The following is a 55,610-nucleotide window of genomic DNA, read 5'->3' as shown; positions in this document are numbered from 1 at the left end:
CTGGTGGTGAACAACTACGAGGCCTCGCCGCAGGAGATCCTCGATTCGATCGTGCTGGCGCCGGGCAGCGCCGCGCCTTTCCTGGACCCGGAGACGGGCGTGATCAGCCTGCAGGGGGTCAGCGGCACGCTGACGCTGGGCGGCACCACGCTCACCTTCTCCGGCCTGGAGAGGCTGGTGATCCTCGCCTGACGGAGCCGGCAGGGGTGGCGCAGGCCGCCCCTGCCGGCACGCGCCCGGGGGCCGCCGGCCCGGGCATTGGCACCGGCCTTGGCATCGGCTGTGCCTATGGGCCCGAAAGGGTCTTCGGATTGGAGGAGAAACCGTCGCAAGCGCTTGATCGGACCAGCGAAAACAATGGCTGGAGACCAGGCGATGAACAGCACGGAGCCCTGCGGCAAGCGGTGGGATCTGGACTACCTGATGCCGGAACTGCCGGCCCAGGGGCGCTGGCAGGGCGGGCCGATGAACCAGCGCCTGCGCCCGGGGCGGGAGGTGATGGTGTGGCACCCCGGCGACGGCAATCTCGGCATCTCCGCCACCGACGGCGTCGCGACGCTCCGGCTGGAGGATACCGACCGCACCCTGGAGCAGATCCTGGCGGCGATCCGCCCCGACCCCGGCTCCCCCGCCCCGCGCGCGGCACTGGGCGAGATCGAGCTGAAGGGCGTGAAGGGCACGCTGACGCTGGGGGAGGAGGTGATCCGCTTCGCCGGGCTGCAGCGGATCGTCATCTGGGGCTACAGCGCCTATCCGGCGCGGGATGGCCGGTAGGCGAGCAGCAGCCGGGCAGGCTGGCCCGGGCCAAGGGCGACGATGGCCCATTGCCGGAAGCGCCGCGCCAGCACCAGCAGCCGGCCGGGGGCGCCTGCCAGCAGCAGGTGGTGCTCCGCCCAGCCCGGGCCGCGCCCGAAGCCCTCGGCCAGCACCGTCACGCCGGCGGCCTGGCGCAGCCGGTCCTGCATCCGCCGGTTCCAGCCCGCCGGCATCCGGCGGCTCCGCGGGTTCCAGGCAGTGATGAAGGCGGCCCGGCGCGCGCCGTGGCGGGCCAGCAGCGCCTCCATCGCCGGGCTGCGCGCGCCGATGCGCACCACGATCCCGGCGGCCTCGTAGCCCGTGGCGCGGAAGGCGGCGAGCGGCGGGGCGCGCATCAGGCCAGGTGCAGCAGCAGGCCCTTGAGGTAGGCGCTTTCCGGCAGGCCGGGATGCACCGGGTGGTCCGGCCCGGCCCCCACCGTCGCCAGCAGCCGCGCCGGGCGCTTCGCCCGCTGCACGCCCCAGGCCACCGCATCGGTGAAATCGCCCGGCGAGACGTGGTGCGAGCAGGAGGCGATGAACAGGATGCCTTCCGGCGCCACCAGCCCCGCGGCCAGCCGTGCCAGCTTGCCATAGCCGCGCAGCGCCGCCGGCTGGTCCTTGCGCGTCTTGGCGAAGGCCGGCGGGTCCGCCACCACCACGTCGAAGCGCCTGCCGCTGGCCGCCATGCGTTCCAGATGCTCCAGCGCCTCCGCCTTCAGCGGCGTGACGCGGTCGGCGAAGCCGGCCAGGCGGGCGGCCTGCATGGCGAGGTCCAGCGCATGCTCGCTGCGGTCGAGCAGCGTCACCTCGCTCGCCCCGGCGGCCGCGGCCGCCAGGCCAAAGCCGCCGGTGTGGCAGAAGGCGTCCAGCATGGTGCGGCCGGGGCAGAGCCGGGCGACCAGGGCGCGGTTGGCGCGCTGGTCGAAGAACCAGCCGGTCTTCTGCCCGCCCAGCAGGTCCACCGGGAAGGCCAGGCCGTGTTCCTGCACCCTTGCCGTGCCCTGCCCCACCAGGGCGGTGACGGATTCCTCCAGGCCTTCCAGCTTGCGCACGGCGCTGTCATTGCGCGCCACCACCAGACGGGGGGAGAGCAGGTCCTGCAGCGCGGCCAGGATCAGCGGCGTGGCCGCCTCCATCCCCGCGGTATTGGCCTGCAGCGCCAGGGCATCGCCATAGCGGTCCACCACCAGGCCGGGCAGGCCATCGGCCTCGGCATGCACCAGGCGGTAGAAGGGCGTGTCGAACAGCCGATCCCGCAGCGCCAGGCAGGCGGCCAGGCGGGCGCGGAACCAGGCGCCATCGATCCGCACCGCCGGGTCCGGCTCCAGCCGCCGCGCGGCGATCAGGCTGTGCGGGTTGAAGTGCCAGACGCCGTGCCTGACGCCGTCATCGCCTTCCAGCCGCACCGGGCCGCCGGGCGGCAGGGCGCGCAGTGCCGGGGTCATGGCGATCTCGTTGGAGAAGGCCCAGGGGTGGCCGGCCTTCACGCGGCGGTCGGCGCCGGGGGCGAGGCGGATCAGCGGATAGGAGTCCATGACGGCGCTTTAGCCCAAGGCGCGGCGCGATGACACGCTGCCTCAGCCGCGGATCGCCAGCACCACCCCGCCGATGGTCATGGACAGCGCCACCACCTCCCGCACCCCGATCGGTTCGCCCAGCAGCAGCGCCGCGGCGCCGACGCCGATCACCGGCGTCAGCAGCGTGCCGGAGGCGGCCGCCGCGGCCGGCAGGCGGCGCAGCGCCGCGAACCAGGCGAGGTAGCACAGGCCGAGCGGCCCGATGCCGCCATACAGCATGATGGCCCAGGTGCCGGCGGACAACGCGCCGAAATCCGGCCGTTCCAGCAGCAGCGCCCCCAGCAGCAGCGGCACGCTGCCCAGCAGCAACTGCCAGGCGGCGGAGGCGGTGGGCGGCAGCGCCACCGGCCAGCGCTTGGTGACCACGGTGCCGAGCGAGAACAGCACCGCGCCGGTCAGCGCCGCCGCCACGCCGGGCAGCTTGGCCAGGCCGACATCCACCCCCTGCCCGAGCACCAGCACCAGCAGCCCGGCCAGCCCCAGCGCCAGGGCCAGCAGGCGGCGCGGCGTCGGCGGTTCGCCCAGCAGCGCCCAGGCGAAGATCGAGGCCCAGACCGGCATGGTGTAGCAGACGATGGTGGCCTCCCCGGCCGCCAGCCACACCAGGGACAGCGCCGCCGCCCCCATCCAGGCCGTGACGTTGAGCAGGGAGGCCAGCACCAGCCGCCCCCACAGCCCGGCCGGCACGCCCAGCCTCTCCCGCCGCGCCAGGGCGATGCCCAGCAGCAGCGCCACGCCGATGACGACGCAGGCGATGCGCATGGAAAACGGCGGCAGTTCGACCAGCAGCAGCTTCATCGCCGGCCAGTTGAAGCCCCAGCCGATGACGGTGACCAGCAGCAGCAGCAGGCCGCGCGGGTCGGGCCGCGCCGCGGCCGGCATGCCCAGGGGCTTCAGGGTCAATCCAGGTAGTCCGGCTCCTCCCGCGCAAGGCGGCGCTTGATGCTCTCAAGGTGCAGCGCGGCGCTTTCCCGGTCGCCCAGGCGCATCTGGTCATAGGTCTTCTGCGCCATCGCCGCCGGCACCGGCTTGATGGGGCGGCCGGTGGACAGCGCCAGGCGCTGCGCCTCGGCCGCGCGTTCCAGGTAGTACAGATCGTCCCAGGCCTCGGCCGCGTTGGCGCCCACCACCATCACGCCGTGGTTCTTCATGAAGACGATGTCGGCCTCGCCGATCGAGGCGGCGATGCGGTCGCCCTCCGCCTCATCCAGCGCCAGGCCGTTGTAGTGCTCGTCCACCATGGTGCGGCCGTAGAATTTCAGCGCCGACTGCCCGGCCCAGAGCAGCGGCGGACCCTCCAGCATGGCGAGCGCCGTCGCATTCGGCATGTGGGTGTGGAAGGCGGCGCGCGCCCGGGGCAGGTTCTTGTGGACGCGGGCATGGATGTAGAAGGCGGTCGCCTCCGGCACCCCCTCCCCGGCCACGACATTGCCCTGGAAGTCGCAGACAAGCAGGCGGGAGGCGGTGATCTCCGCGAAGGCCCAGCCATAGGGGTTCACCAGGAACAAATCGTCCCGCCCCGGCACCACGAGGGAGAAGTGGTTGCAGATGCCCTCATGCATGCCCAGCCGCGCCGCCATGCGGAAGCAGGCGGCCAGGTCCACCCGCGCCGCGCGGACGGCATCGGCATCCAGTTCCGAATTGCGCAGGATGGCGGGGGCGGCGTTCAGCGCATGGGCCATGGCCGGGACCTTTCACGAATGACCCGAAACCGTCGCAGGCGGCGCGGCGCAGGGCAAGCCCTGGCCAGCCGCGCCGATCCATCGCACATGGGCGCCACGGCGGATGGCAGCGGAGACAGGCGGGGACATGGGCGGCACCAACCAGCGGATCGACGGCGCCCGGCTGTGGGACGGGCTGATGGCCATGGCGCGGCATGGCGCCACGCCGAAGGGCGGCGTGAAGCGCCTGACCCTGACGGCGGAGGACCGCGCGGCGCGCGAGGATTTCCGCACGCAATGCGAGGCGCTGGGCCTGGCCGTGCGCGTGGACGCCATCGGCAACATGTTCGCCCGCCGCGAGGGTCGCGACCCCACGCGCCTGCCGGTGCTGTTCGGCAGCCACCTGGACAGCCAGCCCTCCGGCGGCAAGTACGACGGCGCGCTCGGCGTGATGGCGGGGCTCGAGGTGATGCGCACGCTGCACGACCTCGGCCTCACCACCGAGGCGCCGCTGGAGTTGGTGAACTGGACGGATGAGGAGGGCAGCCGCTTCGGCCATTCGCTGATGGGCAGCGGCGCCTGGGCGGGCGTCTACCCGCTGGAGAAGGTCTATGCGCTGCGCGACGGCGACGGCGTGACGGTGGCGGAGGCACTGGACGCGATCGGCTACCGCGGCGAGATCCCCGCCGAGCCCTTCCCGGCCGATGCCTATTTCGAACTGCACATCGAACAGGGCCCGATCCTGGAGCGCGATGGCGCGGCCATCGGCATCGTCACCGGCGCGCAGGCGCAGGTCTGGTGGGATGCCCGCATCACCGGCCAGGACGCCCATGCCGGCACCACCCCGCCAGGGGCGCGGCGCGATGCGCTGGTGGCGGCGGCGCGGATCATCGCGCTGGTGGACGCGCGGATGCGCGACGCCGGGGAGGAAGGACGCGGCACGGTGGGGTTCCTGAAGGTGGAACCGAACAGCCGCAACGTGATCCCCGGGGAGGTCGCCTTCAGCATCGAGTTCCGCCACCCGGAAAGCGGCCGCATCGCCCATCTGGCATCCCACTTCCCGGCCGAGGCCGCGGCGGACGTCGCGGCCACCGGCTGCGCGCTGTCGATGTCCCAGGTGCTGCACTACGCGGCGCAGCCCTTCGACGCGGCCTGCGTGGCGCTGGTGGAGCAGGCCGCGGCGCGGCTGGGGCTGAAGGCGCGGCGCCTGGTCTCCGGCGCCGGGCACGATGCCGTCTATGTGGCGCGGCGGATGCCGGCGGCGATGATCTTCACCCCCTGCAAGGACGGCCTCAGCCACAACGAGGCCGAGAGTATCGAGCCCGCGCAGGCCGAGGCCGGCTGCCAGGTGCTGTTCGAGGCGGTGGTGGCCCGCGCCAACCGACCCCTGGCATGAAGAAGCGCCGGCCGCCCCGCCCGCCGGCCGCAGGCACCGGGCCATCACGCCGCCGTGACCCCGCAACCGATGCGACGCGCAACTTTCACGTGAACCGGGCGCTTCGCCCGGGGCATGTCCCGGCCTCGCAACCGAATCGCAAAGTGGAGCGTCAGCCCGTCATGAACCCAACCACCTGGCCGCGCCCGGCCCAGATCGCCTCCGCCTTGCTGCTGCTGCTCGGCGTGGTCGGCTGGATCACCGTCATCAGCCTGTCCGGCGACGTGCGAGAGGCGGAGGAGCAGGCCCGCTCGGCCCAGGCGGCCCGCAGCGGCCTGGAACAGACCCTGGCCACGGAACGCGCCGCCAGCGGCGCGCTGCCGGCGATCGAGGCCCGTGCGCGCAGCGCCGAGACGGCGCGTGCCGCCGCCGAAAGCCGGGCCCAGGCGCTGACCGCGGAGGCCGAGGCCGCCACGCGCCGCCTGGCCGAACTGCGCCAGCAGATCGAGGCCGGCACGACGGAGCGCGATGCCGCGATGCAGGCCGCGGAACAGGCCCGCACGGCGCGCGCGGCGGCGGAAGCCGAGGCGACGCAGCTGCAGACCCGCGTGACGGCACTGCGGCAGCAGGTCGAGCAGACCGAGGCGCAGCTGGCGCAGCTGACCGAGCGCGCCCGCACGGCCGAGGCGGAGCAGACGCGCATGGCGGAGGCCCGCGATTCGACCGCGCATGCGCTGCGCGCGCTGGAAGCGCGGTCGGCGCAGGTGCAGGCCGGCCTGCAGTCGGCTGAATCGCAGCTGGCGCAGCTGGCGGAACAGGCCGGCCGCACGCAGCAGGAACTGACCGCGAAGGCGGCGGAGCTGGCCGGGGCGGAGCAGCGGCTGAGCGGTCTGCGCGACCAGGCGGCGCTGCTGGAGACCGACCTGGCCGCGCGCCGCGCCGCGCTGGCCGAGGTGCAGGGCCGGCTGGAACAGGCCACCCAGGCGAGCGAGCAGGCCGCCAACCGCCTGAGCACCACGCAGCAGGCGATCACCGAGGCGACGCGCGAATCCGGCGAGCTGGCCCAGCGCCTGGCCGGGCTGCGCAACGAGACGGCGACCGCCACCTCGGCGCGCGACACGGCGCGCCAGGAGGCGGAGCGCGCCCAGTCCGAGGCCACCCGCCAGGCGCAGGCGCGCCAGCAGGCCGAGCAGGCGGCCAGCCAGGCGCAGACCCGGCTGGATCAGCTGACGGCCGAGGCGCAGGCCGCCGAGCAGCGGCTGCAGGGCCTGGCCGGCCAGGTGCAGACGCAGGATGGGCGGCTGTCCGAACTGCGCAGCGCGGTGGAGCAGGCCGGCTCGGCGCTGGAGGAGCGGCAGCGCGCGGCGGCCGAGGCCGCCCGGCAGGTCGCCGCGCTGGGTGAGCAGGCCCGCCAGGCCGAGGCAACGCTGCAGCGGCTGCGCGAGTCCGTGGCGCAGGCCGAACAGCAGCTGGCCACGCTGCGCCAGCAGGCCGAGCAGGCCCGCGATGCCGAGCAGGCCCGGCAGGCCGAACAGGCCCGGCAGGAAGAGCAGTCCCGCCAGGCCGAACAGGCACGGCAGGCCGAGCAGGCCCGGCAGGACGAGCAGTCCCGCCAGGCCGAACAGGCACGGCAGGCCGAGCAGGCCCAGCCGCCGCAAGGCCAGCAGGGTGGTCAGCAGGGCCAGCCGGCTCCGACCAACTGAGCGCCTCCCCCGCCTGACAGCCGCCGAAGGCGATCAACCGGTCCCTTCGGCGGCCGCAACCCGGGGCCGCCCGCCTCAGGGCCGGTGGACAGACGGGCTGCGGGCGCCACCGGCGGTGCCCTTCCGGGCCGGCCGCATCCCGGCCCCAACGCTCCACGGGCGCCAGAGCATTTTCAAGCCTTGCGGCTTCGCAAGGCGGCTCGGAAAAATGCGTCGAAACAATAGGCTGGAGCGGTTTCACCGTCTTCGCTTGCGGTGATACGGCCCTAGCCGCCGAAGGCGCTGGCCACCAGAAAGGCCACCGCGGCCGCGGCGCCGCCGATGCCCAGCGTCTGCAGGGCACCGCGCAGCGGCGGCAGGCCGGTGGCACGGGCCTTCAGCCAGCCGAAGCCGGCCAGCGCCACGGCCGTGAAGGCGCAGGAGACCGCCAGCGCCGGGCCTGTCTCCGCCATCAGGATATAGGGCGACAGCGGGATCAGCCCGCCCACCACATAGGCCCCGCCGATGGTGGCGGCGGAACGCGCGGCGCGGTGCGGGTCGGGCTCCACCAGTTCCAGTTCGAAGCGCATCATGAAGTCCACCCAGCGGCGGCGGTCGCTGGCAATCGCCTCCACGGCCTGGCGCAGCACCTCCCCGCGTACGCCGTAGCGGTGCAGGATGGCCGCGACCTCCCACTTCTCGCGCTCGGGGTAGAGGCGGCTTTCCTCCTCCTCCCGCCGCCGCTCCGCCTGGTAGTGGTCGGCATCAGTGCGGGCGGCGAGGTAGCCGCCGAGGCCCATGGCGACGCAGCCGGCGGCGATTTCCGCCAGGCCGGCGGTGACGATCAGCGGGTTGGCGGCCACCGCGCCGGACAGCGCCGCGGCCAGGGCGAAGGGCACGGTCAGGCCATCCGCCGTGCCGATCACGAGGTCGCGCACCGTCGCGCTGGCGGCGAAATGCCGCTCCTCATGCGGCGGGCCGGGCGGCATGGGCGGCAGGCCGTCCCGGGTCGGCTCGGCGAGGTCGGCGGCGGGGCTGGACATGCCGGCAACCTAGCTTCGCTCCCGGCCTGGTGTCACGCGTCGATTGCCGCCCAAGCCCTTGTGAACAAAGGTATTTTTGGGAATGCGACGCATCCTCAAGCAGGATGCGCCGCGCCGGCCAGCCTCAGCTGCTGCCGCTCATCACCGCACAGTGGCGCGCCTGGTCGGCCGGCAGGGTCAGCCGCACCTGGCCGCCCTCCACCGCGGCCACCAGGCTCAGCGGCAGGGCGTGGTGGTGCTGGCGCGTGCCGTCCGGGTCGTCCTGCCGCGTCAGCTTGATGCGCTCGCCCTCCAGCCGGTCAACGGTGCGGACATGGCCGCCATCGCTGCCGACCACTTCCATGTGTTCCTGGATCATGCCTCGCTGTCCGCTCATTGGCCTGTCTGCCTCTGCTGGTGTCGCACCCTGCAAACGGCCGGGCGGGGCGCCGGATGCAGGGCTGGCGCGACCGTTCCGCAGGAAGCGCCCCGCCGGGCGCGGCAGATCGGGTGCGCCGCCACGGCTCGGGTTGTCGCAGGCCCACGCGCTGTCTATAGCGGCGCTGCCGGAGGACGATCTTGGCCACCACCGAACCTGACACCCAACCCCGCGCAGAGCCCACCGCCGCCCAGGCGGCCCAGGCGCTGCTGCTTGCCCGCCCCGCCAGCGAGGAGCGCCGGATGGCCGACGCCATCCGCGCCCTGGCCATCGATGCGGTGGAGAAAGCCAAGTCCGGGCATCCCGGCATGCCCATGGGCATGGCCGATGTCGCGACCGTGCTGTTCAGCCGCTTCCTGAAATACGACGCGGCCGATCCGCGCTGGCCGGACCGCGACCGTTTCGTGCTCTCGGCCGGCCATGGCTCGATGCTGCTGTATGCCCTGCTGCACCTGACCGGCCATGCCGGGATGGGCATCGAGGAGATCCAGCGCTTCCGCCAGCTGCATTCCCCCGCCGCCGGGCACCCTGAATTCGGCGAGCATCCGGGCATCGAGACCACCACCGGCCCGCTCGGCCAGGGCATCGCCACTGCGGTCGGCATGGCGCTGGCGGAACGGCTGCTGGCGGCGCGCTTCGGCAAGTCGCTGGTGGACCACCGCACCTGGGTCATCGCCTCCGACGGCGACCTGATGGAAGGCATCAGCCACGAGGCCGCCTCCCTCGCCGGGCACCTGAAGCTGGACCGACTTTGCGTGCTGTACGACGACAACAACATCTCGATCGATGGCGACACCGCCATCTCGTTGTCCGATGATGCGCTGCGCCGGTTCCAGGCCTATGGCTGGGCAACCCGCCGCGTCGACGGCCACGACCATGAGCAGGTGGCCGCGGCGATGGCCTGGGCCATGCGCAACCGCAAGCCGACGCTGATCGCCTGCCGGACCATCATCGGCTTCGCCGCGCCCAACAAGGCCGGCACCGCCGCCAGCCACGGCGCGCCGCTAGGCCGCGCGGAAGCCGATGCCGCCAAGGCCGCGATGGGCTGGAACCATCCGGAATTCGAGGTGCCGGAGGACCTGAAGGGCAAGTGGGAGGAAGCCGGCCGCCGTGGCGCCGGCACCCGCCGTTCCTGGCTGAAGCGCCTGGCGAACCACGCGCAGAAGGACGAGTTCGAGCGCGCCCTGGCTGGCCGCCTGCCGGAAGCCTGGCACGAGAAGCTGGCCGCGCTGCGCGCGCAGCAGGCCGAGGACCGCCCGAAGATCGCCACCCGCATCGCCAGCCAGCGCGCCCTGGAAGCCCTGGTGCCGGCGGTGCCGGAGATGATCGGCGGCTCCGCCGACCTCACCGGCTCCAACAACACCAACGTCAAGGGCATCCCCGCCGTGGCGCCGGGCAACTTCGCCGGCCGCTACATCCATTACGGCGTGCGCGAGCACGCCATGGCGGCGGCGATGAACGGCATGGCGCTGCATGGCGGGCTGATCCCCTATTCCGGCACCTTCCTGGTCTTCGCCGACTACATGCGGCCGGCGATCCGCCTGGCGGCGCTGATGCGCCAGCGGGTGATCCATGTGCTGACGCATGACAGCATCGGCCTGGGCGAGGACGGCCCGACCCACCAGCCGGTGGAAACCCTGGCCTCGCTGCGCGTCATTCCCAACCTGGCGGTGTTCCGCCCGGCGGATGCGATCGAGACGGCAGAATGCTGGGAGTTGGCGGTGAAGCGGGCCGATGGCCCCTCCGTGCTCGCGCTGTCGCGGCAGAACCTGCCGGCGCTGCGCGCCGATTCGGGCGAGAACCGCTGCGCCCGCGGCGGCTATGTGCTGGCCGAGGCCTCCGGCCCGCGCCGTGCCACGCTGATCGCCACCGGGTCCGAGGTGCATCTGGCGATCGCCGCCCGCGCCACGCTGGAGGCGGAGGGCATCGCCACCGCCGTGGTGTCCCTGCCGTCCTGGGAGCTGTTTGCCCTGCAGGATGAAAGCTACCGGAACCAGGTGCTCGGTGATGCGCTGCGCATCGGCATCGAGGCCGCGCTCGGCTTCGGCTGGGAGCGCTGGCTGGGGCCGGACGGGGTGTTCATCGGCATGCAGGGCTTCGGCGCCAGCGCGCCGGCCGACGACCTGTTCCGCCATTTCGGCATCACCGCCGATGCCGCGGTGGCGGCCGTGAAGAAGCGCTTGGGCTGACAAAAGGGGAAGTCGGGATATGGCCGTCAAGGTTTCCATCAACGGGTTCGGTCGCATCGGCCGCCTGGTGCTGCGCGCCGCCTGCGAGGCCGGCCGCGACGACCTGGAATTCGTCACCATCAACGACCTGGGCAGCGTCGAGGCGAACGCCCACCTGTTCCGCTACGACAGCGTGCATGGCCGCTTCCCCGGCGAGGTGATCGTCGAGGGCGACACCATCACCATCCGCAACGGCGGCAAGACCTGGGGCCCGATCAAGGTGACGGCGGAGCGCGACCCGACGAAGCTGCCGCTGGCCGGCATCGACGTCGCGATGGAGTGCACCGGCATCTTCACCAGCAAGGAGAAGGCCTCCATGCTGCTGACCGCCGGCGCGCGCAAGGTGGTCATCTCCGCCCCCGGCGACAATGCCGATGCGACCATCGTCTACGGCGTGAACCACCAGACGCTGACGAAGGAGATGACCGTCATCTCCAACGCGTCCTGCACCACCAACTGCCTGGCGCCGATCGCCAAGGTGCTGCACGACAATTTCGGCATCGTGCGCGGCTACATGGTGACCATCCACGCCTATACCGGCGACCAGAACACGGTCGACACGCTGCACAAGGACCTGCACCGGGCCCGCGCCGCGGCGGTTTCCGCCATCCCGACCAGCACCGGCGCCGCCAAGGCTGTGGGGCTGGTGATGCCGGAGCTGAAGGGCAAGCTGGACGGCACCGCCATCCGCATCCCCACCCCCAACGTCTCCCTCGTCAGCCTGGACTTCGTGCCGGCCAAGACCGAGGGCCTGACGAAGGAGGCGGTCAACGCGGTGATGAAGGCGGCCTCCGAATCCGGGCCGCTGAAGGGCATCCTCGGCTACAACACGGCGCCGCTGGTCTCCATCGACTTCAACCACGACCCGCATTCCTCCACCTTCGATGCGACGCAGACGCAGGTGGTCGATGGCGGGCTGGTGCGGGTGATGTCCTGGTACGACAATGAGTGGGGCTTCTCCAACCGCATGTCGGACACCACGGCGCTGTTCGGCAGCCTGTAGGCCGCCCTCGGGACATGGCCCGGCGCCTGGCGCCGGGCCGCTTCCGCCTCGGAACAGGCGGCTTCAGAACAGCCCGAGCCGGGAGCGCGCCAGGTCGAAGCCGCGGCCATCGGCGTTGATGCAATGCAGCCCGGTCCGCTCCGCGTGGCAGGTGACGCCCGCGCCATCCCACCGCTCGCCATAGCGCAGCCGTCGCGCCCCGCGGTTCACCACCGTGTCGCCGGCGCACAGGGCGCGGGCGCCGCCACGCGCACCCAGGCTGTAGGCATGGCCCCAATCGGTGTCGCAATCCTGCGGTCGTGGCGGCCGCGTGAAGCTGAATTCCACCAGGTCGCAGCGCAGCGCGTTCTCCTCCACCGCGCAGAAGACGTTGCCGGAGGGCAACTGGAAGCCCTCCTGCGCCGATGCTATGCCCGGCAGAAGAAACCCAGCCAGTGCCAGCCACTTGAACATGCCGTTTCTTCCCCCTCGATCCACCACGCAGGAGTGCTGACGCGATGTCGTTCCGAACCATCGACGCCCTGGACGCCGCCGGCAAGCGCGTGCTGCTGCGGGCCGACCTGAACGTGCCGGTGCGGGAGGGCGTCATCACCGACCGCACGCGGATCGAACGCCTGCTGCCGACCATCCGTGAACTGGCGGAGAAGGGTGCGCGGGTGATCGTCTGCAGCCATTTCGACCGCCCCAAGGGCAAGCGCGTGCCGGAGATGTCGCTGCTGCCGCTGCGCACGGCGCTGGCCGAGGCGCTGGGCCGCCCGGTGGCCTGGGCCGATGACTGCGTCGGGCCGGAGCCGGAAGCCGCCGCCGCCGCGCTGGCGGATGGCGAGGTGCTGCTGCTGGAGAACACCCGCTACCACGCCGGGGAGGAGAAGAACGACCCGGCGCTGGCCGCGGGCCTGGCGAAGCTGGCCGAGGCCTATGTGAACGACGCCTTCTCCGCCGCCCACCGCGCCCATGCCAGCACGGAGGGCGTGGCCCACCTGCTGCCCGCCTATGCCGGCCGGCTGATGCAGGCGGAGCTGGAGGCGCTGGACGCGGCACTGGGCAACCCGGCGCGGCCGGTGGTGGCCATCGTCGGCGGCGCCAAGATCTCCACCAAGCTGGAACTGCTGGGCAACCTGACCCGCCGCGTGAACGTGCTGGTGATCGGCGGCGCCATGGCCAACACCTTCCTCGCCGCCCAGGGCCACCCGATGGGCCGCTCCCTGCAGGAAGCCGAGATGCACGAGACGGCGCGGCAGATCATGGCGGAAGCCGCGGCGGCGCAGTGCGAGATCCTGCTGCCGGTGGATGTGGTCGTGGCGGAAGCCTTCGCCGCGCAATCGCCGCACCGCACCGTCGCCGTGGACAGCGTGCCGCAGGATCTCATGGCGCTGGATGTCGGGCCGGAGACGGTGGATCTGGTGGAAGCGCGGCTGCGCCAGGCCTCCACCCTGGTCTGGAACGGCCCCTTCGGTGCCTTCGAGATCCCGCCCTTCGACATGGCGACCGTCGCCGTGGCGCAGAGCGTGGCGGCGCTGACGGCCTCCTCGGGCCTCAAATCCATTGCCGGCGGCGGCGACACCGTCTCCGCCCTGCGCCATGCGGGGGTGATGGAGCGGCTGACCTATGTTTCCTCCGCCGGCGGGGCCTTCCTGGAATGGCTGGAGGGCAAGACACTGCCCGGCGTCGCAGCCCTCGGTTGATTCAGAATTCAGCAATACCTCCCGGTTTGCCACCAGTGGTTGCTAGAAGGTTAACCGCGAAATCCGGCAGGATTGGGCATGCGCCCGATCCGTCACACGTCCCGGAATTCCGCCTACCGATTCACGGATCGTTCAGATCTGCGTCTCATGGTGGTGCGCATGATCTCGATGAATTCCCTGGCCGCCTTCACGGCGGAAGTGTCCCGCACGCAGGCCCCGGCACAGGCACGTGCCGCCGCCGCGGGCCCGCAGCCTCTGCAGGCCCTGCAGACGCCGCAGCGCCAGCTGGACTCACTGCCGCCGCCGCCCAGCGGCAATGTCCCGCGCGGGTCGCTGCTCGACCTGCGGGTCTGATTCCTCGCTATCGTCCCGGGCCGTACCCGGCCCGGCGGAACGTCACGCGGGCGGATGGATAGCCGCGGCGTGATCCCGGGTCCCTTGCGGTTCGGCCCGCGCGGCCCCACCCTGCGCAAATGTCCACCGAGATGGCCCGCTTCACGCGCCGCATTCCCGCAGGGGAAGACCGAGAGCGGCTGACCTGCGACGAGTGCGGCTTCGTCGCCTACGAGAACCCGAAGATCGTCGTCGGCTCCGTCGTCGTCGAGCAGGGCCGCGTGCTGCTCTGCCGCCGCGCCATCGAGCCGCGGCGCGGCTTCTGGACCATCCCCGCCGGCTACATGGAGCTGGGCGAGACGGTGCAGGAAGGCGCGCTGCGCGAAGCGCGGGAGGAAGCCTGCGCCGCGCTGGCCCTGGATGGTATCCTGGCGGTCTATTCCATCGCGCGCATCGGCCAGGTGCAGGTGATGTTCCGCGCCCGCCTCCTCCACCCCGAGGCCGAACCTGCCTTCGCGGCAGGGCCGGAAAGCCTGGAGGTGCGGCTGTTCGGCTGGGAGGAGATCCCCTGGGCGGAGCTGGCCTTCCCCTCCGTCCACTGGGTTCTCGAAGCCTGGCGCGCCGTGGGCGACGGGCCGCTCGGCGCTCCGCAGGGCAACCCGCCCGCGGACCGGCGCGGGGTCCAGCCCCTGGCGGGCGCATGAGGCGCGGCGCAATCCTGGCCATCGCCCTGGCGATCGCTGCCCCCGCGCTGGCACCGCCCGCACTGGCCAGCCGGGCGGAGCCCCTGCCCCTGCCGCCGCCCCAGGCGCCGCCCTTGCCCGGCATGCTGATGCTGATGCCCCCGCCGCGGCTCGCAGAACCGGCGCCGATGCCCAACCGCAGCATCGAGGCACCGCCGGACCGCTTCGCCCGGCCGGTCGGCCCGCAATTGGAGCCGACCATCCTGAATGACCGCGACCGCGCCCGCGGCTTCACCTTCGGGCGCGAACATCTGTCCGACCGCCAGGAGGAGTTGTTCAGGGATCTGGCGCCGGGCGCCAGATTGCGGATCCCGCTGGAGTAGCCCCAGCGGGTTGCCCCTCAGCGCATCGGGATCGGGTACATCAGCCCGCCGCGATTCCACAGCGCGTTCAGGCCGCGGTCGATCTTGAGGCTGGAGCCCTCGCCCAGGTTGCGCTCGTAGATCTCGCCGTAATTGCCGACCTGCGAGATCACCTGGAAGCCCCAGTCATCGGCCAGGCCGAGCGGGGTGCCGAAGCCGGGCATGCCGCCCATCATGCGTCGCACGATGGCGGAAGGGTCGTTCTTGCGCGCCTCGGCATTGGCGGCCGTGATCTCCCGCGCCTCCGCCTCCAGCAGCAGGTTCACCACCCAGAAGACGATGCTGCGCCACTGCGAATCGCCGTCGCGCACCAGGGGGCCCAGCGGCTCGCGGCTGATGATGTCCGGCAGCAGGACATGCGCGGCCGGATCGGTGGTGCCGGTCTGGCGCAGGACCAGCAGTTCCGAGATATCGGAGGTCATGGCATCGCACCGCCCCTCCCGGTAGGCGGCAGCCAGGCTGGCCGCATCCCCCACCACCACCGGGGTGACCTGGATCGAGAGGCGCCTTGCCGCATCGGCCAGGCCCATCTCGGTCGTCGTGCCGCTGGTGATGCAGATCCGCTTGCCATCCAGGCCCGCCAGATTCGCCACGGGCGGGCTGGCCGGCACCAGGAAGCCCTGGCCGTCGTAGTAGTTCACCGCCGTCGGCGAAAGGCCGAGATCAACGTCGCGCGCCATGGTCTGCGTCAGGTTGCTCGCAGCCAGTTCGATGCGGCCCTCCCGCAGCGCCATAAGCTGTTGCTGCCTGCTGCCCCCGGTAAAGGTCACCTTGTCGGCATCGCCCAGGACCGCGGCCGCAACGGCCCGGCAGGTATCCGCATCCAGCCCCCGGACGACACCCTGCGCATCGCGCTGGGAGAAGCCGAGCAGGCCGATATCGGCGCCACAGACCAGCGAGCCGCGGGCCCGCACCTGGGCCAGGGTGGAACCTGGCTGTGCCAGCGCCGGGGCGGCGCCGAGCAGCGCGGCCAGGCCGATCAGGAAAAGGGAGCGCATGGCGGGGTCCTCAGCGCAGTGGCAGGGGGAACATCAGCCCCCCGCGCTGCCAGTTGTCGTTCGGCCCGCGGTCCAGCCCGAAGGGGCTGCCGGCGCCGAGATGGCGGTCGAACACCTCGGCATAGGAGCCGACCTGCGCCAGAACCCGCTGCGACCAGTCGGCATCCAGGCCGATGCCGCGCCCCAGCCCCTCCTCCACGCCGATCAGGCGCCGCAGCGCCGGGTCGTTGGATTGCAGCAGGGTGACCATGTTGGCGCTGGTCACGCCGAACTCGTCGGCCTCCAGCATCGCCTGCACCACCCAGAACACCACCTGGCGCAGCGCTTCCTCATCCTCCCGCACCAGCAGGCCCAGCGGCTCGCGGCTCAGCAGGTCGCGCAGCACCACGTAATCCTGCGGGTTGGGCAATTCCGTCACGCGGCGCACCGCAAGCTGGGAGGCATCGGTGGAGGCCGCGTCGCAGCGCCCGGCGGCCAGCGCCTGCAGCAGCGCGGTGCCGCCGCCGGCCTCCACGATGCTGACGCGGATGCCGAGCCGCGCCGCCTCGCTCTCCACCACCTCGCGCCCCGTGGTGCCGGCGAGGCCGGTGATGCAGACGCGGCGCCCATCCAGGCTGCGCGGCCCGACGATGCCGGAGTCGCGCCGCACCAGCAGGCCCTGCCCGTCGAAGAAGGTGATGCCGGCGAAGGCCACCGGGCGCCCGGCCTCCCGCGAATAGGTGAAGGTGGTGTTGCGGGCGAGCAGGTCGATGCTGCGGTCGCCCAGCGCGGCGAAGCCGGCATCCGGCGTGGCGATCGGCACGAAGCGCAGCTTGCCCGGGTCGCCCAGCACCGCCGCGGCCACGGCGCGGCAGAAATCGGCGTCGAAGCCGCGCATCGCACCCTGCGCATCGGGGGCGGAGAAGCCGGGCAGCGCGCCATGCACGCCGCAGACCAGCGTGCCGCGCCCCTGGATCGCGGCCAGGGTGCTGGCGGGCTGCGCCGCGGCCGGTTGGCCGCCGAGGCCGCAGGCCAGCGCCGCCGCCGCCAGGATGTTTCGCATGCTCATGTTCGGTCTCGCCCTAGCAGCCGGAAGCCGCGATGCGGCAGGTCGCGCCGGGCGAGGAGCGGCAGGCCTGCATCGCCTGGGCCTCCGCTTCCTGGACCGTGGCGCCGACGCCGGGGAAATTGCGGTTCAGCACCATGGTGCTGAGGTCGCTGGTCATCACCACCGCGTTGGGGTGGCGGGAGACCGCCTGCACCAGCGCGCCGCAGCGGTTGACGATCTCGCCCAGGAACTTGCAAGGCACCCGCCCGGCCATGCTCTGGCAGGACCGCACGGCCGTGGTGTTCACCGCCAGCCGGTCGGCGGCACCGTTACCGAAGCCGAAGGCCGCCATCGGCGCATCGGTCGCATAGACCGCGCCGAAGCGGCTGTTGGCCGGCAGCGCCGGCTCCTGCGCCACGGCCAGCTGCACGCCCGTGCCGGAGGTGGCCATGCTGGGCGCGGCGGTGCCCACCGGTTGGAAGCACGGCCCGGCAGCGATGCCCCCGCCCAGCGCGCCGCAGACGCTCAGCCCCAGTCGCGCGAAACGCTGCGCCGGCAGCGCGATGCGGTACATGGAGCCCTCCCGGCAGCGCATGTCCCAGTAGGCCGTGCGGCCCTGGTCGAAGCCGGCGAAATAGGTGGCGATGATCGCCTGGCAGGAGGCGCCGCCGCCGGTGATGGCGCGGAAGACCTCCGCCCGCCGTGTCGACTCGTTCATGCCGGAAAGCTGGTCGTGCAGCGGGTTGCCCGTCTGGGCCGCTGCGAGGCCCGGCACCCCGACAAGGCAGGCAAGCAGAAGAAGGATGCGGCGCATCGGTAGTTTCATCTCCACAAGCAGCACACGCCTCAGGCGGTTCATCAACCCTCGGGTAAATCTACGTGCAATCATGGCGCGCGCGCGATGATTTTTATTAACATTCGGTTGAGCCGGAAGGCGATCCCGCATCGCGGTTGGCGATCTTGCAAGGGGAGTGCACGGTGCCCGGCGGGCGTCTCAGGCCGGCGGCCCCAGCCCGACGAGGCCGCGGGCGAAATCACGCGCCGTGAAGGGGCGCAGGTCGGCCGCCTTCTCGCCGACGCCCACGAAATGCACCGGCAGGCCGATCTCCTGCGCCAGCGCCACCACCACGCCGCCCTTGGCGCTGCCATCCAGTTTCGTCACCGCGAGGCCGGAAACCGAGACCATCTCCTTGAATGTCTTCACCTGCTGCAGGGCGTTCTGGCCGGTGGTGGCGTCCAGCGTCAGCAGCACGGAATGCGGCGCGGCGGGGTCCAGCTTGCGGATCACCCGGATGATCTTGGCCAGCTCCTCCATCAGCGCCGATTTGTTGTGCAGCCGTCCGGCGGTGTCGATCAGCAGCAGGTCGGTGCCTTCCGCGCGGGCGCGGGCCAGCGCGTCATGCGCCAGGCCGGCAGCATCGGCGCCCATCTTCGCCGGCGCCACCACGGTGCAGCCGGTGCGGTCGCCCCAGATCTGCAACTGCTCCACCGCCGCGGCGCGGAAGGTGTCGCCGGCGGCGAACATCACGCTGAGGCCCTGGTCGCGGTATTGCTGGCCGAGCTTGGCGATGGTGGTGGTCTTGCCGGTGCCGTTCACGCCGACCACCAGCACGACATGCGGCGCATGCTCCCGCCGGATGTCCAGCGGCTTCGCCACGGGGGCCAGGATCTCGGCGATCGCCTCGGCGAGGGCCGCCTTCACCTCCTCATCCGAGACCTCCTTGCCGAAGCGGGTGCGGCGGAAGCCCTCGACGATGCGGCGCGCGGCCTGCACGCCGAGATCGGCGGTGATCAGCGTGTCCTCCAGCTCCTCCAGCGCCGCATCGTCCAGGCGGCGCTTGCGGAAGACGGTGGTCAGCGCATCGGTCAGCCGGGCGGTGGAACGCGCTAGGCCGCTGCGCAGCCGGCCGAACCAGCCGCCGCCGGAAGCGGGCTCCGGCTCGCTGCTGGCCAGCGCCTCCTGCAGCGCGCCGGCGGGATCGGCGGGGGGCAGGCGGGGCGGCGCTGGCGGGTGGGGCTCCGGCGCGGCGGGGGCGGGCTCGGCCGGCGTGGTGAAGGGCGCCACCAGGCCCGGCGCCGGCGGCAGCGGGGCGATGGGCGGCGAGGGCGGGGCCGGCGGCGATTCGAGTCCCGGCACGGTCGGCGTCGCCGGCTGCGCCGGGGGGGGCGTGACCGGCGGCGCGGCGGGTGGCGTGGCCGGCTGCGGCTCCGGTGCCGGGTCCTTGCCGCGCAGCCGATCCCAGAAACCCTTGAGCGCCATGCTTGCTACGCCGCCTCCACGATCAGGCCGCTGTCATCGGCGCCCAGCACCCGCAGCGACAACAGGCTTCCGGCCGGCGGCGTGCCGCCGGCCAGGCGCACCGGGGCGAATTGCTCGGTATGGCCGCGCCCGCCGCGTTCCAGCAGCACGCGCTCCACCCGGCCCAGCCGGCTGGCGAACAGGCGCTGCGCCGCCGCCTGGCCCGCCGCGCGCAGCCGCGCCGCGCGTTCGCGCCGCAGCGGCACCGGCAGTTGCGGCATCCGCGCCGCCGGGGTGGAAGGCCGGGCGGAGAAGGGAAACACATGCAGGAAGCTGAGCCCGGCTTCCTCCACCAGGGCCAGCATTTCCATGAAATGCGCCTCCGACTCGGTCGGGAAGCCGGCGATGAGGTCGGCGCCGAAGGCGATCTCCGGCCGCAGGGCGCGGGCGCGGCGGGCCAGGGCCACCACCTCCGCCCGGCCATGCCGGCGCTTCATGCGCTTCAGGATCAGCGTCGCGCCATGCTGCACGGACAGGTGCAGATGCGGCATCAGCCGCGGCTCCTCCGCCAGGAGCCGCCAGAGGTCGTCATCAATCCCGGCCGGGTCCAGCGAGGACAGGCGCAGCCGCGGCAATTCGGGCACCAGCGCCAGCAGCCGCCGCACCGCCTGGCCCAGCCGCGGCGTGCCGGGCAGATCCGTGCCGTAGCTGGCGATGTCGACGCCGGTCAGCACCACTTCCTGCACGCCCGATTCCACCAGGGCGCGCAGCCGCGCCGCCGCCTCCCCCAGCGGGACGGAGCGGGAAGCGCCGCGGCCCTGCGGGATGATGCAGAAGGTGCAGTGATGGTCGCAGCCGGTCTGGATCGGCAGCAGCGCACGGGTCTGCCCGGCCACCGGGCGCGGCGCCGGCGGGGCGGCGGCGGACCAGCTTTCGGGGCGCAGCTTGTCGTTGTTCGGCACCACCCGCACCACGCCGGGCAGCGCGGCCCAGGCCGCCGGCGCGATGGTGGCGGCGCAGCCGGTGACATGGATGGGCAGCCCCGGTTCCGACCGCGCCGCGCGGCGGATCGCCTGGCGCGCCTGGGCCTCGGCCTCCGCCGTCACGGCGCAGGTGTTCACCACCAGCATCGGGCCGGCGCCGCCGGCCTCCGCCAGGGCCTGCATCCGGCCGGATTCCTCGGCATTTAGCCGGCAGCCGAAATGCAGGGACCGCACGCTCATCCCGCCAGCGCGTCCAGGTCCAGCGTGCCGGTGAAGGCGGTGGCGACGGGGCCTGTCATCAGCACATGCCCATCCGCCCGCCATTCCATCAGCAGGTCCCCGCCCGGCATGGTGACGGTGGCGCGCCGGCCGACCAGCCCGCGCCGATGCGCGTTGACGATGGCGGCGCAGGCGCCGGAACCGCAGGCCAGGGTCAGCCCGGCGCCGCGCTCCCAGATCACCAGCCGCATGCGGTCCGGCGCCAGGATCTCGGCGAAGCCGATATTGGCGCGTTGCGGGAAGAGCGGGTCATGCTCCAGCCCCGGGCCGATCTCCGCCACTGGCACCAGGTCCAGGTCGCGGACGAAGAAGGTGGCGTGCGGGTTGCCCATGGAGCACGCCGCCGGGTCCGCCACCGCGCCGCGGGCCAGCGGCAGGTGCAGCGTGTCCATCGCGCGCGCCAGCGGCACATCCTGCCAGCCCAGCCGCGCCGGGCCCATATCCGCCCGCCACAGCCCGTCTTCCAGCCGTTCCACCGGCAGGTCCCCGGCGATGGTGCGCACCACCACCCGGTCCCGCCCCGTCTCCGCCGCGACCAGGGAGGCGATGCAGCGCGTGGCATTGCCGCAGGCGCCGGCTTCCGAGCCATCCGGGTTGCGGATGCGCATGAACACATCCGCGCCCTCGCCGGGCGCCTCCAGCACGATGAACTGGTCACAGCCGATGCCGAAATGCCGGTCGGCAATCGCGGCAGCGCGGGCCGGGGTGACCGGCAGCGGGGTGGCACGGCCGTCCAGCACGACGAAGTCGTTGCCCAGGCCATGCATCTTGCGGAAGGGAAGGGTCACGCCCGGCATATAGAGTGCGGCCGCCGCGGGCGAAACCCGCGCCTGCCCGTCACACAGCGCACACCGGCCTGTCATCGCCCTGTCTCCCGCCATGCCTAGGTTGCGCGCGACCGAGGGAGACCCCCCATGACCACCCGCCGCGCCCTGCTGGCCAGCGCCCTGGCCGCCCCCGCTTTGCCCCGCACCGTCCGCGCCCAGGCCGATGCCCGTCCCGTGCTGCGCATCGCGGTGCAGGCGCTGCCACCGACGCTGGAGCCGCTGGAGAGCATCTCCAATGTCGGGCTGCGCGTCTCCTACAACGTGTTCGACACGCTGTGGCGCCGCGATTTCCGCGCCGAATCCGCGGAAGGCGGGCAGCGGCTGACGCCCTTCCTGGCGACCGCGCTGGAACAGCGCGACCCGCTGACCTGGGTGGCGACGCTGCGCCGCGACGTGCGGATGCATGACGACACCATGTTCGGCCCCGCCGACGTGCTCTCCACCTTCTCCGCCGAGCGGATGTGGGGCCCGCAGGTGCAGACCTTCGAGGGCCGGGTGAATTTCGGCCACCTCGCGGGGGTCGAGGCCGAGGGCGCGGACAAGGTGGTGTTCCGCACCCGCACGCCGGACCCGGTGATGCCGCAGCGGCTCGCCGCCTATGGCGGCTGGATCCACTCCGCCCGCGCCTATGCGGAGAGCGGCCGCGACGGGCTGCGCCGCCAGCCGGTGGGCAGCGGCCCCTATCGCGTCGCCAGCTTCCAGCGCGACCAGCGCGCGGTGCTGGACAGCCACGACGCCTACTGGCAGGGCCGCCCGCCGGCGAAGCAGGTGGTGTTCACCGTGGTGCCGGAAGCCTCCTCCCGCCTCGCCGGGCTGCAAGCCGGCGATTTCGACCTGGTGACCAACCTGCTGCCCGAGCAGATCGAGGGCCTGGCCGGCAACCCGACCCTGGAAGGCGTCGATGTGGCGCTCGATTTCGCCCACATCCTCTACTACGACACGCGCCAGCCGGCGCTGCGCGATGCCCGGGTGCGGCGCGCGCTGAACCATGCCGTCGACACCGAACTGCTCGGCCGCGCCCTGTGGGGCGCCGCCTTCAAGCCGATGCCGGCGCTGCAGATTCCGGCCTTCGGCGACCTGTACGATGCGCAGCGCCGCGGCTTCACCTTCGACCCCGACCGCAGCCGCCGGCTGCTGGCCGAGGCCGGCTATCGCGGCGAGGAACTGACCATCCGCATCGCGCCGGGCTACTACCTGCAGATGCTGCAGGCGGTGCAGATCGTGCAGCAGATGTGGACCACGGTGGGGGTCAGGACCCGGCTGGAAACCCGGGAGAACCTCTCCCTGCTGACGCAGCCGGGCGCCGATATCCGCCCCACCTCCATCGCCTTCCGCTTCCCGGACCCGCTGGGCGGCGGCCTGGCGGTGCATCTGGCGGAGGATTACTCGCTGCAGAAGAACGGCTTCTGGCAGCCGGTGCGCTTCAACGCCCTGGTGCGGGAATTGCGCCTGGCCACCGCGCCAGCCGAACGCCGCCGGGTCTGGCTGGCGCTGCTGGATGAATTCGAGGCCGAGGCCCCGGCCCTCATCCTGTACCCGGTGCGCGAATACTTCGCCAAGCGGCGCGCCATCAACTGGATGCACTACCCGCTCTACTACATGGACTTCCGCGCCACCAATCTGAGCTTCAGCTGAAGGGCCACCGCACATGCCCCGCATCGTCTTCCTCTCCGACCTGCACCTCTCCCCCACCCATGGCTTCTTCTGGGAGAATTTCCGCCTCGGTGCGGCGGCGGCCAATGCGGCGGACCCGGCCGCGGTGGTGGTGAATGGCGACCTCTGCATCAACGGCCCCGACAGCGACGCGGAGATGGCCTTCGCCGCCCGCGCCCTGGGCCAGCACCTGCGCGCCCCGCTGCTGGCCCTGCCCGGCAACCATGATGTCGGCGACGAGCCGCCCGGGCAGGACCCGGCGCAGATCATCGACGATGCCCGCCTGGCGCGCTGGGACGCCGCCTTCGGCACCGACCGCTTCCTGCGCGATGTCGGCGCCTGGCGGCTGATCGGCCTCAACGCCCAGCTGCTCGGCTCCGGCCTGGCGCGGGAGGCGGAGCAGGTGGCTTGGCTGGCGCGGCAGCTGGACGAGGCCGCGGGCCGCCCGGTCGCCCTGGTGCTGCACAAGCCGCTCTTCGTGGAACATGCCGGTGAGGACCAGCCCACCGCAGGCTCCATCAACCTGGCCCCGCGCACCGCGCTGCTGCCGCTGCTGCGCCAGGGCGGCGTGCGGATGGTGATCAGCGGCCACCTGCATGCCCGCCGCGACCGTGTGGTGGACGGCATCCGCCACCTCTGGCTGCCGGCGCTGGCCTTCCTGGGGTCCGCGAGCCATGGCGGCGCGCCGGCGGTCGGCGCCGTGACCATCGACTTCGGCGGGCCGGAAGCGGTGGTGACCGATCTCGACCTGCCCGGGCTGGTGCCGCACGACCTGGCGGCGCTGAAGGGCCATGGCCGCTACAAATTCCTGCGCGACATGCCGGAATGCCCGCCGGGGACGGAGCAGGGCGTGCTCGACGACGCGGCGGAATAGGAACGGGATTTCGCCCCAGCGCCCGGGAATTGGAGGATAATTCTTTCTCTTCCGGGCCTATTGCCCTTTGTCAGAAAAATCCTTTCTCTCGGCTCGATCATCGCAGCCGGCCGGGGGATTTCCTGTCATGACCAAGGTCCACGTCATCCACGAGAACGACGCCTGGGTGGAACCGCTCCGCCAGGCCTTCGCCACGCTCGGCACCCCCTATGAGGAATGGTTCCTGGACCGCGGCGTGCTGGACCTGACCCAGGCGCCGCCGGCGGGCATCTTCTACAACCGCATGAGCGCCTCTTCCCACACCCGCGGCCATGTCTACGCCCCGGAATATGCCGGTGCGGTGATCGAGGTGCTGGAGCGTCACAAGCGCTCGCTGGTGAACGGCCGGCGGGCGCTGCAGCTCGAACTGTCCAAGGTCGCGCAATACCAGGCCCTGGCGATCCACGGCATCCCGGTGCCGGCCACCCTGGCCGTGGTGGGGCGGGAGAACATCCCCGAGGCCGCCGCGAAGCTTGGCTACCCGCTCATCCTGAAGCACAACCGCGCCGGCAAGGGCCTGGGCGTGCGCCTGCTGCGCAGCGAGCCGGCGCTGCGCGAGGCGCTGGCGCTGCTCGACGTGACGGAGGACCAGGAGGCCCATCCGCGCGACGGCATCTGGCTGGTGCAGCGCTACATCGAGGCCGCGGAGCCCTGCATCACCCGCGCCGAGTTCGTCGGCGGCCGGTTCCTTTATGCGGTGCGGGTGGACACCTCGGAAGGTTTCGAACTGTGCCCGGCGGATGCCTGCGCCATCGGTGATGGGGCGGCCTGCCCCGCGGTGGCGCCGGGCCAGAAATTCATCATCCAGGAAGGCTTCCAGCATCCGCTGATCCACCGGATGGAGGCCTTCCTGCTGGCGAACGGCATCGGCGTCGGCGCCATCGAATTCATCACCGATGCGGCGGGCAACAGCTTCGCCTACGACGTCAACACCAACACCAACTACAATGCGGAAGCCGAGGCCCGCGCCGGCCGCAGCGGCGCGCAGACCGGCATGGGCGCCATCGCGGCCCACCTGACGGCCCTGCTGCGGCGGGAAAGCCTGGCGGCGGCGGCGTAGCGGCTTCGCAAGGCGCTGGGAAGATGCGTTGGAACAACAAGGTGGAGGCGCCTCACCGGCTTCGCGTTCGGTGAGGCGGCTCCAGCGCCTCAGGCGCCGGCCTCGCCCTCGGGGAAGTGCCGGCGCGTGCGGTTGGCGAAGGCGACCAGGGACAGCATCACCGGCACCTCCACCAGCACGCCCACCACCGTGACCAGGGCGGCACCGGAATTCAGCCCGAACAGGCCGATGGCCACCGCGACGGCCAGTTCGAAGAAGTTGGAGGTGCCGATCAGCGCACAGGGTGCGGCGATGCGGTGCGGCACGCGCCAGGCCCAGGCGGCAGCATAGGCCAGCGCGAAGATGCCGTAGGACTGGATCAGCAGCGGCACCGCGATCAGCCCGATCAGCAGCGGGCGGTCCAGGATGACCTGGCCCTGGAAGCCGAACAGCAGCACCACCGTGGCCAGCAGGCCGAGGATGGAAAAGGGCTTGATCGCCGCGTTGAAGGCCGCGACCCGCGCCGCCCCCTCCCCGCCCCGCAGCAGCGCCCAGCGGGTGGCGGCGCCCAGCGCCAAGGGGATCACCACATACAGCAGGGTGGACAGCAGCAGCGTCTCCCACGGCACGGCGATCTCGGTCACGCCCAGCAGCAGCGCCACGATCGGCGCGAAGGCGAAGACCATGATGACGTCGTTCAGCGAGACCTGCACCAGCGTGTAGTTCGCATCGCCCCGCGTCAGCTGTGACCAGATGAACACCATGGCGGTGCAGGGCGCGGCGCCCAGCAGGATCAGCCCGGCGATGTACTGGCCGGCGTCGGCGGGGTCGATCAGCCCGGCGAAGAGGTGCTCGAAGAACAGCACGCCGAGGGCCGCCATGGTGAAGGGCTTCACCAGCCAGTTGATCACCAGCGTGATGACCAGCCCCTTGGGCCGCCGATGGATGTGCCGCAGGCTGGCGAAATCCACCGCGACCATCATCGGGTAGACCATGGCCCAGATCAGCGCGGCCACCACCAGGTTGACCGAGGCGTATTCCCAGCCCGCGACGCGTTGGAAGAAGCCCGGAAACAGGCTGCCGAGCGCAATGCCGGCCACGATGCACAGGGCGACCCAGAGGGAAAGGTAGCGATCGAACAGCGACACGGGGCTAATCCTGGCCGGGGGTGAAGGAGGGAGGCGGGCAGCAGATCGAGCCCTTGAGCTCGCCCCTGCCGTGCTTCTCGAAGATGGCGTTCAGCAGCAGGGCCAGCGGCATCAGCCGGCCCGGGTCGATCGCGTAGCAGATGCGCGGATGCGCGACGTCGCCGCTGATGATCCCGGCGCTGCGCAGGATGCGCAGATGCTCCGATACGGTGGATTGGGCCAGGCCCACCTCCGCCACGATGTCGCAGCCGAAGCAGGCCGGCCGTTCCAGCAGCAGGCGGATGATGCGGATGCGGGCCGGGTGGCCCAAGGCCTTGGCGATGGCGGCGACCGCCGCATCGGCTTCGGCGCCCGGGGATGGGGATGGGGATGGGGTCAGGGCAGGGCGTCCGGTTGCAGGGTTCATCGTTTATCGACGATAGGCGATGCAAGCCTGCGGTGCCAGAAGCGGGTGGAACCCTTCCAGCCTCGCCCGCGCCATCGCCCCTGAGTCGCTTGCGTCGCGGTGGTCACGCCGCTACAAGCCGCGCTCCGCGGGTCATGGCCTCTGGTTGGGCATGCCTGGCCGCGGATCCGTGTCCCTGCCGCATGGTGCGGTCTGGCCTTCCGCGGGGGAGGCTGGGGTGAGGTGGGACCGGCCAGACCGATTGGAGGTCCAAATGCCCAAGATGAAGACCAAGTCCAGCGTGAAGAAGCGCTTCACCCTGACGGCGTCGGGCCGCGTGAAGGCTGGCGCCGGCAACAAGCGCCACATGCTGACGGCGAAGACGAACAAGATGAAGCGGCAGAACCGTGGCACCTTCCTGCTGCCGAAGCAGGACAGCGACACGGTGAAGCAGTGGATGCCTTACGGTTCGAGCCGGTAAGGGAGGATCTGAACCATGGCACGTGTGAAGCGGGGCGTAACCAAGCACGCCCGTCACAAGAAGATCCTGAAGCTCGCCGAGGGCTATGTCGGCCGGTCTTCGACCGCCTATCGCCCCGCGCTGGAGCGGGTCGAGAAGGCGCTGCAATACGCCTATCGCGACCGGCGCAACAAGAAGCGCGATTTCCGCGGCCTGTGGATCCAGCGCATCAATGCCGCGGTGCGCGAGCATGGCCTGACCTATTCCCGCTTCATCGCGGGCATCAAGGCGGCGAACATCGAGATCGACCGCAAGATGCTGGCGGCGCTGGCCTATGATGACGCGGCGGGTTTTGCGGCCATCGTCGAAAAGGCGAAGGGCGCCCTCCCCGCGCAGGCCTGAACCGATCGGTTCGGACTGAAGACCAAACAGGAGGGCCGTCCCGCAGGGGGCGGCCTTTTCCGTATCCGGATGCAGGCATGATGACGGATGATCTGGCCGCGCTGCGCGCGGAAGCCGAGATGGCGCTGGCGGGGGCGGCCGACCTGCGGGCGCTGGATGCGGTGCGGGTGGCGGTGCTCGGCAAGTCCGGCAGCCTGTCCGGGCTGCTGAAGGGCCTGGGCGCGGTGCCGGCGGAGGCGCGCAAGGAGCGCGGCGCGGCGCTGAACCGCCTGAAGAACGAGGTCGAGGCGCTGCTGGAGGCCCGCAAGGCGGTGCTGGAGGCGGAGGCGCTGACGGCGCGTCTGAAGGCGGAGCGGCTGGATGTGTCGCTGCCCCCCCGCCCCTTCGCGCCGGGCACCGCCGCGGAGGGCGGCATCCACCCGATCAGCCGGACCATCGAGGAGCTGACGGCGATCTTCGGCAGCATGGGGTTCCGGGTGGTCGAGGGGCCGGATATCGAGGGTGACTGGTACAATTTCGGCGCGCTGAACATCCCGGACCATCACCCGGCGCGGCAGGACCACGATACCTTCTACATGCCGGGCACGGATGCGGCCGGACAGCGGCTGGTGCTGCGCACCCAGACCTCGCCCCTGCAGATCCGCACCATGCTGGGTGAGCCGCCGCCGATCCGCATCATCGCGCCGGGCCGCACCTATCGCGCCGACCATGACGCGACGCATAGCCCGATGTTCCACCAGGTGGAGGGGCTGGTGATCGATCGCGGCATCACGCTCGGCCATCTGAAGGGGTGCCTGACGGATTTCCTGCGGGCCTTCTTCGGCATTTCCGACCTGCCGGTGCGGTTCCGCTCCTCCTACTTCCCCTTCACCGAGCCTTCGATGGAAGTGGACATCGGCTGGAACCGGAAGACGGGCGAGCTCGGCGGTGGCGGCGACTGGCTGGAGATTCTGGGCAGCGGGATGGTGCATCCCAAGGTGCTGGCCAATTGCGGGCTCGATCCGCGCGAATGGCAGGGCTTTGCCTTCGGCATGGGGATCGAGCGCATCACCATGCTGAAGCACGGCATGCCGGACCTCCGCCCCTTCTACGAAAGCGACCTGCGCTGGCTGCGCCACTGGGCCGCCGAGCCGCTGGCGCCCGCCAGCCTGCACGAGGGAATCTGACCCGATGAAATTCCCCCTGAGCTGGCTGCGCGAGCACCTCGACACCGACGCCACGCTGGAGGCGATCTCCACCACCCTCTCCGCCATCGGCATCGAGGTCGAAGGCATTGAGAACCCGGCCGCGGATCTGGGAAAATTCCGGATCGCCCGCGTGATCGAGGCGGTTCAGCACCCGAATGCCGACCGGCTGCGGCAGCTGCGCGTCGATGTGGGCGATGGGCGCGAGCTCTCCGTGGTCTGCGGCGCGCCGAATGCACGCACCGGCATGAAGGGCGTGCTGGCAGTGCCGGGCGATTTCATCCCGGGCACCGGCATCACGCTGAAGCTCGGCGAAATCCGCGGCGTGAAGTCCGAGGCGATGATGCTGTCCTCGCGGGAGATGGGGCTGGGCGACGACCATTCGGGCATCGTCGACCTGCCGGAGGATGCGCCGCTCGGCGAGAGCTATGTGAAATGGGCCGGCCTCGATGACCCGGTGATCGAGATCAAGGTCACGCCGAACCGCGGCGATGCGCTCTCCGTCCGCGGCATCGCGCGGGACCTGGCGGCGGCGGGGCTCGGCACGCTGAAGGGCTGGGAGGTGGCGCCGGTGGCGGCGGCCTATCCGGCGCCGCTGCACTGGCGCATTGCCGATCCGCGCGCCTGCACCTGGGTGCTCGGCCGCGCCGTGCGCGGCGTGAAGAACGGGCCGTCCCCCCAGTGGCTGCAGGACCGGCTGGTGGCGATCGGGCTGCGGCCGATCAGCGCGCTGGTCGATATCACCAACTACTTCACCTTCGCCGTCGGCCGCCCGCTGCATGTCTTCGACGTGGCGAAGGTCTCGGGCACCGAGCTGACCATGCGGATGGCCCGGCCGGGCGAGGAATTGCTGGCGCTGAACGGCAAGACCTACGCGCTGACGGAGGAGGACGGCGTGATCGCCGACGCCAATGGCGCGGAGGCGCTGGGCGGCATCATCGGCGGCGAGCATTCCGGCTGCGACGAGACCACCACCGAATGCTTCATCGAATGCGCGCTGTTCGACCCGGTGCGCATCGCGCTCTCCGGCCGCCGGCATGATGTGCGCACCGATGCGCGGTCCCGCTTCGAACGCGGCATCGACCCCGCCCTGCTGCCCAAGGCGCTGGAGGCCGCGACGCGGATGATCCAGGAGCTGTGCGGTGGCGAGGCCTCGGAGATTTCCGAGGCGGGCGCACAGCCGGCCTGGCAGCGCCAGGCGACGCTGCGCTTCGCCCGGGTGCGCGACCTCGGCGGGCTGGACCTGCCGGAGGAGGAGGTGGTCGGGCGGCTGGAGCGGCTGGGCTTCACCATCGCGGCCCGTGATGCGGCGCAGGTGACGGTGGCCGTGCCGTCCTGGCGCAACGACATCGCCGGCGCCGGCGCGCTGGCGCAGGACCCCTCCCTGCCGGCCGACCGCGCCCGCACCGCCGCCGAGGGCTGCGCCGCGATCGAGCCGGAATGCGACCTGGTGGAGGAGGTGCTGCGCCTCGGCGGGCTGGATGCGGTGCCGGCGGTGTCGCTGCCCGTCACCTCCGCCGTGCCGCGGCCGGCGCTGTCGCCAAAGCAGGTGCGCGCGGCGCTGGCGCGGCGGGTGCTGGCTTCGCGCGGGATGCAGGATTGCGTGACCTACGGCTTCCTGGATCGCGCCAACGCGGCGCTGTTCGGGGACACGCCGGACGGGCTGCACCTTGAAAACCCCATCGCCAGCGACCTGGACCAGATGCGGCCGACGCCGGTCGCCTCGCTCGCCATGGCCGCCGCCCGCAATGCGGCGCGCGGTTTTCCGGACGTGGCATTGGGCGAGATCGGCGGCGCCTATCGCGACCCGGCGGCGGGGATCAGCCAGCTGGCGGTCGCGGCCGGGGTGCGGGCCGGGCAGACCGCGGCGAACTGGGCGGCACCGGCGCGGCCGGTGGATGCGCTGGATGCCAAGGGCGATGCGCTGGCGGTGCTGGGCGCGCTCGGCGTGCCGATGGCGGCGGTGATGCTGACCACGGATGCGCCGGGCTTCTACCACCCCGGCCGTTCCGGCGTGCTGCGCCAGGGGCCGAAGACGGTGCTGGCCACCTTCGGGGAGCTGCACCCGCTTGTGGTGAAGGCGCTCGGCCTGGCCGGGCCCGTGGTGGCCTTCGAGGTCTTCCTGGACGCCATCGCCGAGCCGAAGCGCCGGAAGAAGGGCCTGCCCGACCTGCCCGCCTTCCAGCCGCTGAAGCGCGATCTTGCGTTCATTGTCGATGCCGGCGTGCCGGCGGAGCAGGTGCTGCGGGCGGCGCGGAATGCGGAGAAGGCGCTGGTCGCCGACGTGACGCTGTTCGACCGCTATGCCGGTGACCGCATGGCTGAAGGAAAGATCAGCCTGGCCATTCAGGCCACGCTGCAGCCGCGCGAGCGCACCCTGACGGATGCGGAGATCGAGGCGGTGACGGCCAAGATCGTCGCCGCGGTGGCGAAGGCGACCGGCGCGGTGCTGCGAGGCTAGAGCATTTTCAAGCCTTGCGGCTTCGCAAGGCGACTTGGAAAATGCGTCGAAACAATAAACTGGAGCCGTTTCACCGTCTTCGCTGGCGGTGCAACGGCTCTAGGCGGGCCCAGGCGGGCGGCAGGAGGCTGGCGATGGGCCGGGCCGTGGCGGTGCAGGTGGATGCGGAGGGCCGGCTGGTGCTGCCGGCGGAAATCCGCGCCTCCCTCGGCGTGCCGGGCGGGGGCGCGTTGCTTCCTCGGTGACGGAACAGGAACGGCACGCCACGAATCGGGCAGCCGCGCTCCGCAGGCTGCAGGCCCTGGTGCCACCCTGGCCGCCGGGCGAATCGATGTGGTCCGAGGAACTGATCGCCTCGCGCCGCGCCGAGGCGGCGCAAGGCGCCGGACCGTCGCCCTGACCATTGTGCTGGATGCCTCCGCCGTCCTTGCCCTGCGCGGCGAGCCTGGCGCGGAGGTAACCGCCGCGGCCATGCCGGCGGCAAGCATCGCCGCCGTGAATTGGACCGAGGTGGCGGCGAAGCCGGGCCTGCCCATCCCGGTGCGGCTGATCCGGTAGCACTTGCTCGGAAAAGTTTGGACTTCTGCGGGTTCTGCCCTATCTCCCCGCTGACCCAGGCGGCCCCCTTCCGCAGCGTCCGGCACCCGGAATCAGATGACCGACACACCCCTCTCCCGCATCCGCAACTTCTCGATCATCGCCCATATCGACCATGGGAAATCGACCCTCGCGGACCGCCTGATCCAGACCACCGGCACGGTGGCGCTGCGCGAGATGAAGGAACAGCTCCTCGACAACATGGAGCTGGAGCGGGAGCGCGGCATCACCATCAAGGCGCAGACCGTGCGCCTGCAATATAAGGCGCAGGACGGGGAGACCTACATCCTCAACCTGATGGACACGCCCGGCCATGTCGACTTCGCCTATGAGGTGAGCCGCAGCCTGGCCGCCTGCGAGGGCTCGCTGCTGGTGGTCGATGCCTCCCAGGGCGTGGAGGCGCAGACGCTGGCCAATGTCTACCAGGCGCTGGACGCGAACCACGAAATCGTGCCGATCCTGAACAAGATCGACCTGCCGGCGGCGGAGCCCGACCGGGTGAAGCAGCAGATCGAGGATGTGATCGGCCTCGACGCCTCCGACGCCGTGCTGATCAGCGCCAAGACCAGCCTGAACATCGAGGGCGTGCTGGAAGCCATCGTCACCCGCCTGCCGCCGCCCACCGGCGATGCCGACAAGACGCTGACGGCGCTGCTGGTGGACAGCTGGTACGATGCCTATCTCGGCGTTGTGGTGCTGGTGCGGGTGCGCGACGGGCATCTGCGCAAGGGCATGAAGATCCGCATGATGTCGAACGGCTCTGCCCATACGGTGGAGCAGGTCGGCGTCTTCACGCCGAAGATGGTGGCGGTGGACAGCCTCGGCCCGGGCGAGATGGGCTACGTGACGGCCGCCATCAAGACGGTGGCCGACACCAACGTCGGCGACACGCTGACGGACGACCGCAACCCGGCGACGGAAGCCCTGCCCGGTTTCAAGCCCTCCATCCCCGTGGTCTGGTGCGGCCTGTACCCGGTGGATGCCGACGATTTCGAGAAGCTGCGCGAATCGGTCGGCAAGCTGCGGCTGAACGACAGCAGCTTCCACTACGAGATGGAGAACAGCGCGGCGCTCGGCCTCGGCTACCGCTGCGGCTTCCTCGGCCTGCTGCACCTGGAGATCGTGCAGGAACGCCTCTCCCGCGAGTTCGACCTGGACCTGATCGCGACCGCGCCCTCCGTGGTCTACAAGATCAAGCGCACCAATGGCGAGGAGATGGAGCTGCACAACCCGGCCGACATGCCGGACCCCAGCGTGATCGCCGAGATCAGCGAGCCCTGGATCAAGGCCACCATCATGGTGCCGGAGGACTACCTCGGCTCCGTCCTCACGCTCTGCAACGAACGCCGCGGCGTGCAGGTGGAACTGACCTATGTCGGCACCCGCCCCATGGCGGTGTACCGCCTGCCGCTGAACGAGGTGGTGTTCGACTTCTACGACCGGCTGAAATCCGTCTCCCGCGGCTATGCCAGCTTCGACTACACGGTCGATGGCTACGAGCCCGGGGACCTGGTGAAGATCTCCATCCTGGTGAATGCGGAGCCGGTGGACGCGCTGTCCTTCATGGCCCACCGCACCCAGGCGGACCGCCGCGGCCGGCAGATCTGCGAGAAGCTGAAGGAGCTCATCCCCCGCCAGCTGTTCAAGATCCCGATCCAGGCCGCCATCGGCGGCCGCGTGATTGCGCGCGAGACCATCAGCGCCATGTCAAAGGATGTCACGGCAAAGTGCTATGGCGGCGACATCAGCCGCAAGCGCAAGCTGCTGGACAAGCAGAAGGAAGGCAAGAAGCGGATGCGGCAGTTCGGCAAGGTCGAAATCCCGCAGAGCGCCTTCATTGCCGCCCTGAAGATGGACGCCTGAACCGCCAACTCCGCCTTCTCCGAGGGAACGAGACACAAATGACCATGATTGGAAAGCGGGGCCTTCTGGGCCTCGCCGGTGCCGCGCTTGCCGCGCCTGCTTTCGCGCAAGGCCCATTCCCGACTCGCACCGTCACCATGATCGTACCCTTCGCCGCCGGCGGGCCGACCGACACGGTGGCGCGGCTGATCGCCCAGGCGATGAGCACCGCGCTCGGCCAGACCGTGGTGGTGGAGAATGTCGGCGGCGCCGGCGGCACGCTCGGCGCGCAGCGCTGCGCCCAGGCGCGGCCGGATGGCTACACCATCCTGCTGCACCATATCGGCATGGCGACGATCCCGACCCTGTACCGCCGCCTGGCCTATGACCCGCTCGGCGGCTTCGAGACGGTCGGCCTAGTGACCGAGGTGCCCATGACGCTGATCGGCCGCAAGACCCTGTCGGCGCAGACCATGACGGAACTCGCCGCCCTGGTGCGGCGCGAGGGGCAGAACCTCAACTACGCCAATGCCGGCATCGGCGCCGCCAGCCACCTGTGCGGCCTGCTGCTGCAGCAGGCGCTGGGCACGAAGATGACGACGGTGCCCTATCGCGGCACCGGCCCGGCGATGAACGACCTGCTGGCCGGCACCGTGGACCTGATGTGCGACCAGACCACCAACACGACGGAGCAGATCAAGGCCGGCAGCGTGCGCGCCTTCGCCGCGACCACGCCGGCGCGCATCGCCGCCCTGCCCGACCTGCCGACCGCCGCCGAAGGCGGGCTGCCGGGCTTCGAGGTCAGCGTCTGGCACGGGCTGTATGCGCCGAAGGCCACGCCGGCGGCCATCATCGCCCGGCTGAACCAGGCGCTGCTGGCGGCCCTGACGGATGCCAATGTCGGCACCCGCTTCGCCGCGCTGGGCACCGCCCCGGTGCCGGTGGCCCGCGCCACGCCGGAAGCGCATCGCGCCTTCTGGCAGGCGGACATCGCCAAGTGGCGCCCGCTGATCCAGGCCGCCGGGCAGTACGCCGACTGAAGCGCCCCCTCCCCCGCCAGAAGGCGGGGGAGGGTTTTCGCCCCCGCTGACGGGGGCGGCGCGTCAGACCACCCGGTCCTGCTCCGGAATCGGCTCGCCCTTCGAAACCCGCACCATGTTGCCCAGCCAGTGCATCACGCTGCGGCGCGAATTCTCATAGGCCGTGCTGGCGCAGTGCGGCGAGACGATGACGTTGTCCATGTGCAGCAGCGGATGGTCGGCCGGGGGCGGTTCCTGGTCGAACACATCCACCGCCGCGGCGCGCAGCCGGCCGGTCTTCAGCGCCTCCACCAGATCCGCCTCCACCACCACGCCGCCGCGCGCCACGTTCACCAGGCTCGCCGTCGGCTTCATCCGCGCCAGCGCCCTGGCGTCGATCATGCCCTTGGTCTCCGGCGTCAGCGGGCAGTTGAGCGAGAGGAAGTCCACCTCCCCCAGCAGGTCGTCCAGCGCGCAGTATTCCACGCCCAGCGCCTTCGCCTCGGCCTCCGGCAGCCGGGTGCGGGAATAGTACAGCACCCGGCAGTCGAAGCCCTGCAACCGCTTCGCCACGCCCTTGCCGATGGCGCCCAGCCCAATGATGCCCACCGTCTTGCCGGTCAGCATCACGGATCGCTTCCAGATCTCGTTCTTCGCCCAGCCGCCGGCCGCGGTGCTGTTGTGCGCCGGCACGATGCAGCGCGCGATGGCCAGCATCAGGCCGATGGTGAATTCGGCGACCGGCGCCGCATTGCTGCCGGTGGTGCGCGCCACCTGGATGCCGTGGGCGCGGCAGTAGTCGAGATCGATGTTGTCGATGCCCACGCCCCATTTGTGCAGCAGCTTCAGCTTCGGCCCGGCCGCCAGCACCTCCGCCGGCACGCCGATGTCCCACCACAGCGCATAATCGGCATCCGCCACCGCGGCCTTCAGGTCTTCGACGCTGCGGCCGGTCACCGCCGTGGCGGAAAAGCCCTCCGGAAGGCAGGATTGGATGATGTCGGCCATTTCGCCGGCGATGGGCTGCAGCAGGGCAATCTTCTGGGTCATGTCCGGGTCCCGGGTCGGTTCAGGCAAGGGGAGGTTCAAGCAGGTTTCGGGGTTTCGAGCACGAAGCGCACGCCGGCCCGCGCCAGCCCGCCGCCGAGAGCCACCACCGATCCATCGGCGCGCCAGCAGGCCGCGCCGGTCATCGTGCCGTCTTCGTTGAAGGCAATGCCGTTCATCCCGCCGCCGATGGTGGCCACGCGCCGCACCGCCTGGCCGCGCGCGGCCAGCGCCGCGGCCACATCCTCCGGCACCCCCGGCTCCAGCTCCAGCGCCAGGCCCTGCGTCCAGATGCGCGGCGCTTCGACCGCCTGTTGCAGCGTCATGCCGTGGTCGATCAGGTTCAGCACCGCCTGGAAGGCGGAGGGGAAGATCTTGAGGCCCCCCGGCAGGCCCAGCGCGAAGGCGGGCCGGCCATCCTGCAGCACGATGGTCGGCGCCATGCTGGTGTAGACGCGCTTGCCGGGCTGCACGGACAGCGCATGGCCCGGCCGCGGGTCGAAATTGTGCATGTAGTTGTTGGCGATCAGCCCGGTGCCGGGGATGGCGATGCGGGCACCGAACAGCGCGTTGATGGTCTGCGTGGTGGCGACGATGTTCCCCGCCGCATCGGCCACCGTCACATGCGTGGTGCAGTTGGATTCCCCCAGGGGGGTTTGCAGCGAGGGATGCGCCGCCCAGGCCTTCGCCCGCGCCAGGTCGATCTCCGCCCGGCGCAGCGCGGCATAGCGGCGGGAGGTCAGCAATGCCACCGGCACCTGTACGAAGTCCGGGTCCGCGGTCGCGGCGGAGCGGTCGGCGAAGGCCATCTTCAGCACCTCCGCCACCAGGTGCCAGGAATCGGCCGTGCCGAAGCCCATGGACGCTACGTCGAAGCCCTCCATCACGTGCAGCATCTGCGCCATGTGCACCCCGGCGGAGGCCGGCGGCGGCGGGGCGAAGACATCGAAGCCGCGATAGGTGCCGTGGATCGGCGCACGCTCGATGGGACGGCTGCCGGCGAGGTCGGCGCGCGTCACGATGCCGCCCGCCGTCGCCAGCGCATCGGCCACTAGGCCGCCCAGCGCGCCCTGGTGCAGCAGGTCCGGCCCTTCCTTCGCGATGGCGCGCAGCGTCTCCGCATAGGCGCCCTGGACGAAGCGGGCACCGGGCGCCAGCTTCGCCCCGCCCGGCAGGAAGCGCGCCGCCAGGTCCGCATCCCGTGCCAGATCCGCCGCCGCGTCGCCGATGCAGTCCGAGAGGTAGGGCGTGGCGCGAAAGCCCTCGCCCGCCAGGCGGATCGCCGGCGCCATCACATCCGCCAGGCTCCAGCTGCCGAAGCGCGACAGGGTCTCCGCCCAGGCGCGGAGCGAAGCGGGCACGGCGACGGACAGCGCGCCGATGGCGTTCAGCCGGCCCTCCACCTCCCGCTCCTCCGGCGGGATGTTGGCGCGGGGGCGGTACATGTCGGGCGTGGCGGCGGCGGGCGCGGTGGAAAGCCCGTCCATCACCGCGTGCCGGCCATCGGCCATGCGGACATGGCCGACGCCGCCGCCCAGCAGGCCGACCATCATCGGCTCCACCACCGTCAGCGCGAACAGGGTGGCGATGGCCGCGTCCACGGCGTTGCCGCCTTCCAGCAGCACCTGCGCACCGGCGGCCGAGGCCATGGGATGGTTGCTGGTGACCACGCCGCGGGCGCCAGTCGCCGGCGCCTTTTCGCAGTTCAAGGCAAACCCGTTGCGCCCCACCGATGCCATGCCCTGCCCATCCCCCTGCATGGGCGCAGTCTGATCCCGGCCGGCGCGGCGCGGAAGGGGGGCGGCCCGGCTTGTTCCGCCCGGCTTCAGAAGGCGAGTTGCACCTTCATCGCGCGGCTGCGATCCGCCGCCAGGTCGAAGGCCGCGACGGCCTGCTCCATCGGCACCACCTCGGTCAGCAGCGGCATCGGGTCGATGGCGCCGCGCGCCAGGATGTCCACGGCGAGCGCGAATTCCTCGTGGAAGCGGAAGGTGCCACGCAGGGTGATCTCCTTCGCCACGATGGCGTTCAGCGGCACCGTCGCATCGCCGCCGAGGCCCACCTGCACGATGGTGGCACCCGGCCGCGCCGCGCCGATGGCGCCGGCGAGGGCCACGGCGCTGCCGGCGCATTCGAACACCACGTCGAAGGTCCCCTTCTCCGCGCCATAGGGGGCCAGCGCCTCCGGCGCGGCGCGCAGATCATGCGCCGCATCGGCGCCCAGCGCCCGGGCCAATGCCAGCGGCTTCGGCGCGAGGTCCGTCATCACCACCTGCCGCGCACCGGCATGGCGCGCCACCAGCAGGCACAGCATGCCGATGGGCCCCGCCCCGGTGATGAGCACGCGCGCGCCCATCATTGGCCCGGCCTGGCGCGCGGCGTGCAGGCAGACGGACAGCGGCTCCGCGAAGGCGGCGCGGCGCAGGTCCATATCGGCGGGCAGTTGCACCGCCTGGCTCGCCTCGCACACCAGGTGCTGGCGGAAGCCGCCATGCACATGCGGCATCCGCATCGCGCTGCCGTAGAAGCGCATGTCGAGGCAGTGCTGTGCCTGCCCCGCCAGGCAGTAGCGGCAGGTGCCGCAGGGCAGCGAGGGGTTCACCGCCACCCGGTCGCCCACCGCCAGCCCGGCGACGCCGGCGCCGAGCGCCGCGACCTCGCCGGCGATCTCATGGCCCAGCACCATGGGCTGGCGCACCCGCACCACGCCGAAGCCGCCATGCTGGTAGTAGTGCAGGTCCGACCCGCAGATGCCGCCCTGGCGGATGCGCAGCGCCACCTGGCCCGGGCCGGGGGCGGCGGCTTCCTGGTCCTCCACCCGCAGATCCTGCGCGGCGTGGATGATGATGGCCCGTGTCGGCGCCTGCATATGCGGATCCTCCTGTGCTGCGATGGTTGTCGTTTCCCCCGCCGCAGGCAAGCCGGGCGCGCGCCGCGGTTGACGCTGCCGGGGGCAGCCGGCACGGTCCTGCCAACACGCCAGCACAATGTCCCCGATGTCAGGAGTCTCGTGCGATGCCGCGTCCCGTCCTTTCCCTTCTTGCCGCTGCCCTGCTGGCCGCCAGCCCGGCCCTGGCCCAGGCGCCGGATCGCGCCGGCACGCTGCGCGTGGCGCCGGAGACGCTGACACGCGTGCTGGACCCGCACTTCACCACCAGCTTCACCACCCGCGACTTCGCCTATCTGGTGTTCGACACGCTGGTCGCGGTGAATGACCGGTGGGAGCCGACGCCGCAGATGCTGGAGCGGTGGGAGCGCAGCGCGGACGGCCTGACCTGGACTCTTGTGCTCCGCGACGGCCTGGCCTGGCATGACGGCTCCGCGGTGACGGCTGAGGATTGCGTGGCCTCGCTGCGCCGCTGGGGCGCGCGGGATGCGCTGGGCGGGGCGATGATGCGCGCCACCGCGAGCCTGGATGTGGTGGACGCGAGGACCTTCCGGCTGGTGCTGCGCGAGCCCTTCGGCCTGGTGCTGCAGGCATTGGGAAAGCCCGGCGCGATGGTGCCGATGATGATGCCGGCGCGGCTGGCCGCCACGTCGCCGACGCAGCAGATTCCGCAGGTGATCGGCAGCGGCCCCTACCGCTTCGTGGCCGAGGAATACCGCCCCGGCGACCGCATCGTCGTCGCCCGCAACGCGGCCTATCGCCCGCGGCCGGAACCGGCGGTCTGGGCCAGCGGCGGCAAGGTGGCGCGGATGGCGCGGATCGAGCTGATCGCCATGCCCGACGTCTCCACCCAGGTCAGCGCGCTGACCACCGGCGAGATCGACTATGTCGAACGCCTGCCTGCCGATGTGCTGCCGATCCTGGAGCGCAACCGGGCGGTGACGGTCGCCACCGTCTCCCCCTATGGCTACCAGGGCATTCTGCGCTTCAACCACCTGCACCCGCCCTTCGACAACCCGCTGGTGCGGCGCGCGGTGATGCTGGCGGTGAACCAGGCGGACTACCTCGCCGCCGTGGCCGGGCGCCCGGACTACGCCCGCGAATGCCGCTCCATGTTCGGCTGCGGCACGCCGCTGGAAAGCACGGCGGGCATGCCGGCGGCGACCGACCTCGAAGCGGCGCGGCGGCTGCTGCGGGAGAGCGGCGCGGACCTCTCGCGCCCCGTCGCCATCATCCACCCCGCCGATGCGCCGGGCATCGCCGCACTTGGCCTGATCTCCCAGGCGCTGCTGACGCAGCTCGGCTTCAATGTCGATCTGCAGAGCATGGACCTGAACACCTATTTCGGCCGCCGTGCGCGGCAAGATGGGTGGAACCTGGCGCACACCACGAACACGGTGCCGGACATGCAGTCCCCGCTGCTGAACCCCTTCGTCAACGGCGCCGGCCGCGTCGGCGGCTTCGCTGGCTGGCCGGCGAATGCGGAGGTGGAGCGGCTGCGCGTGGAATTCGCCCGCGCGCAGGATGCTGCCGCGCGCAAGCGCATCTCGGACGAGATCCATCGCCTGGCGGCCGAGGATGGCTTCTACATGCCGCTCGGCCAGTTCACCGCCGCCAGCGCCTGGCGGTCCGAGCTGACGGGCGTGCTGCGCGGCCCGGCGATGTTCCTGTGGAACCTGGAGCGCCGCTGATGCTGTCCTTCTCGGACTATCTCGACGCCGTGCCGAAGGTGGAGCTGCACCTGCACATCGCCGGCGCGATCCGGGCCGGGACGCTGGACGAGCTCGCCGCGCGGAACGGCGTGCGCCTGCCGAAGCCCGCCGCCGAGATGTACCGCTTCGAGACCTTCTACGAGTTTCTCGACATCCTGCGGCTGGGCGCGCTGGCGGTGCGGAGGCCGGCGGAATTTTCCCGCATCGCCTTCGAATGCATCGAGGACCTGCACCGCCATGGCAACGTCCGCCACACCGAGATCTTCTTCAACCCGCATTACTTCACGCCCAACGGCGTGACCTATCCGGAGATCGTGGACGGGCTGCTGGAAGGTCTCGCGCGCGGGCAGGCGGCCTATGGCGTGTCCTCCGCGCTGATCGCCTGCATCGACCGCAGCATCTGCCTGCCCTCCGAATCCCTGCAGATGCTGGAGTGGATGGCGAAGTGGCAGCGGGCGGAGGTGATCGGCATCGGCCTCGATGGCGCCGAGCGCGCCGGCCCCGCGCATCTCTGGGTCGAGGCCTGGCGGCAGGCGGGGCGCGCCGGCTACCGCCGCACCGCCCATGTCTGCGAGGACAACCAGGCGCTCTTTGAGGCGCCGCCGATGCACTTCACCCTGTGCCGGGACATGCTGGGCTGCGACCGGCTGGACCATGGCTACAACATGCTGGCTGACCCCGCCGTGGTGGCCCGCGCGGCACAGGAACAGGTGCCCTTCACCATGGCCTGCTGGTCCGGCATGGCATGGAACCGCGCGCCGCGCCGCCAGCGCATCAAGGCGATGTTCGACGCCGGGCTGAACATCAGCCTGGGCACCGACGACCCCACCATCTTCGGTACCACCATGGGCCATAGCTGGCGCACCGTCTTCGCCGATCTCGGCTGGGGCGTGGCGGAGGCGCGGAAGCTGAGCCTGGCCGGGCTGGAAGGGTCCTGGCTGCCGGCGCCGGAGAAGGCGGCGATGGTGCAGGCGTTCCAGGCCAGGCTGGATGCGCTGGAGCGCGACCTGGACCCCGAGGACCGCGTGCTGGACCTGGCCGTGACGCGGCGCTGACCGGCGCGAAGGGGGGCGCCGCCATCGGCGCCCCCATCCCGGTCAGTGCATCACTGCTTCGCGTAGTGGTGGCAGAAGCCGGCGCCGATCTCCGTCAGCCGATCCGCGATCAGCTTCCCCGATTCGGCGCTGCACAGCCGCGGATCGCCGGTGCCAAGGCCGTTCGGGCTGACGGCATCGTATTCGATCGGCACCGTGACCTCGGCCCCGTTGAAGCTCAGCGAGCCCCAGCCCTGGAAGGGCAGGCCGAGCGCCATCGGGTTGCCGCTGCGCGGCTCCGGGATCAGGTCCGTGCGGATGCGTTCCGGGAACAGGTGCATGCCCAGGCTAGTCAGCGGATCGGCACCGTGGCTGGAGACCGCCTTCGCCTTCTCCGCGCCCAACAGCTTCGGCATCTCGGCATAGGCGATGCGCCACAGATACAGCGCCGGGATCACCAGCCCGGTCTTGTGCATCACCGCGCGGGTCGCCTCGTTGATGACGTTGACGTTGCCGCCATGGCCGTTGATCACCACCAGCCTGGTCAGCTTGTGGCGCAGCAGTTCGGCGAACATCTCGTCCAGCACGGCGCGGAAGGTGGCGGCGGACAGCGCGATGCCGCCGGGCATGGGGCCGAAGAAATCGCCCTTGCCGAAGGGCAGCACCGGCGCCACCACGGTGCGCGTGCCTTCCGCTGTGGCGCGCAGCGCGATCAGCTCCGCCATCTTCTCGGCCAGGAAATAGTCGCCCATCGGCGCATGCGGCCCCTGGTCCTCGTGGCTGCCCATCGGCAGCAGGATCACCGGGTTCTGCGGATAGAGCGTGCGGGCCTCGTCGCCCGTGATCTCGCCCATGCGGACTTTCGTCGGCGCTATCTCAGTCATGCTGGCGGGTTCCTCAGTTGATCTCGTCGGCGCGGAGGCAGGCCACACGGTGCGCCACGCCACCGAATTCGCGAAGGGGGGGCACTTCCTCCGCGCATGCCGGCTGCGCATGGCGGCAGCGCGTGCGGAAGACGCAGCCGGAAGGCGGGGCGGTGGGGCTGGGCGGCTCCCCCGGCAAAATCTCCCGCGTCAGGCGCCGCGCCGGGTCCAGCATCGGCGTCGCGGAGAGCAAGGCGCGCGTGTAGGGATGCGACGGCCGGGCGAAGACGTCCGCCACCGGCCCTTCCTCCATCACCCGGCCGAGATACATGACGATGACGCGGTCGCAGAGGTGCCGCACCACCGGCAAATCGTGGCTGATGAACAGCATGGCAAGGCCCAGATCGCGCCGCAGATCCGCCAGCAGCCGCACCACCTGCGCCTGGATCGAGACATCCAGCGCCGAGACCGGCTCATCCGCCACCAGGAAATCAGGGTTCGTGGCCAGGGCACGCGCGATGCCCAGGCGCTGGCGCTGGCCGCCGGAGAATTCATGCGGGTAGGCGCCAAGGCGTTCCGGGTCCAGCCCCACCCGCAGGAACATCGCCTCAAGCCGTGCCCGGCGCTCGGCGGCGGAAAGCGTGGTGTGGATGGCCAGCCCATCCTCCACCTGCGCGCCGACGGACCGCCGCGCATCCAGGCTGCCGAAGGGGTCCTGGAAGACGATGCCCATGCGCGCGCGCAGGCCGCGCCAGGCGGCGCTGCCCGGGCGCGGCAGCGGCGTGCCATCGAAGCGCACCGTGCCGCCGGTGGCGGCCAGCAGCCCCAGCATCAGCCGGCCCAGCGTGGATTTGCCGCTGCCGCTTTCGCCCACCACACCCAGCGCCTCGCCCCGCGCGACGCTGGCATCCACGCCGGCCACCGCGCGCACCGGGCGGCCGCGGGCCAGGATGCCGCGCGGCGCGAAGCTCATCTCCACCGCCTCGGCCACCACCAGCGGCGCCGTATCGTGCGGCCGGTTCAGCCCTTCGCGGCCTGCGGCGTCGCGGCCATCGGACACGCTCATGCCGACAACTCCCGCCACCGCACACAGCGCACGGCTTGGTCCTGCAATTCCTCCAGCGCCGGCGGGGTGGCGCAGGCGGCGGTGGCGAAGGCGCAGCGCGGGGCGAAGCGGCAGCCGGGCGGCCAGCTGTCCGGGCGCGGCACCACGCCGGGAATGCCCTCCGGCTCCACATCCCCATCCGGCACGGCGGCCAGCAGGGCGCGGGTATAGGGGTGCAGCGGCCGGGCGAAGACGCGCTCCACCGGCCCGCGTTCCACCACCTGGGCGGCGTACATCACCACCACATCCTCGGCCACTTCCGCGACCACGCCGAGCGAATGGGTGATGAGCACGACGCCCATCCCCTCCTCTCGCCGCAACTCCGCCAGCAATTCCAGGATCGCCGCCTGCACCGTCACGTCCAGCGCCGTGGTGGGTTCGTCCGCGATCAGCAGGCGCGGCTTGTTGGCGATGGCCATGGCGATCATCACGCGCTGGCGCATGCCGCCCGAAAGCTCGTGCGGATAGGCGCGGGCACGACGTTCGGGGTCGGCGATGCCGACGCGCCGCAGCAGCGCAACCGCCTCCGCCGATGCCTTGGCGGCCGGCACGTCGCGATGCGCGCGGATGGCCTCCGCCACCTGGTCGCCGATGCGGTGCACCGGGTTCAGGCTGCTCATCGGGTCCTGGAAAACCATGGCCATGGCGCCGCCGCGCAACCGGCGGCGGGCCGGTTCCGGCATCCGCAGCAGGTCCTCGCCTTCGAAGCGCGCAACGCCCGCGGCCACCCGCGCCGCCGGCGGCAGCAGGCCCATGATGGCGGTCGCTGCCATGGATTTGCCGGAGCCGCTTTCGCCGACGATGGCCAGCGTCCGCCCGGGATCGAGCCGGAAGCCGAGATCCTCCACCGGGCGGATGATGCCGCCGGGCACCGCGATTTCCACCGTCAGCCCCTGCACGTCCAGCAGCGGCCGCGGGCCTTCCGGCGCCGGGAACAGGCCGGGCAGCAGCCGGTCCACCAGCCGCAGCTTCGGCGCCCCGCCGCCGCCGCGCTTGTCCGCCAGGTCCCGCACCGCGTCGCAGAGCAGGTTCATCGCCAGGATGGTGATGGTCAGCGCCACGCAGGGCCAGACCAGCAGCATCGGCGCCTGTTCCATGGTGGCGCGCGCGCCGCGGATCATCAGGCCCCAGGACGGCGTCGGCGGCACCACGCCGAGGCCGAGGAAGGACAGCCCGCTTTCCAGCACCACGGCCGAGGCGACGGCCAGGGAAACCTGCACCAGCACCGGCCCGGCGATGTTCGGCAGCACCGTGCGCAGCAGGATGCGCGGCGTGCGCGCACCCAGCGCCCGCACCGCCTCCACGTAATCCTGCCCGCGCGCGGACAGCACCTCGGCGAAGCTCACCCGGATGAAGCCCGGCAGGTACAGCACGGACAGCACCAGGATCAGCGTGCCCGTGCCCGGGCCCAGCAGCGTCACCACCAGCAGCGCCAGCAGCACCGGCGGGAAGCACAGCACCACATCGGCGCCGCGGATCGCCAGGAACTCCGCCACGCCGCGGAACCAGCCGCCGAGCAGGCCGAGCGCCGTGCCGAGGGTGGCGGCGATGGCGGCGGAGGCGAAGGCGACGGCGAGCGAGGAGCGCGCGCCCCAGATCAGCCGCGACATCACGTCGCGCCCGAATTCGTCGCGCCCCATCGGGCTGCCCGGCACATAGGCGGCCAGCCGGTTCGCCACATCCTGGCGGATCGGGTCCATCAGCGGCAGCACCGGGGCCAGCACCGCCACCAGGACGATGAGCGCGACGGCGGCGCCTGGGAGCCAGAGCTTCCTCATCCGCGGGTGATCCGCGGGTCAAGCGCCGCGTAGATCAGGTCCATCGCCAGGTTGATCAGCAGGAACAGGCCGGAGACGGTCAGCACGATGCCGACCACCATCGGGTAATCCCGCGCCTCCACCGCGCGCAGCAGCGGCGTGGACAGGCCCGGCCAGTTGAAGACGTATTCCACCAGCACCGTGCCCCCCAGCAGCGTACCCATCTGCAGCCCCAGCACCGTCGTCACTGGGATCAGCGCGTTGCGCACGACATGCCGGCGCAGGACCCGCTGCGGGGTCAGCCCCTTGGCGCGCGCGGTGCGGACATGATCGCGGGACAGCGCATCCAGCACGGAAGCCCGCGTCATGCGGAAGATCGTTGCTGCCAGCCCCTTGGCGATGGCCACCGCGGGCAGGGACAGCAGCAGCAGGTGCCGGCCGGGATTCTCCAGGAAGGGCGTGTAGCCGCCGGCCGGCATCCAGCGCAGCCATTGCGCCAGCACCAGGATCAGCAGCGTGCCCAGCACGAACACCGGCACCGCCTGCAGCACGGCGGCGGTGGCGGACGCCGCACGGTCGAAGGCGCCGCCCTGGCGCACCGCGGCGAAGGTGCCGGCGGGCAGCGCGATGGTCACCGCGATCAGCGTGCCGGCCAGGATGAGTTCCAGTGTGCGCGGCAGGCGCAGCGCAATCTCCTCCGCCACCGGATAGTCATCGACCAGCGAGGCGCCGAGGTCGCCGCGGGTCAGGCCGGCCAGGAAGGCGCCATACTGTTCCAGGATCGGCCGGTTCAGCCCCAGCTTCTCCCGCAGCTCGGCGATGGCATAGGCGTCCGGCATGGCGCCGCCGGTGGAGAGCAGCATCTCCGCCGGGTCGCCCGGCACCATGTGCAGCGCGAGGAAGACGATCGTCGCCACCACCCACATGAGCAGCAGCGACGTCCCGATCCGCTTGGCGAGCCACCACATCAGGCGAAGGCCGCAAACTCCAGCAACGCGCCGGATGAGGTGGTGAGGGCCCCCGGCAGGTTGGCGAAGCCGGCGATGCGGCGGTCGTAGCCATAGCCCTGCTCGCGCCAGGCCAGCGCCACGATCGGCACTTCCTCCAGCGCCGCGCGCTGCATGTCCTTGTAGATTTGCACGCGCTTCGCGGCATCGAATTCGGTGCGGCCCTTGGCCAGCAATTCCACCGTGCGCGGCGTCGACAGGCCGAAGGAACGGCCATGCGCGGCGGAGAGCGAGGTGTCGAGCACCACGGTCAGCCCGTCCGGGTCGTTGAAATCGGCGGAGACGCCATGGATGGCGATGTCGTACTGGCCGCGGATGCCGGCGGAGACGCGGGTGGACCAGTCGGTCAGCCGCAGCTCTGCCTGGATGCCGATGGCGGCCAGATACTGCTGGGTGATCTCCGCGCTGTCCTTGTGCATGCCGAACTGCGAGGTCGCCAGCAGGGTGGTGGAAAGCCCGTTCGGGAAGCCCGCCTGCGCCAGCAGCGCGCGGGCGCGTTCCGGGTTGTAGGCGTGGCCCTTGGCGAGGTCCGCATCGTACCAGGGCGTGCCTTCCACGATCGGCATGCCCTCGATCCCCTTGCCGCGGCCGGAGAAGGCGACGCGGACGATGTCCTCGCGCTTCACCGCATGCGCCACGGCGCGCCGCACCAGCGGGTTGTTGAAGGGCGGGCGGGTGCCGTTGAACAGGATGTCCATGAACGGGCCCATCTGCGTGTCGAGCTTCAGCCGCGGCTCGGCGGCCACTGCCGCCATGCCGGCCCAGGGCACGTATTCGATCATGTCCACGTCGCCGGACTGCAACGCGGCGAGGCGGAGGTTCTCATCCGCATAGACCACCATGCGGATGGTGTTGGTGCGCGGCAGGCCCGGCACCCAGTAGTTGTTCGCCTTCTCCAGCTGCAGCCAGGACCCGCGTTCCTGCGACGCCACGCGATAGGGGCCGCAGCCCACCGCATCGGCCATGTTGCGCGTGCCGCGCCAGACGATCGCCATGTTGTAGTTGGCGAACCACAGCGGCGCGGTGACGCTGGGCTGCTTCATCACCAGCCGCACCGTCTGCGCATCCGGCGTCTCGACGCGCGCGATCTGCTGCATCTGCGTGCGGTAATAGGCGGTGGAGCGTTCCGCGGCGATCTGCTCGATGCACCACTTCACGTCCTCCGACGTCACCTTCTCGCCGTTGTGGAACACGGCTTCGGGGCGCAGCTTGAAGACCCAGGCACCTTCGGCGTCGAGCACGAATTCGCGCGCCAGCTCACCCTGCAATTCGCCCTTCTCGTCGAAGCGCATCAGCCGCCGGTGGATCAGCATCTTCACCGTGCCGGCGGAGGCGCCGGTGGAAGGCCAGGGCTGCAGGTTCGGCGGCCAGGCGGACAGGCCCATGCGGATCACGTCCGGCCGCTGCTGGGCGCGCGCGGGGTTGCTCAGCAGCGGCGCCGCACCGAGGCCGGCGGCGGCACCGAGCACGGTGCGTCGGGTCAGGTTGGGCATGGCTTTTCCCTTCGGCGGGTGCAACGCAGCAGGATCTCGCCCCGAATGCCACGCGCCACGGCGCATCGTGTCAAGCCTGAATGCGCCGGTTCAGGCCGGAAAGACGATGATGGCGGCTTCGGGGATGGCAATGCGCAGCGTCGTGCCGGCCTGCGGCACCTGCCCCGCCTGCTGGCGCGGCAGTTTCGCGAAGAAATCCGTGCGGCCTGCCCAGGCCATGCGCAGGCGGCAATGGTCGCCGAGGTAGACCACCTCCTCCACCCGCGCCGCCGCGGCATTGGGCGCCGCCTCCGCCGCCTCCAGCAGCACGCGTTCCGGCCGGATGGAGACCAGCGCGGCGGCGCCCGCCTGCAGCCCGTGCGGCAGGGTGGCGAGCATGCTGCCTTCGGCCAGGCGCAGCCGCGTGGCATCCAGCACCGTGGCCGGCAGGCGGTTGTTCTCGCCGATGAAGCCGGCGACGAAGGGGTTGGCCGGCGTCTCATACACCGCCTGCGCGGTGCCGAGCTGCTGGATGCGGCCCTGGTCGAACACGGCGATGCGGTCCGACAGGGTCAGCGCCTCCGACTGGTCATGCGTCACATAGACCATGGTGACGCCGAGCTCGGCATGGATGCGGCGGATCTCGGCCTGCAACTCCTCCCGCAACTGCTTGTCCAGCGCGCCCAGCGGCTCATCCAGCAGCACCAGCGGCGGGTTGAAGATCAACGCGCGCGCCAGCGCCACGCGCTGCTGCTGGCCACCCGACAATTGCTGCGGCCGGCGCCCGCCGAGCCCGGGCAGGCGCACCATCGACAGCGCCGCCGCCACGCGGCGCCCGATCTCCGCGCGCGGGACGCGGCGGATGGACAGCGGGAAGGCCAGATTCTCCGCCACGCTGAGATGCGGGAACAGCGCGTAGTTCTGGAACACCACGCCGATGTTGCGCCGGTGCGGCGGCACCGTGTCGATCCGCGCGCCTTCCAGCGTGATGCTGCCGGCGGTGGGATCCTCGAAGCCCGCCAGCATCATCAGCGTGGTGGTCTTGCCGGAGCCGGAGGGGCCGAGCAGCGTCAGGAACTCGCCGCGGCGGATCTCGAGATCCAGCTCGGCGACGACCCGCGTGCGGCCGTCATAGGATTTCGACACGCCGTCGAAGCGCACCAGCGTCGCGGTCATCGTGCCGCCCGCCTTGCCGCGCGCAGCCGGAGAAGCTCGCTGCCCAGCAGGAACACCAGGGAGGACAGGAACAGCAGCGTCGCCGCCGCCAGGATGGTGGGGCTGAGGAATTCGCGCACCGAGGCATACATCTGCCGCGGCAGGGTGAACTGGCCGGGGCCGGCCAGGAACAGCGTGATGACGAATTCATCGAGCGAGGTGGCGAAGGCGAAGATGGCGCCGGCGGCGATGCCCGGCCAGATGTTCGGCACCACCACGCGCCACAGCGCCGGCAGCGGCGCGGCGCCAAGCGAGGCGGCGGCGCGCAGCAGCGTGGCATCGAAGCCCTGCAGAGTGGCCAGCACCGCGACCACCACGAAGGGCACCGCGACCACCGTATGCCCCAGCACCAGCCCGGCGAGCGAGCCGGAAAGTCCGACCAGCGAATAGGCGAAGAACATGGCGGCGGCCGTGACGATATAGGGCGTGACCATCGGCAGCGTCAGCAGCGTCAGCAGCACCGCCTTGCCGCGGAAGCGGCCGAGCTGCAGGCCGATGGCCGCCGCCGTGCCCAGCAGCGTGGCCAGCGCCGTGGTGGCGAAGGCGACGACGAAGCTGTTGCGCGTGGCCAGCACCCAGCGGCCCTCGGTCAGGAAGGCTTCGTACCAGCGCAGCGACAGGCCGCGCGGCGGCAGCACCATCAATTCGGTGGGGGAGAAGGACAGCAGCACCACGGCCGCCATCGGCGCCAGCAGGAAGCCCAGCACCAGCGCGGTGAACAGCAGCAGCGCCGCGCGCATCAGCCGCGCAGTCCCGCCTGCGCCACGCCGCCGGTCAGCACCCGCACCAGCCCCACCATCGCGCCGGTCATCGCCAGCAGATAGGCGGACAGCGCCGCCGCCATGCCCCAATTCACGTCGCGGTTCATGAAATTGGCGATGAACCACGCCACCATCTGGTCCCGGTCGCCACCCACCAGCGCCGGCGCCGTGTACATGCCGACCGACAGCAGGAACACCATGGCGCCGCCCGCCAGCACGCCGGGCAGGCTCAGCGGCAGCCAGACGCGCAGGAAACGCTGCGGCCCGTTGGCGCCGAGCGAGGCGGCGGCACGCAGGAAGGTACCGTCCAGCCCCTTCATCACGCTGTGCATGGGCAGGATGGCGAAGGGCAGCAGCACATGCACCAGCGCCAGCACCACGGCGAAGCGCGTGCCGAGCATCTGCACCGGGGCCTCCAGCATCCCCAGCGCCTGCAACGCGCCGTTCACTGGCCCTTCCCGCTGCAGCAGCACGAACCAGGCGGTGCTGCGCACCAGCACGGAGGACCAGAAGGGAATCAGCACCAGCGTCAGCGCCACGGCGGACCAGGGCGGCCGCAGCCCGGCGATGGCGGCGGCCACCGGGTAGGCCAGCAGCACGCAGAGCGCCGTGACCAGCAGGCTGATGCCCAGCGTGCGCAGGAACAGCGTCCGGTACAGCCGTTCCTCCACCGGCAGCGCCCGGACCTCGCCCTGCGGCGTGCGCGTGGCGTCCATCGCCCGCAGCAGGTACAGCGCGGTGGTGGGGCCGCCGGCACGCTGCAGCAGCAGCCAGGTCTCGCGCTCGCCCCAGCGCGCATCCAGCGCCGGCAGCGATTGCGCATGGGGCGCGGCCAGGCGATCCGCCGCCCGCGCCACGCGCAGCAGCGCGGTGCGCAGGCCGGTGCGCTCGAAATTCAGGCGCTGCGCCAGGTCGCCGATGCGCCGTGCCTGCAACGCCGCGCCGGCTTCACGCGCCAGGGCGGCGAAGGCGGCTTCAGGCGGCAGGCCCTCGCCGTCCCAGCCGGCCAGGATGGCGCTTGTCTCCGGCAGCGTCGCCACCACCTCACGATCGGCCACCGCACGGAACAGGGTGAGGCCGACGGGGACCAGGAAACTGCCGAGGATCAGCAGCAGCAGCGGCGCGATCAGCGCCGCGGCCAGCAGGTTGGTGCGCCGCACCCGTCCTCAGCGGTTCAGCCAGGCGGCGAAGCGCTGTTCCAGGTCCGGGCCGTTTTCGAGCCAGAACTCGGTGTTGATCTCCAGCCCTTCCGACTGGTGGTTCGTCATCATCAGCGGGTTGCGCGCGCGGACATCCGGGTTCTCCGCCACCGCCTGCGTCACCGGGTTGATCGGCCAGGCGCGGGTCAATTCCAGCAGCGGTTCGGGGCTGGTGATATGCTCGATCAGCCGCATGCCGGCCGCCGCATTCTCCGCCCCGCGCACCACCGCCCAGCTGTCGAAGGCATAGAGCAGCGTCGGCCAGCGGAGGTTGTATTTCTGCCCGGCGCGGATGCCGTTGGCGACGCGGCCGACGAAGCCCACCGCATAGGCGATCTCGCCGCTGTTCACGCCTTCCAGCGGCTGCTGGCCGCCGGTCCAGAAGGTCAGGTTCGGGCGCAGCCGGTCCAGCGCGGCGAAGGCGCGGCGCTGGCCTTCCGGCGTCGCCAGCACGTCATACACCTGCGCCGCCGGCACGCCGTCGCCCATCAGCGCGATCTCCAGCGTCATGCGCGCGCCGCGGCGCAGCGCGCGGCGGCCGGGGAAACGCTGCGTGTCCCAGAATTCCACGAAATTCGCCGGGCCCTGGGGGTGCCGCGCCTCGTCGTAGAACACCGAAACGCCCCAGCCGATGGCGCCGGCGCCGCAGGTGGTGGCGCCGCCCGGCATGAACTTGCCGCGGGTGACCACGGACCAGTCGATGCGCTCGAAGATGCCGTCCTCGCAGCCGCGCACCAGGTCCGGTGCCTCCACCATCACCACATCCCAGGTGACGTTGCCGGCCTGCACCATCGCGCGGATTGGGCCGACATTGTAGTCATAGGCGGTGTCCACCACCGGGATGCCCGTGCTGGCGGTGAAGGTCTGGAACAGCGTGCGGCGCATATGCTCCTGCAGGGTGCCGCCACCGGCGACCACCGTCAGGTCGCGGGCCGATGCCGGCGCCGCGCCGGGCAAGGCCAGCGATGCGAGCACGGCCAGGGATGCAAGCAGGCGCTTCATGGCGGTGTCTCCAGGGCGGGGGGCGGAATCGTGTCGACCGGGGTGATGTGCCAGCCGGCATTCTTCCTGGCGTAATAGCCATTGAGCAAGCGCGTTGTGACCGGCCCCGGCACCCCCGCACCGATCGGCCGCCCGTCCAGCCAGGTCAGCGGGAACAGCCCGCAGGAGGTGGCGGTGAGGAAGGCTTCCTCGGCGGTGGCCAGCGCCTCCGGCATCAGGCGCCCGTAGCGGGCGGGGATGCCGGTTTCCGCCGCGATCTCGAACATGGTGCGGCAGGAGATCCCCTCCAGCACCCCTTCACCGGGCGAGACCAGCCCGCCATCGATCACCGCCACCACGTTGAAGCCCGGCGCTTCCGCCACCGCGCCCTCCGTGGTGCACAGGATGGGCACGTCGTGGCCGGCATCCTTGGCCAGGAAGGCGGCGCGGACGAAGTCGCCCCAATGCGTGTTCTTCCACACCGGGTTCACGGCGCTGGCGGGAATGCGCGCCACGTCGCGCACCAGCATCCCGTGCTGCCCGCGCGCCATCTCCGCCGGCTGGCCGCGCAGCACCAGCGGCGTGACGGTGGCGAAGAAGCGGTTGGTGGAAGCGGTGGGGTCGCGCGTGCCGGGCACGGCGGTGCCGCGGGTGCAGGCGAAATACACCAGCGCATCCGCCAGCCCGCTGCGCCGCACCAGGTGCGCCAGCAGCGCCCGCATCGCCGCGCGGTCCATGCCCGCCTCCAGCCGCAGCCCCGCCAGCGAGGCGAAGAAGCGGTCCAGGTGATCCTCCAGCCGGAAGAAACCGCCGCGCCAGACATGCACCACGTCATAGGTCATGTCGGCATACATCAGGCCGAGGTCGCGGACCGGAATCCGCGCCTCCGCCAGCGGCACCACCGCGCCGTCGATCCAGGCCAGGGCGCGGGAGAAATCCGCCTTCGCCACGGTCAGATGCGTGGGAACCTGCAACGCCTCGACCATCCGCCACTCCTCAGCCGTCGCAGGATAGGAAGCCGGCGCGCGCCCCGTCAAACCGGCGCGTCAGGCCGCGGGCGGCGCGAAGGCCCCCTGCCCCGCCACCGCCGCCCAGGCGCGGAAGGCCGGCGATGGCGTGACGCGGCCGGATTGCAGCAGGCCGAGCCAGGTCTCCGTCGCCTTGACGAAGCGGTTCACGCCGCGCGGCCAGATCGCCAGGCTCATCGCCTCCGCCATGCAGGGCTCGGGCACCTCCAGCGCATAGGCCGATTCCAGCACCACGCGCAGGCCCCAGATCTCCTCGCACGCCGTGTGCAGGCCGATCAGCGCCAGCCGCGCCAGGCCCGGCGGCAGCGGCGATGCCGCGATCAGCGCATCGCAGCCATCGACATATTCGCGCGCCGCCGGCAGCGCCGGGAACTGCCCCTGCCAGTGATCCGCGAAGCAGGCATAGCGCCGCGCGCCCGCGGCGAAGGCCACCAGCCGGAACACCGCGGCGGCCAGCGCATCGCCGCCGCCGGCCAGGCGGAATTTGTGCAGGTGGTGCGTGCCCACCGGTTCCTCGCACCCCGCGAGGATCGCCAGCCACACCACCTCCCGCTCCAGCGGCGCCAGGTGGCGCGGATCCAGCGTCAGCGCGCGGTACATCGCCTCATAGGCCACGTGCAGCTCCGGCAGCGCGGCGGCCATGGCGCCGTGATGCGGCAGCACGAAGCCGCGCGCGGCGCGGATGGTCTCGAGCGCGTGGCGCACATCGTCGGGGCTGCGGGGCATGGCCGATCCTGCGAAGCGCCCCGCGAAGGGTCAAGTGCGGGGTGGCCAGGCCAGCATGATCTGCGCATATTTGTCCGGTCAAACAGGAACAACGAGGTTCATCATGCGTCGCCGCCACGCCCTTTCCCTGCTTGCCGCGCCCCTGCTGCTGCCGCGCCCCACGCTCGCCCAGGCTGCCTGGGCGCCGACGCGCCCCATCACCATGGTGGTGCCCTTCCCGCCCGGCGGGCCGACGGACCTCGCCGCGCGCGTGGTGCAGGCGGGCATGGCGGCGGCGCTCGGCCAGACCGTGGTGGTGGACAATCGCCCGGGCGCCACCGGCGCCATCGGCTCGCGCTACGTCGCCCAGCAGCCGGCCGATGGCCACACGCTGCTGGTCGCGGCCAGCGGCACGCTGACCATCAACCCGGTGGTGATGCGCAACCCCGGCTACGATGTGGAGAAGGACTTCACGCCGGTGACGCTGGTGATGACGGCGCCGAACATGCTGGTGGTGCATCCCTCCGTCCCGGCGCGCACGGTGGCGGAGGTGGTGGCCTGGATGAAGACCATGCCGGACGGGCCTTCCTACGCCTCCTCCGGCGTTGGTTCCTCGGAACAGCTCGGCATGGAGTTGTTCAAGCTGCTGACGAAGACCGAGGCGCAGGCCGTGCCCTTCGCCGGCGGCCCGGCGGCGGCGCAGGCGGTGATCCAGAACCTGGCGCCGATCGCGGTGCTGAACGCCGCGACGGTCGGCCCGCATGTGGAAGCCGGCCGCCTGCGCGGCATCGCCATCTGCGGCCCGCGCCGCTTCCCGAAGCTGCCGGAGGTGCCGACCATGACGGAACAGGGCGTGCCGGAGCACGTCTCCGGTTCCTGGACCGCCATCGTCGCCCCCGCCGGCACGCCGGAGCCGGCGCTGGAGCGGCTGAACCAGGTCATCGTCGCCGCGCTGAAGACGCCGGAAGTGACGGAACGCCTGGCCCGCGTCGGCTTCGCGGTGGATGCGACCAGCCGGGCGGAGCTCGGCCGGCTGCTGGCCAACGACCTGGCCCGCTGGCGCCGCGTGGTGCGCGAAGCGAACATCCCGGTGAACTGACGGCGCGCCTCCCACTTCAGCCAACCCTATCCCCGGCAGGGGATAGGGACTTGCCTGGGGCGGTCAGTCGCCGCGCGGGGGGCGCTTGCTGGCGGGGTAGGGCCGGGCCGGGCCGCGCGGGGCCTGCGAGGCGGCATGGGCCGCCACCGGGCGCTCGCCACGCGGCGGATAGGGGCGCGGCGCGCGCGGCGGCTGGCGCGGCGGCGCGCGGCTCGGCAGCGGCACATGGGCCATCGGCTCGATCCGGATGCGGTCATCCTCGTCGCCCGTCGCCTGCTGCGCCGCGGCGGCGAAGCGGGCGGCGGCCCAGGGGGCGATCTCCACCCGCGTCTCGCGGTCCATCACCTCGATCCGCCCGATCTCGCGCCGCGTCAGATCGCCGCGGCGGCAGACGAAGGGCAGGATCCAGCGCGGATCCGCCTGGTCGTGCCGGCCGATGGAAAGGCGGAACCACACGCCATCCCCGCCGCCTTCGCGTGGCGGGCGCGGGGCCGGCGGCGGCAGCACGGAAAGCTCCTCCGGCGCCGGCAGGCTGGACCGCAGCGCGCGGAACAGCGCGGCCGCCACCTGCTCCGCCGGGCGCTCGGCCAGCAGCGCACGGACCAGTTCCAGATCCTCCTCCTCCGCCACCGCATCGGTCGCGGCGCGGGCCTGGAGCGCCAGGCGCTCCCGGTCCTTGGCGCGAACATCCTCGGCGCTCGGCGGCGCCGACCATTCGGCCTGGATCCGCGCGGCCGACAGCAGGCGCTCGGCCAGCCGGCGGCGGCTATGCGCCACCAGAAGCACGGCCACACCCTTGCGCCCGGCCCGGCCGGTGCGGCCGGAACGGTGCTGCAGGGTTTCCTTGTCGCGCGGCAGCTCGGCATGGATCACGAGGCCGAGATCCGGCAGGTCAATGCCGCGGGCGGCCACGTCCGTCGCCACGCAGACCCGGGCGCGGCGGTCGCGCAGGGCCTGCAGCGCGCGGTTGCGCTCCGCCTGGGTCAGCTCCCCGGACAGGGCGACGGCGGAGAAGCCGCGCTCCGAGAGGCTGCCATGCAGCCGGTTCACCTGTTCCCGCGTGTTGCAGAAGACCAGCGCGCCGCCGGATTCATACCAGCGCAGCGCATTGACCACGGCGGCCTCGACCTCCCGCGGCCCGACCAGCATGGCGCGATAGGCGATGTCGCCGTGCCGCTCCCCCTCCACCGTCGCCGCGATGCGCAGCGCATTCCGCTGGTAGGAGGCCGCCAGCGCCACGATCTCCCGCGGCACGGTGGCGGAGAACATCAAGGTGCGGCGGGCTTCCGGCGCACCCTCCAGGATGGCTTCCAGATCGTCCCGGAAGCCCATGTCCAGCATCTCGTCCGCCTCGTCCAGCACCGCGGCGCGCAGC

The 55,610-nt window shown here is 71.6% G+C and carries 53 protein-coding genes (2 of these 53 only partly in view); 23 read left to right on the top strand and 30 right to left on the bottom strand.

The window, feature by feature from the left end:
- Both HEQ75_RS02310 and HEQ75_RS02305 read left to right on the top strand, forming a co-directional pair.
- On the top strand, positions 1–192 hold the end of the coding sequence (locus tag HEQ75_RS02310) for a calcium-binding protein (protein ID WP_168027298.1). 297 nt of this gene lie to the left of the window's left edge; the window shows 192 of its 489 coding nt (coding positions 298–489); the start codon falls outside the window, past its left edge; the stop codon is at positions 190–192.
- 183 nt (positions 193–375) lie between these two features.
- Positions 376–774, top strand: coding sequence for a hypothetical protein (locus tag HEQ75_RS02305; RefSeq protein ID WP_168027297.1), 399 nt, complete (start codon positions 376–378; stop codon positions 772–774).
- On the opposite strand, the gene HEQ75_RS02300 is transcribed toward HEQ75_RS02305, so the two are convergent.
- From HEQ75_RS02300 to HEQ75_RS02285, 4 genes are read right to left on the bottom strand one after another with little or no spacing between them, the layout of a single operon-like run.
- Positions 750–1,151 (bottom strand): DUF3293 domain-containing protein, encoded by a 402-nt coding sequence (locus HEQ75_RS02300; protein ID WP_168027296.1) that lies wholly within the window; start codon positions 1,149–1,151, stop codon positions 750–752. The two genes, HEQ75_RS02305 and HEQ75_RS02300, sit on opposite strands and share 25 nt — an antisense overlap.
- On the bottom strand, positions 1,151–2,332 hold the full coding sequence (locus HEQ75_RS02295; RefSeq protein ID WP_168027295.1) for a class I SAM-dependent rRNA methyltransferase: 1,182 nt from the start codon (positions 2,330–2,332) through the stop codon (positions 1,151–1,153). The genes HEQ75_RS02300 and HEQ75_RS02295 overlap by 1 nt, the downstream gene beginning before the upstream one ends.
- A gap of 42 nt (positions 2,333–2,374) precedes the next feature.
- Positions 2,375–3,277, bottom strand: coding sequence for a DMT family transporter (locus HEQ75_RS02290; RefSeq protein ID WP_235961192.1), 903 nt, complete (start codon positions 3,275–3,277; stop codon positions 2,375–2,377).
- Positions 3,274–4,056 (bottom strand): aldolase, encoded by a 783-nt coding sequence (locus HEQ75_RS02285; RefSeq protein ID WP_168027294.1) that lies wholly within the window; start codon positions 4,054–4,056, stop codon positions 3,274–3,276. Before HEQ75_RS02285 ends, HEQ75_RS02290 begins: the two co-directional genes overlap by 4 nt.
- A 103-nt stretch (positions 4,057–4,159) precedes the next feature.
- On the opposite strand from HEQ75_RS02285, the gene HEQ75_RS02280 reads away from it, so the two are divergent.
- Positions 4,160–5,431: a Zn-dependent hydrolase gene (locus HEQ75_RS02280; RefSeq protein WP_328733306.1), complete on the top strand. Its 1,272-nt coding sequence runs from the start codon at positions 4,160–4,162 to the stop codon at positions 5,429–5,431.
- A 161-nt stretch (positions 5,432–5,592) separates the two neighbouring features.
- On the top strand, positions 5,593–7,113 hold the full coding sequence (locus tag HEQ75_RS02275; protein WP_168027293.1) for a hypothetical protein: 1,521 nt from the start codon (positions 5,593–5,595) through the stop codon (positions 7,111–7,113).
- A gap of 266 nt (positions 7,114–7,379) precedes the next feature.
- Here HEQ75_RS02275 and HEQ75_RS02270 read toward each other — a convergent pair whose 3' ends face one another.
- Complete coding sequence (locus HEQ75_RS02270; RefSeq protein WP_209318303.1) at positions 7,380–8,135, bottom strand: VIT1/CCC1 transporter family protein; 756 nt, start codon at positions 8,133–8,135, stop codon at positions 7,380–7,382.
- Positions 8,136–8,259: 124 nt separating this feature from the next.
- Complete coding sequence (locus HEQ75_RS02265; protein WP_209318302.1) at positions 8,260–8,493, bottom strand: DUF2171 domain-containing protein; 234 nt, start codon at positions 8,491–8,493, stop codon at positions 8,260–8,262.
- 200 nt (positions 8,494–8,693) lie between these two features.
- Here HEQ75_RS02265 and tkt point away from each other — a divergent pair, with 200 nt between their 5' ends.
- Positions 8,694–10,742, top strand: coding sequence for a transketolase (gene tkt / locus HEQ75_RS02260; RefSeq protein WP_407925867.1), 2,049 nt, complete (start codon positions 8,694–8,696; stop codon positions 10,740–10,742).
- Between the two features lie 19 nt (positions 10,743–10,761).
- Positions 10,762–11,784 (top strand): type I glyceraldehyde-3-phosphate dehydrogenase, encoded by a 1,023-nt coding sequence (gene gap / locus HEQ75_RS02255; RefSeq protein ID WP_168027291.1) that lies wholly within the window; start codon positions 10,762–10,764, stop codon positions 11,782–11,784.
- 63 nt (positions 11,785–11,847) lie between these two features.
- On the opposite strand, the gene HEQ75_RS02250 is transcribed toward gap, so the two are convergent.
- Positions 11,848–12,237, bottom strand: a complete 390-nt coding sequence (locus HEQ75_RS02250; protein WP_168027290.1) for a DUF6636 domain-containing protein — start codon at positions 12,235–12,237, stop codon at positions 11,848–11,850.
- A 44-nt stretch (positions 12,238–12,281) separates the two neighbouring features.
- Between HEQ75_RS02250 and HEQ75_RS02245 the strand changes: the two genes are divergently transcribed.
- From HEQ75_RS02245 to HEQ75_RS02230, 4 genes are all read left to right on the top strand, one after another.
- Positions 12,282–13,469: a phosphoglycerate kinase gene (locus tag HEQ75_RS02245; RefSeq protein ID WP_168027289.1), complete on the top strand. Its 1,188-nt coding sequence runs from the start codon at positions 12,282–12,284 to the stop codon at positions 13,467–13,469.
- A gap of 78 nt (positions 13,470–13,547) precedes the next feature.
- Complete coding sequence (locus HEQ75_RS02240; protein WP_168027288.1) at positions 13,548–13,823, top strand: hypothetical protein; 276 nt, start codon at positions 13,548–13,550, stop codon at positions 13,821–13,823.
- Positions 13,824–13,942: 119 nt separating this feature from the next.
- Positions 13,943–14,506 (top strand): NUDIX hydrolase, encoded by a 564-nt coding sequence (locus HEQ75_RS02235; protein WP_168027287.1) that lies wholly within the window; start codon positions 13,943–13,945, stop codon positions 14,504–14,506.
- Positions 14,503–14,868: a hypothetical protein gene (locus tag HEQ75_RS02230; protein ID WP_168027286.1), complete on the top strand. Its 366-nt coding sequence runs from the start codon at positions 14,503–14,505 to the stop codon at positions 14,866–14,868. The genes HEQ75_RS02235 and HEQ75_RS02230 overlap by 4 nt, the downstream gene beginning before the upstream one ends.
- A gap of 17 nt (positions 14,869–14,885) precedes the next feature.
- On the opposite strand, the gene HEQ75_RS02225 is transcribed toward HEQ75_RS02230, so the two are convergent.
- The 6 genes from HEQ75_RS02225 to dapF form a co-directional block, all read right to left on the bottom strand.
- Positions 14,886–15,905 carry an amino acid ABC transporter substrate-binding protein gene (locus HEQ75_RS02225; RefSeq protein ID WP_168027285.1) on the bottom strand — a complete coding sequence of 340 codons (1,020 nt, stop codon included), beginning with the start codon at positions 15,903–15,905 and terminating at the stop codon, positions 14,886–14,888.
- A 10-nt stretch (positions 15,906–15,915) separates the two neighbouring features.
- Complete coding sequence (locus HEQ75_RS02220; protein ID WP_168027284.1) at positions 15,916–16,953, bottom strand: transporter substrate-binding domain-containing protein; 1,038 nt, start codon at positions 16,951–16,953, stop codon at positions 15,916–15,918.
- Between the two features lie 13 nt (positions 16,954–16,966).
- Positions 16,967–17,746 (bottom strand): DUF4189 domain-containing protein, encoded by a 780-nt coding sequence (locus HEQ75_RS02215; protein WP_168027283.1) that lies wholly within the window; start codon positions 17,744–17,746, stop codon positions 16,967–16,969.
- Between the two features lie 180 nt (positions 17,747–17,926).
- Entirely contained in the window at positions 17,927–18,886 is a 960-nt protein-coding gene (ftsY, locus tag HEQ75_RS02210; RefSeq protein WP_456237375.1) for a signal recognition particle-docking protein FtsY, read from the bottom strand.
- Positions 18,887–19,197: 311 nt separating this feature from the next.
- Entirely contained in the window at positions 19,198–20,394 is a 1,197-nt protein-coding gene (locus HEQ75_RS02205) for a MiaB/RimO family radical SAM methylthiotransferase (RefSeq protein WP_168027281.1), read from the bottom strand.
- On the bottom strand, positions 20,391–21,221 hold the full coding sequence (dapF, locus tag HEQ75_RS02200) for a diaminopimelate epimerase (protein ID WP_168027280.1): 831 nt from the start codon (positions 21,219–21,221) through the stop codon (positions 20,391–20,393). Before dapF ends, HEQ75_RS02205 begins: the two co-directional genes overlap by 4 nt.
- Before the next feature lie 126 nt (positions 21,222–21,347).
- On the opposite strand from dapF, the gene HEQ75_RS02195 reads away from it, so the two are divergent.
- The 3 genes from HEQ75_RS02195 (at position 21,348) to HEQ75_RS02185 (ending at position 24,886) form a co-directional block, all read left to right on the top strand.
- A complete protein-coding gene (locus HEQ75_RS02195; RefSeq protein ID WP_168027279.1) occupies positions 21,348–22,895 on the top strand; it encodes an ABC transporter substrate-binding protein in 1,548 nt (515 codons plus the stop codon).
- A gap of 13 nt (positions 22,896–22,908) precedes the next feature.
- Entirely contained in the window at positions 22,909–23,787 is an 879-nt protein-coding gene (locus HEQ75_RS02190; RefSeq protein ID WP_168027278.1) for a metallophosphoesterase family protein, read from the top strand.
- A gap of 127 nt (positions 23,788–23,914) precedes the next feature.
- Entirely contained in the window at positions 23,915–24,886 is a 972-nt protein-coding gene (locus HEQ75_RS02185; RefSeq protein ID WP_168027277.1) for an ATP-grasp domain-containing protein, read from the top strand.
- Between the two features lie 89 nt (positions 24,887–24,975).
- Here HEQ75_RS02185 and arsB read toward each other — a convergent pair whose 3' ends face one another.
- The gene (gene arsB, locus HEQ75_RS02180; RefSeq protein ID WP_168027276.1) at positions 24,976–26,013 is read right to left on the bottom strand and encodes an ACR3 family arsenite efflux transporter; all 1,038 of its coding nucleotides are present in this window, start codon (positions 26,011–26,013) and stop codon (positions 24,976–24,978) included.
- Positions 26,014–26,017: 4 nt separating this feature from the next.
- A complete protein-coding gene (locus tag HEQ75_RS02175; RefSeq protein ID WP_168027275.1) occupies positions 26,018–26,419 on the bottom strand; it encodes an ArsR/SmtB family transcription factor in 402 nt (133 codons plus the stop codon).
- 253 nt (positions 26,420–26,672) lie between these two features.
- Between HEQ75_RS02175 and rpmI the strand changes: the two genes are divergently transcribed.
- From rpmI to HEQ75_RS02140, 7 genes are all read left to right on the top strand, one after another.
- Complete coding sequence (gene rpmI, locus HEQ75_RS02170; protein ID WP_168027274.1) at positions 26,673–26,879, top strand: 50S ribosomal protein L35; 207 nt, start codon at positions 26,673–26,675, stop codon at positions 26,877–26,879.
- A gap of 15 nt (positions 26,880–26,894) precedes the next feature.
- Positions 26,895–27,260, top strand: coding sequence for a 50S ribosomal protein L20 (rplT, locus tag HEQ75_RS02165; protein WP_168027273.1), 366 nt, complete (start codon positions 26,895–26,897; stop codon positions 27,258–27,260).
- 80 nt (positions 27,261–27,340) lie between these two features.
- Positions 27,341–28,426, top strand: coding sequence for a phenylalanine--tRNA ligase subunit alpha (gene pheS / locus HEQ75_RS02160; RefSeq protein WP_168027381.1), 1,086 nt, complete (start codon positions 27,341–27,343; stop codon positions 28,424–28,426).
- A 4-nt stretch (positions 28,427–28,430) separates the two neighbouring features.
- Complete coding sequence (gene pheT / locus HEQ75_RS02155) at positions 28,431–30,905, top strand: phenylalanine--tRNA ligase subunit beta (RefSeq protein ID WP_168027272.1); 2,475 nt, start codon at positions 28,431–28,433, stop codon at positions 30,903–30,905.
- A 405-nt stretch (positions 30,906–31,310) separates the two neighbouring features.
- Positions 31,311–31,463 carry a type II toxin-antitoxin system VapC family toxin gene (locus HEQ75_RS02150; RefSeq protein WP_168027271.1) on the top strand — a complete coding sequence of 51 codons (153 nt, stop codon included), beginning with the start codon at positions 31,311–31,313 and terminating at the stop codon, positions 31,461–31,463.
- A 96-nt stretch (positions 31,464–31,559) separates the two neighbouring features.
- Positions 31,560–33,365, top strand: a complete 1,806-nt coding sequence (lepA, locus tag HEQ75_RS02145) for a translation elongation factor 4 (RefSeq protein WP_168027270.1) — start codon at positions 31,560–31,562, stop codon at positions 33,363–33,365.
- 137 nt (positions 33,366–33,502) lie between these two features.
- Positions 33,503–34,384, top strand: a complete 882-nt coding sequence (locus HEQ75_RS02140; RefSeq protein ID WP_235961191.1) for a tripartite tricarboxylate transporter substrate-binding protein — start codon at positions 33,503–33,505, stop codon at positions 34,382–34,384.
- A 63-nt stretch (positions 34,385–34,447) separates the two neighbouring features.
- Here the strand turns inward: HEQ75_RS02140 and HEQ75_RS02135 are convergent, their stop codons facing one another.
- From HEQ75_RS02135 to HEQ75_RS02125, 3 genes are all read right to left on the bottom strand, one after another.
- Entirely contained in the window at positions 34,448–35,413 is a 966-nt protein-coding gene (locus HEQ75_RS02135; RefSeq protein ID WP_168027269.1) for an NAD(P)-dependent oxidoreductase, read from the bottom strand.
- A 35-nt stretch (positions 35,414–35,448) separates the two neighbouring features.
- The gene (gene ggt, locus HEQ75_RS02130) at positions 35,449–37,149 is read right to left on the bottom strand and encodes a gamma-glutamyltransferase (protein WP_168027268.1); all 1,701 of its coding nucleotides are present in this window, start codon (positions 37,147–37,149) and stop codon (positions 35,449–35,451) included.
- Between the two features lie 86 nt (positions 37,150–37,235).
- On the bottom strand, positions 37,236–38,279 hold the full coding sequence (locus tag HEQ75_RS02125; RefSeq protein ID WP_168027267.1) for an L-idonate 5-dehydrogenase: 1,044 nt from the start codon (positions 38,277–38,279) through the stop codon (positions 37,236–37,238).
- A gap of 146 nt (positions 38,280–38,425) precedes the next feature.
- Here HEQ75_RS02125 and HEQ75_RS02120 point away from each other — a divergent pair, with 146 nt between their 5' ends.
- Both HEQ75_RS02120 and add read left to right on the top strand, forming a co-directional pair.
- The gene (locus tag HEQ75_RS02120; RefSeq protein WP_168027266.1) at positions 38,426–39,988 is read left to right on the top strand and encodes an ABC transporter substrate-binding protein; all 1,563 of its coding nucleotides are present in this window, start codon (positions 38,426–38,428) and stop codon (positions 39,986–39,988) included.
- Positions 39,988–41,064, top strand: coding sequence for an adenosine deaminase (gene add / locus HEQ75_RS02115; RefSeq protein WP_168027265.1), 1,077 nt, complete (start codon positions 39,988–39,990; stop codon positions 41,062–41,064). The genes HEQ75_RS02120 and add overlap by 1 nt, the downstream gene beginning before the upstream one ends.
- A 50-nt stretch (positions 41,065–41,114) precedes the next feature.
- Here the strand turns inward: add and HEQ75_RS02110 are convergent, their stop codons facing one another.
- From HEQ75_RS02110 to HEQ75_RS02060, 11 genes are all read right to left on the bottom strand, one after another.
- Positions 41,115–41,927: a creatininase family protein gene (locus HEQ75_RS02110; RefSeq protein WP_235961190.1), complete on the bottom strand. Its 813-nt coding sequence runs from the start codon at positions 41,925–41,927 to the stop codon at positions 41,115–41,117.
- A gap of 13 nt (positions 41,928–41,940) precedes the next feature.
- Positions 41,941–42,972 (bottom strand): ABC transporter ATP-binding protein, encoded by a 1,032-nt coding sequence (locus tag HEQ75_RS02105; RefSeq protein WP_168027264.1) that lies wholly within the window; start codon positions 42,970–42,972, stop codon positions 41,941–41,943.
- Positions 42,969–44,789, bottom strand: coding sequence for a dipeptide/oligopeptide/nickel ABC transporter permease/ATP-binding protein (locus HEQ75_RS02100; protein ID WP_168027263.1), 1,821 nt, complete (start codon positions 44,787–44,789; stop codon positions 42,969–42,971). The genes HEQ75_RS02105 and HEQ75_RS02100 overlap by 4 nt, the downstream gene beginning before the upstream one ends.
- Positions 44,786–45,736 carry an ABC transporter permease gene (locus tag HEQ75_RS02095; RefSeq protein WP_168027262.1) on the bottom strand — a complete coding sequence of 317 codons (951 nt, stop codon included), beginning with the start codon at positions 45,734–45,736 and terminating at the stop codon, positions 44,786–44,788. Before HEQ75_RS02095 ends, HEQ75_RS02100 begins: the two co-directional genes overlap by 4 nt.
- A complete protein-coding gene (locus HEQ75_RS02090; protein WP_235961189.1) occupies positions 45,736–47,268 on the bottom strand; it encodes an ABC transporter substrate-binding protein in 1,533 nt (510 codons plus the stop codon). The genes HEQ75_RS02095 and HEQ75_RS02090 overlap by 1 nt, the downstream gene beginning before the upstream one ends.
- Positions 47,269–47,358: 90 nt before the next feature.
- Complete coding sequence (locus HEQ75_RS02085; RefSeq protein ID WP_168027261.1) at positions 47,359–48,423, bottom strand: ABC transporter ATP-binding protein; 1,065 nt, start codon at positions 48,421–48,423, stop codon at positions 47,359–47,361.
- On the bottom strand, positions 48,420–49,202 hold the full coding sequence (locus HEQ75_RS02080) for an ABC transporter permease (protein WP_168027260.1): 783 nt from the start codon (positions 49,200–49,202) through the stop codon (positions 48,420–48,422). The genes HEQ75_RS02085 and HEQ75_RS02080 overlap by 4 nt, the downstream gene beginning before the upstream one ends.
- Positions 49,202–50,383: an ABC transporter permease gene (locus HEQ75_RS28985; RefSeq protein ID WP_168027259.1), complete on the bottom strand. Its 1,182-nt coding sequence runs from the start codon at positions 50,381–50,383 to the stop codon at positions 49,202–49,204. The genes HEQ75_RS02080 and HEQ75_RS28985 overlap by 1 nt, the downstream gene beginning before the upstream one ends.
- Before the next feature lie 6 nt (positions 50,384–50,389).
- A complete protein-coding gene (locus HEQ75_RS02070) occupies positions 50,390–51,424 on the bottom strand; it encodes an extracellular solute-binding protein (RefSeq protein WP_168027258.1) in 1,035 nt (344 codons plus the stop codon).
- Positions 51,421–52,389, bottom strand: a complete 969-nt coding sequence (locus HEQ75_RS02065; protein WP_168027257.1) for an aminotransferase class IV — start codon at positions 52,387–52,389, stop codon at positions 51,421–51,423. Before HEQ75_RS02065 ends, HEQ75_RS02070 begins: the two co-directional genes overlap by 4 nt.
- 60 nt (positions 52,390–52,449) lie before the next feature.
- Positions 52,450–53,157, bottom strand: coding sequence for a hypothetical protein (locus tag HEQ75_RS02060; RefSeq protein WP_168027256.1), 708 nt, complete (start codon positions 53,155–53,157; stop codon positions 52,450–52,452).
- Positions 53,158–53,260: 103 nt separating this feature from the next.
- Here HEQ75_RS02060 and HEQ75_RS02055 point away from each other — a divergent pair, with 103 nt between their 5' ends.
- Positions 53,261–54,235, top strand: coding sequence for a Bug family tripartite tricarboxylate transporter substrate binding protein (locus tag HEQ75_RS02055; protein WP_168027255.1), 975 nt, complete (start codon positions 53,261–53,263; stop codon positions 54,233–54,235).
- A 63-nt stretch (positions 54,236–54,298) separates the two neighbouring features.
- Here the strand turns inward: HEQ75_RS02055 and HEQ75_RS02050 are convergent, their stop codons facing one another.
- On the bottom strand, positions 54,299–55,610 hold the 3' portion of the coding sequence (locus HEQ75_RS02050; RefSeq protein WP_168027254.1) for a DEAD/DEAH box helicase. The gene runs 431 nt beyond the window's last position; the window shows 1,312 of its 1,743 coding nt (coding positions 432–1,743); its start codon lies off the right edge, out of view — the gene reads right to left on this strand; the stop codon is at positions 54,299–54,301.

Origin of the sequence: Falsiroseomonas selenitidurans (genome assembly GCF_012103215.1) — a bacterium.
Classification (GTDB): Bacteria; Pseudomonadota; Alphaproteobacteria; order Acetobacterales; family Acetobacteraceae; genus Falsiroseomonas; species Falsiroseomonas selenitidurans.
Note: the sequence above shows the minus strand (reverse complement) of the source record. Positions and strands in the feature narration are given on the sequence as shown.

Coding starts and splice junctions, on each gene's coding strand:
- HEQ75_RS02125 (WP_168027267.1), bottom strand. CDS start 38,279: ATGCAGGCGCCGACACGGGCCATCATCATCCACGCCGCGCAGGATCTG.
- HEQ75_RS02105 (WP_168027264.1), bottom strand. CDS start 42,972: ATGAGCGTGTCCGATGGCCGCGACGCCGCAGGCCGCGAAGGGCTGAAC.
- HEQ75_RS02230 (WP_168027286.1), top strand. CDS start 14,503: ATGAGGCGCGGCGCAATCCTGGCCATCGCCCTGGCGATCGCTGCCCCC.
- HEQ75_RS02140 (WP_235961191.1), top strand. CDS start 33,503: ATGATCGTACCCTTCGCCGCCGGCGGGCCGACCGACACGGTGGCGCGG.
- HEQ75_RS02190 (WP_168027278.1), top strand. CDS start 22,909: ATGCCCCGCATCGTCTTCCTCTCCGACCTGCACCTCTCCCCCACCCAT.
- HEQ75_RS02220 (WP_168027284.1), bottom strand. CDS start 16,953: ATGAGCATGCGAAACATCCTGGCGGCGGCGGCGCTGGCCTGCGGCCTC.
- HEQ75_RS02265 (WP_209318302.1), bottom strand. CDS start 8,493: ATGATCCAGGAACACATGGAAGTGGTCGGCAGCGATGGCGGCCATGTC.
- pheS (WP_168027381.1), top strand. CDS start 27,341: ATGACGGATGATCTGGCCGCGCTGCGCGCGGAAGCCGAGATGGCGCTG.
- HEQ75_RS02205 (WP_168027281.1), bottom strand. CDS start 20,394: ATGAGCGTGCGGTCCCTGCATTTCGGCTGCCGGCTAAATGCCGAGGAA.
- HEQ75_RS02100 (WP_168027263.1), bottom strand. CDS start 44,789: ATGAGGAAGCTCTGGCTCCCAGGCGCCGCCGTCGCGCTCATCGTCCTG.
- HEQ75_RS02085 (WP_168027261.1), bottom strand. CDS start 48,423: ATGACCGCGACGCTGGTGCGCTTCGACGGCGTGTCGAAATCCTATGAC.
- HEQ75_RS02090 (WP_235961189.1), bottom strand. CDS start 47,268: ATGCCCAACCTGACCCGACGCACCGTGCTCGGTGCCGCCGCCGGCCTC.
- HEQ75_RS02300 (WP_168027296.1), bottom strand. CDS start 1,151: ATGCGCGCCCCGCCGCTCGCCGCCTTCCGCGCCACGGGCTACGAGGCC.
- ggt (WP_168027268.1), bottom strand. CDS start 37,149: ATGGCATCGGTGGGGCGCAACGGGTTTGCCTTGAACTGCGAAAAGGCG.
- lepA (WP_168027270.1), top strand. CDS start 31,560: ATGACCGACACACCCCTCTCCCGCATCCGCAACTTCTCGATCATCGCC.
- HEQ75_RS02095 (WP_168027262.1), bottom strand. CDS start 45,736: ATGTGGTGGCTCGCCAAGCGGATCGGGACGTCGCTGCTGCTCATGTGG.
- HEQ75_RS02185 (WP_168027277.1), top strand. CDS start 23,915: ATGACCAAGGTCCACGTCATCCACGAGAACGACGCCTGGGTGGAACCG.
- HEQ75_RS02055 (WP_168027255.1), top strand. CDS start 53,261: ATGCGTCGCCGCCACGCCCTTTCCCTGCTTGCCGCGCCCCTGCTGCTG.
- rpmI (WP_168027274.1), top strand. CDS start 26,673: ATGCCCAAGATGAAGACCAAGTCCAGCGTGAAGAAGCGCTTCACCCTG.
- HEQ75_RS02060 (WP_168027256.1), bottom strand. CDS start 53,157: ATGCCCCGCAGCCCCGACGATGTGCGCCACGCGCTCGAGACCATCCGC.
- HEQ75_RS02225 (WP_168027285.1), bottom strand. CDS start 15,905: ATGCGCTCCCTTTTCCTGATCGGCCTGGCCGCGCTGCTCGGCGCCGCC.
- HEQ75_RS02245 (WP_168027289.1), top strand. CDS start 12,282: ATGTCGTTCCGAACCATCGACGCCCTGGACGCCGCCGGCAAGCGCGTG.
- add (WP_168027265.1), top strand. CDS start 39,988: ATGCTGTCCTTCTCGGACTATCTCGACGCCGTGCCGAAGGTGGAGCTG.
- HEQ75_RS02250 (WP_168027290.1), bottom strand. CDS start 12,237: ATGTTCAAGTGGCTGGCACTGGCTGGGTTTCTTCTGCCGGGCATAGCA.
- pheT (WP_168027272.1), top strand. CDS start 28,431: ATGAAATTCCCCCTGAGCTGGCTGCGCGAGCACCTCGACACCGACGCC.
- HEQ75_RS02240 (WP_168027288.1), top strand. CDS start 13,548: ATGCGCCCGATCCGTCACACGTCCCGGAATTCCGCCTACCGATTCACG.
- HEQ75_RS02270 (WP_209318303.1), bottom strand. CDS start 8,135: ATGTCCAGCCCCGCCGCCGACCTCGCCGAGCCGACCCGGGACGGCCTG.
- HEQ75_RS02235 (WP_168027287.1), top strand. CDS start 13,943: ATGTCCACCGAGATGGCCCGCTTCACGCGCCGCATTCCCGCAGGGGAA.
- HEQ75_RS02195 (WP_168027279.1), top strand. CDS start 21,348: ATGACCACCCGCCGCGCCCTGCTGGCCAGCGCCCTGGCCGCCCCCGCT.
- HEQ75_RS02110 (WP_235961190.1), bottom strand. CDS start 41,927: ATGACTGAGATAGCGCCGACGAAAGTCCGCATGGGCGAGATCACGGGC.
- HEQ75_RS02275 (WP_168027293.1), top strand. CDS start 5,593: ATGAACCCAACCACCTGGCCGCGCCCGGCCCAGATCGCCTCCGCCTTG.
- HEQ75_RS02080 (WP_168027260.1), bottom strand. CDS start 49,202: ATGCGCGCGGCGCTGCTGCTGTTCACCGCGCTGGTGCTGGGCTTCCTG.
- HEQ75_RS02175 (WP_168027275.1), bottom strand. CDS start 26,419: ATGAACCCTGCAACCGGACGCCCTGCCCTGACCCCATCCCCATCCCCA.
- HEQ75_RS02305 (WP_168027297.1), top strand. CDS start 376: ATGAACAGCACGGAGCCCTGCGGCAAGCGGTGGGATCTGGACTACCTG.
- HEQ75_RS02280 (WP_328733306.1), top strand. CDS start 4,160: ATGGCAGCGGAGACAGGCGGGGACATGGGCGGCACCAACCAGCGGATC.
- HEQ75_RS02215 (WP_168027283.1), bottom strand. CDS start 17,746: ATGCGCCGCATCCTTCTTCTGCTTGCCTGCCTTGTCGGGGTGCCGGGC.
- rplT (WP_168027273.1), top strand. CDS start 26,895: ATGGCACGTGTGAAGCGGGGCGTAACCAAGCACGCCCGTCACAAGAAG.
- HEQ75_RS02295 (WP_168027295.1), bottom strand. CDS start 2,332: ATGGACTCCTATCCGCTGATCCGCCTCGCCCCCGGCGCCGACCGCCGC.
- HEQ75_RS02120 (WP_168027266.1), top strand. CDS start 38,426: ATGCCGCGTCCCGTCCTTTCCCTTCTTGCCGCTGCCCTGCTGGCCGCC.
- HEQ75_RS02285 (WP_168027294.1), bottom strand. CDS start 4,056: ATGGCCCATGCGCTGAACGCCGCCCCCGCCATCCTGCGCAATTCGGAA.
- HEQ75_RS02135 (WP_168027269.1), bottom strand. CDS start 35,413: ATGACCCAGAAGATTGCCCTGCTGCAGCCCATCGCCGGCGAAATGGCC.
- gap (WP_168027291.1), top strand. CDS start 10,762: ATGGCCGTCAAGGTTTCCATCAACGGGTTCGGTCGCATCGGCCGCCTG.
- HEQ75_RS02070 (WP_168027258.1), bottom strand. CDS start 51,424: ATGAAGCGCCTGCTTGCATCCCTGGCCGTGCTCGCATCGCTGGCCTTG.
- HEQ75_RS02065 (WP_168027257.1), bottom strand. CDS start 52,389: ATGGTCGAGGCGTTGCAGGTTCCCACGCATCTGACCGTGGCGAAGGCG.